At 69.3% G+C, this 57461-nt stretch carries 47 protein-coding genes, 2 tRNA genes and 1 pseudogene; 22 read left to right on the top strand and 28 right to left on the bottom strand.

Annotation, left to right across the window (positions count from 1 at the left end; all coding sequences use genetic code 11):
* Positions 1-114: 114 nt before the first annotated feature.
* The 8 genes from QK291_RS10755 (at position 115) to QK291_RS19060 (ending at position 5582) form a co-directional block, all read left to right on the top strand.
* Entirely contained in the window at positions 115-240 is a 126-nt protein-coding gene (locus QK291_RS10755; RefSeq protein ID WP_282381591.1) for a hypothetical protein, read from the top strand.
* The gene (locus QK291_RS10750) at positions 233-790 is read left to right on the top strand and encodes a TQO small subunit DoxD (RefSeq protein WP_282381589.1); all 558 of its coding nucleotides are present in this window, start codon (positions 233-235) and stop codon (positions 788-790) included. The genes QK291_RS10755 and QK291_RS10750 overlap by 8 nt, the downstream gene beginning before the upstream one ends.
* On the top strand, positions 787-1200 hold the full coding sequence (locus QK291_RS10745; RefSeq protein WP_282381587.1) for a hypothetical protein: 414 nt from the start codon (positions 787-789) through the stop codon (positions 1198-1200). Before QK291_RS10750 ends, QK291_RS10745 begins: the two co-directional genes overlap by 4 nt.
* A gap of 106 nt (positions 1201-1306) precedes the next feature.
* On the top strand, positions 1307-2032 hold the full coding sequence (locus QK291_RS10740) for a glycosyltransferase family 2 protein (RefSeq protein WP_348994570.1): 726 nt from the start codon (positions 1307-1309) through the stop codon (positions 2030-2032).
* Positions 2029-2733 carry a DUF2064 domain-containing protein gene (locus QK291_RS10735; protein ID WP_282381585.1) on the top strand — a complete coding sequence of 235 codons (705 nt, stop codon included), beginning with the start codon at positions 2029-2031 and terminating at the stop codon, positions 2731-2733. Before QK291_RS10740 ends, QK291_RS10735 begins: the two co-directional genes overlap by 4 nt.
* A gap of 14 nt (positions 2734-2747) precedes the next feature.
* The gene (locus QK291_RS10730; protein WP_282381583.1) at positions 2748-4205 is read left to right on the top strand and encodes a glycosyltransferase 87 family protein; all 1458 of its coding nucleotides are present in this window, start codon (positions 2748-2750) and stop codon (positions 4203-4205) included.
* A 21-nt stretch (positions 4206-4226) separates the two neighbouring features.
* Positions 4227-4973, top strand: coding sequence for an MTAP family purine nucleoside phosphorylase (locus QK291_RS10725; protein ID WP_282381581.1), 747 nt, complete (start codon positions 4227-4229; stop codon positions 4971-4973).
* 207 nt (positions 4974-5180) lie between these two features.
* Positions 5181-5582 (top strand): NAD-dependent epimerase/dehydratase family protein, encoded by a 402-nt coding sequence (locus tag QK291_RS19060; protein WP_348994569.1) that lies wholly within the window; start codon positions 5181-5183, stop codon positions 5580-5582.
* 100 nt (positions 5583-5682) lie between these two features.
* On the opposite strand, the gene QK291_RS10715 is transcribed toward QK291_RS19060, so the two are convergent.
* Both QK291_RS10715 and QK291_RS10710 read right to left on the bottom strand, forming a co-directional pair.
* Positions 5683-6405 (bottom strand): hypothetical protein, encoded by a 723-nt coding sequence (locus tag QK291_RS10715; RefSeq protein ID WP_282381580.1) that lies wholly within the window; start codon positions 6403-6405, stop codon positions 5683-5685.
* Between the two features lie 119 nt (positions 6406-6524).
* On the bottom strand, positions 6525-7427 hold the full coding sequence (locus QK291_RS10710; RefSeq protein WP_282381578.1) for a YegS/Rv2252/BmrU family lipid kinase: 903 nt from the start codon (positions 7425-7427) through the stop codon (positions 6525-6527).
* Between the two features lie 124 nt (positions 7428-7551).
* Between QK291_RS10710 and QK291_RS10705 the strand changes: the two genes are divergently transcribed.
* The 4 genes from QK291_RS10705 (at position 7552) to QK291_RS10690 (ending at position 10725) form a co-directional block, all read left to right on the top strand.
* On the top strand, positions 7552-8508 hold the full coding sequence (locus QK291_RS10705; protein ID WP_282381576.1) for a DnaJ domain-containing protein: 957 nt from the start codon (positions 7552-7554) through the stop codon (positions 8506-8508).
* Between the two features lie 21 nt (positions 8509-8529).
* Entirely contained in the window at positions 8530-8997 is a 468-nt protein-coding gene (locus QK291_RS10700; protein WP_282381574.1) for a tRNA (cytidine(34)-2'-O)-methyltransferase, read from the top strand.
* Between the two features lie 230 nt (positions 8998-9227).
* Positions 9228-9833, top strand: coding sequence for an ECF RNA polymerase sigma factor SigK (sigK, locus tag QK291_RS10695; protein ID WP_282381572.1), 606 nt, complete (start codon positions 9228-9230; stop codon positions 9831-9833).
* Position 9834: 1 nt separating this feature from the next.
* The gene (locus QK291_RS10690) at positions 9835-10725 is read left to right on the top strand and encodes an anti-sigma factor (protein WP_282381570.1); all 891 of its coding nucleotides are present in this window, start codon (positions 9835-9837) and stop codon (positions 10723-10725) included.
* A 110-nt stretch (positions 10726-10835) separates the two neighbouring features.
* On the opposite strand, the gene QK291_RS10685 is transcribed toward QK291_RS10690, so the two are convergent.
* The 5 genes from QK291_RS10685 to QK291_RS10665 form a co-directional block, all read right to left on the bottom strand.
* Positions 10836-11402: a gluconokinase gene (locus QK291_RS10685; RefSeq protein WP_282381569.1), complete on the bottom strand. Its 567-nt coding sequence runs from the start codon at positions 11400-11402 to the stop codon at positions 10836-10838.
* Positions 11403-11473: 71 nt separating this feature from the next.
* Positions 11474-12253 (bottom strand): PIG-L deacetylase family protein, encoded by a 780-nt coding sequence (locus QK291_RS10680; protein WP_282381567.1) that lies wholly within the window; start codon positions 12251-12253, stop codon positions 11474-11476.
* A 4-nt stretch (positions 12254-12257) separates the two neighbouring features.
* Positions 12258-13211, bottom strand: a complete 954-nt coding sequence (locus QK291_RS10675; RefSeq protein ID WP_282381566.1) for an electron transfer flavoprotein subunit alpha/FixB family protein — start codon at positions 13209-13211, stop codon at positions 12258-12260.
* 14 nt (positions 13212-13225) lie between these two features.
* Complete coding sequence (locus QK291_RS10670; RefSeq protein ID WP_282381779.1) at positions 13226-14026, bottom strand: electron transfer flavoprotein subunit beta/FixA family protein; 801 nt, start codon at positions 14024-14026, stop codon at positions 13226-13228.
* Between the two features lie 218 nt (positions 14027-14244).
* Complete coding sequence (locus QK291_RS10665) at positions 14245-15915, bottom strand: trypsin-like peptidase domain-containing protein (protein WP_282381565.1); 1671 nt, start codon at positions 15913-15915, stop codon at positions 14245-14247.
* 296 nt (positions 15916-16211) lie between these two features.
* Between QK291_RS10665 and QK291_RS10660 the strand changes: the two genes are divergently transcribed.
* The 3 genes from QK291_RS10660 (at position 16212) to QK291_RS10650 (ending at position 20819) form a co-directional block, all read left to right on the top strand.
* Positions 16212-18245 carry a TPM domain-containing protein gene (locus QK291_RS10660; protein WP_282381563.1) on the top strand — a complete coding sequence of 678 codons (2034 nt, stop codon included), beginning with the start codon at positions 16212-16214 and terminating at the stop codon, positions 18243-18245.
* A gap of 137 nt (positions 18246-18382) precedes the next feature.
* A complete protein-coding gene (locus QK291_RS10655) occupies positions 18383-19168 on the top strand; it encodes a PspA/IM30 family protein (protein WP_282381562.1) in 786 nt (261 codons plus the stop codon).
* 211 nt (positions 19169-19379) lie between these two features.
* Positions 19380-20819 carry a deoxyribodipyrimidine photo-lyase gene (locus QK291_RS10650; RefSeq protein WP_282381560.1) on the top strand — a complete coding sequence of 480 codons (1440 nt, stop codon included), beginning with the start codon at positions 19380-19382 and terminating at the stop codon, positions 20817-20819.
* Between the two features lie 104 nt (positions 20820-20923).
* Here QK291_RS10650 and QK291_RS10645 read toward each other — a convergent pair.
* The 4 genes from QK291_RS10645 to QK291_RS10630 form a co-directional block, all read right to left on the bottom strand.
* Positions 20924-20997, bottom strand: a tRNA-Met gene (locus tag QK291_RS10645).
* A 182-nt stretch (positions 20998-21179) separates the two neighbouring features.
* Positions 21180-21253, bottom strand: a tRNA-Met gene (locus QK291_RS10640).
* A 190-nt stretch (positions 21254-21443) separates the two neighbouring features.
* Positions 21444-24464: a UPF0182 family protein gene (locus QK291_RS10635; protein ID WP_282381558.1), complete on the bottom strand. Its 3021-nt coding sequence runs from the start codon at positions 24462-24464 to the stop codon at positions 21444-21446.
* Between the two features lie 172 nt (positions 24465-24636).
* Positions 24637-25785, bottom strand: a complete 1149-nt coding sequence (locus tag QK291_RS10630; protein WP_282381556.1) for a S16 family serine protease — start codon at positions 25783-25785, stop codon at positions 24637-24639.
* A gap of 236 nt (positions 25786-26021) precedes the next feature.
* On the opposite strand from QK291_RS10630, the gene QK291_RS10625 reads away from it, so the two are divergent.
* Complete coding sequence (locus tag QK291_RS10625; protein WP_282381554.1) at positions 26022-27518, top strand: zinc-dependent metalloprotease; 1497 nt, start codon at positions 26022-26024, stop codon at positions 27516-27518.
* Here the strand turns inward: QK291_RS10625 and QK291_RS10620 are convergent.
* The 3 genes from QK291_RS10620 to nudC all read right to left on the bottom strand — a co-directional run bounded on the left by QK291_RS10620 (position 27515) and on the right by nudC (position 31512).
* Entirely contained in the window at positions 27515-28135 is a 621-nt protein-coding gene (locus tag QK291_RS10620; RefSeq protein WP_282381552.1) for a M48 family metallopeptidase, read from the bottom strand. The genes QK291_RS10625 and QK291_RS10620 overlap by 4 nt on opposite strands.
* Positions 28135-30273, bottom strand: coding sequence for an ATP-dependent DNA helicase UvrD2 (locus QK291_RS10615; RefSeq protein WP_282381778.1), 2139 nt, complete (start codon positions 30271-30273; stop codon positions 28135-28137). Before QK291_RS10615 ends, QK291_RS10620 begins: the two co-directional genes overlap by 1 nt.
* Positions 30274-30444: 171 nt before the next feature.
* The gene (gene nudC, locus QK291_RS10610) at positions 30445-31512 is read right to left on the bottom strand and encodes an NAD(+) diphosphatase (RefSeq protein ID WP_282381550.1); all 1068 of its coding nucleotides are present in this window, start codon (positions 31510-31512) and stop codon (positions 30445-30447) included.
* 191 nt (positions 31513-31703) lie between these two features.
* Between nudC and QK291_RS10605 the strand changes: the two genes are divergently transcribed.
* Positions 31704-33137, top strand: a complete 1434-nt coding sequence (locus tag QK291_RS10605) for a phosphotransferase (RefSeq protein ID WP_282381548.1) — start codon at positions 31704-31706, stop codon at positions 33135-33137.
* On the opposite strand, the gene QK291_RS10600 is transcribed toward QK291_RS10605, so the two are convergent.
* The 3 genes from QK291_RS10600 to QK291_RS10590 form a co-directional block, all read right to left on the bottom strand.
* Positions 33134-36649: an ATP-dependent DNA helicase gene (locus QK291_RS10600; RefSeq protein WP_282381546.1), complete on the bottom strand. Its 3516-nt coding sequence runs from the start codon at positions 36647-36649 to the stop codon at positions 33134-33136. The two genes, QK291_RS10605 and QK291_RS10600, sit on opposite strands and share 4 nt — an antisense overlap.
* The gene (locus tag QK291_RS10595) at positions 36646-39921 is read right to left on the bottom strand and encodes an ATP-dependent DNA helicase (RefSeq protein ID WP_282381775.1); all 3276 of its coding nucleotides are present in this window, start codon (positions 39919-39921) and stop codon (positions 36646-36648) included. The genes QK291_RS10600 and QK291_RS10595 overlap by 4 nt, the downstream gene beginning before the upstream one ends.
* Positions 39922-40115: 194 nt before the next feature.
* Complete coding sequence (locus QK291_RS10590) at positions 40116-40532, bottom strand: MGMT family protein (RefSeq protein ID WP_282381544.1); 417 nt, start codon at positions 40530-40532, stop codon at positions 40116-40118.
* Positions 40533-40678: 146 nt separating this feature from the next.
* On the opposite strand from QK291_RS10590, the gene QK291_RS10585 reads away from it, so the two are divergent.
* From QK291_RS10585 to QK291_RS10570, 4 genes are all read left to right on the top strand, one after another.
* Positions 40679-41389 (top strand): 3'-5' exonuclease, encoded by a 711-nt coding sequence (locus QK291_RS10585; RefSeq protein ID WP_282381542.1) that lies wholly within the window; start codon positions 40679-40681, stop codon positions 41387-41389.
* 373 nt (positions 41390-41762) lie between these two features.
* Positions 41763-42698, top strand: a complete 936-nt coding sequence (locus QK291_RS10580) for an ABC transporter substrate-binding protein (protein WP_282381773.1) — start codon at positions 41763-41765, stop codon at positions 42696-42698.
* Positions 42699-42701: 3 nt separating this feature from the next.
* Complete coding sequence (locus QK291_RS10575; RefSeq protein ID WP_282381540.1) at positions 42702-43466, top strand: amino acid ABC transporter permease; 765 nt, start codon at positions 42702-42704, stop codon at positions 43464-43466.
* Positions 43463-44200: an amino acid ABC transporter ATP-binding protein gene (locus tag QK291_RS10570; RefSeq protein WP_282381538.1), complete on the top strand. Its 738-nt coding sequence runs from the start codon at positions 43463-43465 to the stop codon at positions 44198-44200. The genes QK291_RS10575 and QK291_RS10570 overlap by 4 nt, the downstream gene beginning before the upstream one ends.
* 106 nt (positions 44201-44306) lie before the next feature.
* On the opposite strand, the gene hemL is transcribed toward QK291_RS10570, so the two are convergent.
* From hemL to hemE, 10 genes are all read right to left on the bottom strand, one after another.
* Positions 44307-45638, bottom strand: coding sequence for a glutamate-1-semialdehyde 2,1-aminomutase (gene hemL, locus QK291_RS10565; RefSeq protein ID WP_282381536.1), 1332 nt, complete (start codon positions 45636-45638; stop codon positions 44307-44309).
* Between the two features lie 18 nt (positions 45639-45656).
* Complete coding sequence (locus tag QK291_RS10560; protein WP_282381534.1) at positions 45657-46760, bottom strand: LLM class flavin-dependent oxidoreductase; 1104 nt, start codon at positions 46758-46760, stop codon at positions 45657-45659.
* Positions 46760-47740, bottom strand: a complete 981-nt coding sequence (gene hemB, locus QK291_RS10555) for a porphobilinogen synthase (RefSeq protein ID WP_282381532.1) — start codon at positions 47738-47740, stop codon at positions 46760-46762. Before hemB ends, QK291_RS10560 begins: the two co-directional genes overlap by 1 nt.
* Positions 47737-48768 (bottom strand): uroporphyrinogen-III synthase, encoded by a 1032-nt coding sequence (locus tag QK291_RS10550; protein WP_282381530.1) that lies wholly within the window; start codon positions 48766-48768, stop codon positions 47737-47739. The genes hemB and QK291_RS10550 overlap by 4 nt, the downstream gene beginning before the upstream one ends.
* 20 nt (positions 48769-48788) lie before the next feature.
* Positions 48789-49787 carry a hydroxymethylbilane synthase gene (hemC, locus tag QK291_RS10545; RefSeq protein ID WP_282381528.1) on the bottom strand — a complete coding sequence of 333 codons (999 nt, stop codon included), beginning with the start codon at positions 49785-49787 and terminating at the stop codon, positions 48789-48791.
* Positions 49784-51064: a ferrochelatase gene (locus QK291_RS10540; protein WP_282381527.1), complete on the bottom strand. Its 1281-nt coding sequence runs from the start codon at positions 51062-51064 to the stop codon at positions 49784-49786. The genes hemC and QK291_RS10540 overlap by 4 nt, the downstream gene beginning before the upstream one ends.
* The gene (hemQ, locus tag QK291_RS10535) at positions 51061-51774 is read right to left on the bottom strand and encodes a hydrogen peroxide-dependent heme synthase (RefSeq protein WP_282381525.1); all 714 of its coding nucleotides are present in this window, start codon (positions 51772-51774) and stop codon (positions 51061-51063) included. Before hemQ ends, QK291_RS10540 begins: the two co-directional genes overlap by 4 nt.
* Before the next feature lie 132 nt (positions 51775-51906).
* Positions 51907-52653, bottom strand: coding sequence for a hypothetical protein (locus tag QK291_RS10530; RefSeq protein ID WP_282381524.1), 747 nt, complete (start codon positions 52651-52653; stop codon positions 51907-51909).
* Positions 52654-52761: 108 nt separating this feature from the next.
* Positions 52762-54240, bottom strand: a complete 1479-nt coding sequence (locus QK291_RS10525; protein ID WP_282381523.1) for an FAD-dependent oxidoreductase — start codon at positions 54238-54240, stop codon at positions 52762-52764.
* Positions 54241-54244: 4 nt separating this feature from the next.
* Entirely contained in the window at positions 54245-55342 is a 1098-nt protein-coding gene (hemE, locus tag QK291_RS10520; RefSeq protein WP_282381521.1) for a uroporphyrinogen decarboxylase, read from the bottom strand.
* Positions 55343-55511: 169 nt separating this feature from the next.
* Here hemE and QK291_RS10515 point away from each other — a divergent pair, with 169 nt between their 5' ends.
* Complete coding sequence (locus QK291_RS10515; protein WP_282381519.1) at positions 55512-56849, top strand: glutamyl-tRNA reductase; 1338 nt, start codon at positions 55512-55514, stop codon at positions 56847-56849.
* Positions 56850-57097: 248 nt separating this feature from the next.
* On the opposite strand, the pseudogene QK291_RS10510 reads toward QK291_RS10515, so the two are convergent.
* Positions 57098-57461 (bottom strand): annotated as a pseudogene (locus QK291_RS10510) (hypothetical protein); the annotation flags it as partial.

Genomic DNA, 57461 nt, shown 5'->3' with positions numbered 1-57461 from the left:
GCTCAGCGGTCCGACCGAAATCAGTGGTGCGCTCATGCGTTTCACAGCGCACCCGCCGTCGACCGAAGCGCTGTGCGGGTCGCCCAGAACAGTCCTTGGGGCTACCATAAAGCCATGAGCCCCAACGACGAGGTGATTGTCGCACAGACACGCGGAGGCCGTGTGGCATTGGCGGCCGGCACTGTTCCCTTCAACGACACCCTCAAGAAGGAAAACAGCAAGGTCTACGACCATGTCTGATCTGGCCGCGACCACGACACCGGCCGGGAGGACCGCTGCCGAAGAACTCGACTCCGGTCGGACCGCCCGGGCCGTCATCGCCGGCTTGCGAATTACCGTGGCCTTGTTGTGGATCCAGAACGTTGGCTGGAAGATCCCCCCCGACTTCGGCCGCGACCAGGGCACAGGGCTATTCCAGTGGATCAGCTACGCTGTTGAGAATCCGGTCGTCCCGCCGTTCTCCTGGCTGGTCCAGAACGTCGTTTTACCGAACCTCACACTGTTCGGCTACGCCACTCTGCTGGTCGAGTTCAGCCTCGGCGCGTTCCTGCTCGCCGGCCTGCTCACCCGGTTCTGGGCCGCGATCGGCATCATCCAGACCCTGTCCATCACTATGTCGGTCCTGAACACGCCCAACGAATGGCACTGGTCCTACTACCTCATGTTCGCCGTGCACGCGGTGCTGATCGCCACGGCCGCCGGCAGATCCGCGGGCCTCGACGGCCTCCTCCGTCCCCGCTGGCGGACCTCGTCGACCCGTCTGGCCAGGTTGGCCTTGAGGGCATCATGACAGGTCCTGGTAGCGCCCTTCGTCCCGGGCTGGACCGGAGAACCCGTCGCCGGGCGCTCACGCTCAGTGCCGTCACGGGGGCAACCGCGCTCTTCGGACTCATCGACTACGATCCGCTTAAGCTGGTGCCGGTCAATCCGGTCCAGGCCGTGGTTCTACTCGTTCTTGCCCTGATCGGCTTCGCCGGGACCATGCTCGGATCGCGCCCGATTCTGTTCGGCGTCGGGGCAGTGATGATCGCCCTGGGCCTCATCCGCCTTGTCACCTACGGACAGGCGTTCGGGCTGATCGCCGGCAGCGTCGGAACGGCAGCGCTGCTGACCGGACTCGGCATGGCCTTTATCGGAAGCATGCTCGTCGGTGACAAACCAACACCTGAACGGCGACCCACGCCCATCGGGCCGGACTAATGGCTGCGGCCGGCGAGCCATTCCTGGCCCGATGTGAGTCCCGCGAGGCGGTGAACTGGCCAGGGACAAGACCCCATCCGCGTGCCTGGACCCATGGCGCCGAGCGGTGAGCAACGTGGCCGGGCCCACCGTGGATGTTGTTCTGCCGTGTCTGAATGAATTCGGGGCATTGCCGTGGGTGCTGGCCAGGATGCCTCACGGGTACCGGGCCATCGTGGCGGACAATGGCTCCACCGACGGCTCGGCGCACGTTGCGGCGGAGCTTGACGCGACCGTAATCAGGGAAAGCCGGCGAGGTTTCGGGGCGGCTGCCCATGCCGGCCTGCTCGCCACTACGGCGGACTTCGTGGCGTTCTGCGACTGCGATGGCTCCCTGGATCCGTCCGGGCTGCCTGCCCTGCTGGCGCCTGTCATGGCCGGCACCGCCGATCTCGTGCTGGGCAGCCGCCAGCGGCAGCGGGGTTCATGGACTTTTCACGCCCGTAGCGCCAACCATGTCCTGGCCTGGTGGCTGCACGGCCGCACCGGCGAAGCCATCACCGACCTCGGCCCCATGCGGGCCGCACGCCGCTCGGATCTTCTGACCCTTCAGCTTGAGGACCGCAGGAGCGGATATCCGCTGGAGATGATTCTCAAAGCCAGCCTGCGGGGCTGGAGGATCATCGAACTTGCGGTGGTTTATGCCCCCCGCACGGGCAAGTCGAAGGTATCCGGAACAGCCCTGGGCACCGTGAGGGCTGTGCGCGATATGTCGGCACAGCTCCGGGCGGCAGCGCCCGTGGCTGCTGCAGGGCCGGTCCGCAGCCTTCCCGGCAGCGAGGCACAGCCATGACGCCGACGCTGGATCTGCAGGTGGCAGTCTTCGCCAAGGAGTGCCGGCCGGGCCGGGTGAAGACCCGGCTGACGCCGCCCTTGACGCCCAATCAGGCCGCTGACCTGGCCCAGCTCAGCCTCAGCAGGACCCTCGATACAATCAGGCTCCTGCCGGTACGCGAACGGCTGCTGGTGATGGACGGGACACCGCGCGCCCGGGATGCCGCAGGATTCGCCGTGGTGGCCCAGACCGAAGGCCTGCTGGATGAACGGCTCGCTGCAATCTGCGACGACGCCACAGGCCCCTTGCTGATCGTTGGCATGGACACACCCCAGATTTCAGCGTCGCATCTTGCCCCGCTACTCCTGGACTGGTCCGCAGCGACGCCCCAGCACGATGCCTGGATGGGACCGGCTGAGGACGGCGGCTTCTGGGCGCTGGCCCTCCGCCGGCCCGATGGCCTGCTGGTCCGCGGCGTGCCGATGTCCACGGACAAGACCGGAGCCGAGCAGCTCTCCCGGCTGGCGGCGCGCGGACTCTCAGTGGGGCTGTTGCCGGCCCTAAGGGACATGGACCACATGGACGATGCGCGGGAGATCGCCGCGGAAATCCCGGGCACCGAATTCGCAGCCGCGGTGGCGGCCGCGATCGAACAACTGCAGGCCGAAGACCGCGGCGACAAGCCTCACGCCCGCGTTGTGGTCTCCGGGCCGGCCTAGGACAGGATCAAGGGGTGGAACCCGCTACGGGGGAGCACGCAGCGGCGGACACCAGTTTCAGGCTGCAGGCGCTGCTGGCTTCGCGGTTGCTTGCGCTGCTGGCGGCAGGTGCGTTCTTGCTGTGGTGGATGGTGCTTCCCGGCAACCGGTTTGCTTCGGCACCCATCGTCGGATCCTGCCTTTCCTGGCTGGTTCTCCTCGCGGCTGTGCGTACGCTGCGGCACGTGCCGCGGGAGCGCGTCGGCGCCCTGGTCATCGCAGGAATGGTGCTGCTGGGGCTGGCTGCCATGAGTGCCCCGCCCCGGACCAGCAACGATTCCGCCCGGTATGCGTGGGACGGCATCGTGCAGAAAGCCGGGGTTTCCCCGTATGCGTTCGTGCCCATCGATGAGACCCTGGCCGATCACCGGCCGGCCTGGTTGTTTGCGCCGGGCACGTCAGGTCCTGACGGGAAAGCTGTCTGTCCAGTGGATCTGTTTGGGACAGAGTCCGTGGCCGCCACGGGTTTTCCGTCCGGAAACCCCCTCTGCACGGCCATCAACCGGCCGCATGTGCCCACGATTTACCCTCCCACGGCTGAGATCTATTTCCTCGCGGTCCGGGCAGCGGTCCCTGACGCTGTAGGCTACCTGCCGTTCCAGCTGTGCGGGCTGCTAATCGGTGCGGCCGTCACACTGATGCTGCTCAGGGTGCTGGCCTGCACCGGCCTGCCCGTCCGCCTGGCCGCCGTTTGGGCCTGGAGCCCGTTCATGCAGCTCGAAGCGGTGAACAACGCCCACATCGACGTGCTCGGTGGCGCGCTGCTCCTCGGCGCGGGGATGCTGCTGGCTACCGGCAAACCCTTCCGGTCCGGCGCTGCCTTCGGAGCCGCCGTGGCCACCAAACTGATCCCCCTCATCGCCGCTCCCGCCCTGCTGTTCAGGCATCCGGCACGTTTCATTGCCTCCGCGGCCTGCACCTTCCTGCTCCTGTACGCGCCCTTTCTGCTGGCAGCCGGCTCCGGGGTCCTGGGCTTTTTACCCCAGTACCTCAAGGAAGAGGGCTACAGCCAGGCCGGCGGCCTCAGGTTCGGCCTGGCACGGATCGTCTCGGCCGGCCCATGGCCCCTCATACTCAGTGCCGCGGCACTGGCGGTGGTCGCCCTGGTTGTGCTCCGCACAACGAATTCCCGGAACATCTGGGAGCGGCAGACGCTTATGATCGGACTGACGCTGCTGATCGTGAGCCCCAACTACCCCTGGTACGCGCTGATGCTGTTGCCCTTCATCGTCCTGAGCCGCAGGTGGGAGTACATCGGCGTGATCCTCGCCCTGGATGTCATCTACATGGGCCCCTCCACCGCACCGTCTGACGCGATGATCAACCAGGCCGCCCTTCTCGCCGCAGCCCTTGCCGTGGCCGCCGCCGCCTGGCTGCGCCACCGGGCCAGGTTCGTGCCGGACGGCATTACAACAGATTGGAAGAAACGGTGAGCCAGGGTATTCAGACGCCCTGTGACGCTGGCGGAAATAGCCGGGCGCACCGTGGCGTTTCTGCCCCGGCATGGCGACGACCACTCGCTTCCCCCGCACAGGATCAACTACCGCGCCAATCTGTGGGCGCTCAAGATCCTTGGCGTCGAGGCAGTCCTTTCCTCATCGGCCGTCGGCGGCCTCCGGACACAGTATGCGCCGGATACCTTCGTCGTCACGGATCAGCTGACTGACCGCACCTGGGGCCGGGCGGACACCTTCTTCGACGGTGCGGCCTTCCGTCGCGCCGAACCTGTCGGGGTGCAGCACCTGCCGGCCTCGGAGCCCTTCTGCCCGGGGCTGCGGGCGCGTCTGTCCGAGTCGCTGGCGGCCGCCGGGTTCCCGCATGCGCCCACCGGGACAGTGGTAGCCATCAACGGGCCCCGCTTCCCGACGACAGCCGAATCGGCCTGGTACCTGGCCGGTGGTGCCGACATCATCAGCATGACCCAGTACCCGGAACCCGTCCTGGCCGCTGAACTGAACATGGGCTTCGCCAATCTGGCCTACGTCACGGACTCCGATACCGGCCACGACGGATCGGCCCCTGTCACTGCAGGCGCGGTGATTGACCGGCTCAGGAACGCCCAGGAGCACATCCTCACTATTGTGGCGGCAACCGTCGCAGCCATCGGCGGCGACTACGTCCCGCCGCGGCACACGGACCAGTCCGCCGTGGACAGGACCATGGCCCAGCCGGCCTCGCCCGGCGGGATGGATGCCGGATGAGGCTCCTGGTCACCGGAGGAGCCGGTTTCAAGGGGCTCCCACATTGTTGATGCCGCCCTGGACAAAGGCTGGCAGGTGCGCATCCTGGACTCCCTGGCCGCCCATCCACCCTGACCCGCCCATGCTGGACCCCCGGGTGGAGCTGATGACCGGCGACGCCACCTACGCGGCAACGGTGCAGCGCGCACTGGATGGAATCACCACCGTGTGCCACCAAAGTGCGAAGGTGATCCCCGGAGCCTGCAGACCGGAGAAATCCTGGTTCCGGGGCTTGTCACAGAAGATGCCCGGCTGGACCCGCGGAATGTCTACGCTGCATCAAAGCTGAGCCAGGAACATCCTGCCGCCTCCTGGGCCCGGGCTGGCGCCGGCACGGCGATTGCGCTGAGATATCACAATGTTTACGGGCCGCGGATGCCGAGGGACACGCCCTACGCCGGGGTTGCTTCCCTCTTCCGCTCAGCTCTCGCCCGCGGCGAGGCACCAAGGGTGTTTGAAGGCGGCGCACAGCGGCGAAGCTTCATCCACGTCCGCGACGTCGCCGCCGCAAACATTGCCGCCATGGAGTCCCCTGGCCAGTCTACGGAATCGCGCCCGGAGTCCGGTTGACTCGGCTCTCGCAGACCAGACAGGAGTGAACCGTTCCCTCCACGGACCTGGGCTGGGCCTACTGGGCCTACCGAAGGGCAGACCCAGCCACGCGGAGGTCTCAACCCGACGGAGGTACGACGGCGATCCACGCCTCGGCGTCGGTCCGGGCCGCGGCCAGAGTCGCGGCGTCGGGGCAGGAGACGGACAGGTACACGGAGGAGCCCGAGGCACTGAACAGCCGTGCGTAGACTGCCGTGGCCCGGGCACCGCCCCGCTCTCCGCCCGTATACACAAGAACCTCGACGCGCGGGGCAGGTTTGCCGGGTTCTCCGCCCCAGCGCAAGGTCTCCGGTTTCAGGTAGGCCGGAAGAATGCTGGCATCAAGGTAATGGAAGAGCGCTTCCGTGGATGCCCTGTCATCTCCGGAAACGGCGAGGGCGGCCTGGTTGCCCCGGACCTTTGCCGAGACCACACAGCCGTCCTCCTTGACGTACTCACTGGTCCCGGCGACGTTTTCCTTGCCCGGAGTCCACCGCGGCACCTCACGCAGCCCGTCGGAGAGCCGGACGGGCACGCCGGCCTCCAGTGTGCCGCCGGCGGGAAAGGGCATGTCCCGCGCCGCAACCGCAGCGGCATCGTGCCCGGGAGTGATGGTGGGCGTGGCCAGAGTCGGAGTCGCCGGCGCCGCCTTGGGTGCGGACGGGTCCGCAACGCCGACGCTGCAGCCGGCCAGCGCGACCGCGGTCGCGAACGCCAGGAACGCGCGGTTCCCCCGCTTTGCGCGGAGGGCGTGACGGGAACCAGCCATTGCCGTGACGCCGGTTTCCCGTTTGCTTCCCATGCCCCGCTCCGCCCCAATTCGCCATCCCGGCTCCGCGTTCCTGCCCGGAGCCCCCGCACGAGTCTAGACTCTCGCCGCGAAAGCATCGCCGGGACCCGGCGGCCGGCCTTGCCGCCCTGCTAGGCCAGGACCCGCACGGCCCCGGGAACCACCTCGATGGTGAGCGGCAACGGCCCGATCCGCTCACCGTCCGCATAGGCCACCACCGCATCCGCGGACAGCTCCACCTTGCGGACGCACCGGATGTGTACGGCCGAATGCCCGAGGTGGCCGCCGGAAAAGACCTTCGGAAAGACCCTCAGCAGGGCCAGCCGGGACAACGGGCCGACGATGAAGAGGTCCAGGCGCCCGTCGTCGAGCATGGCCTGGGGCGTGATCTTCATGCCGCCCCCGATATATTGGCCGTTGGCGACCGAAATCAGCATCGCGCGCTGCTGCCAGCTCTCGCCGTCGGCCGTCACCGTGTAGTCGATCGCCCGGAACGAGGCGAGTTCGCGGAGCATGGCCAGGTAGTAGCGGGCCTTGCCGCGGGGCCACCGCCAGGCGTTGGCCCGTTCGTTGACGGCTGCGTCGAACCCGGCGGAGACCACACCGGCAAACCAACGGGATGTCCCGGGGGACGAGGCCCTTCCGGCGTCGATGAGCCTCCCGCCGGAGGCCAGGGCCGCGAGCACCGCCGCGCAGGCGCCGGGAACGTTGTGCGCCGGCACGCCGAGCGCCCGCGCCATGTCGTTTCCGGTGCCGGCCGGGACAATCCCGAGCGGGACCGTGCCAAAGGGCAGGCCCGATCCGGCGAGGGCATTGACGCCAAGGTGGACCATGCCGTCGCCGCCCACCACCACCAGGGCGTCGATTCCTGCGGCGAGGGCCTTATCCACGGCACGTGCCAGCGCGTCGTACGAGTCCTCGCACAGGACCCTTACGTCTGCCCCGGCTGACCGGAAGTACGCGGCGGCTTCGTTGCCGGCGTGCCGACCGCGGCCAAAGGAAGCCCGCGGGTTGACGGCGACGGCGATGATCATGCGCTGAATTATGCCAGTGGTCGGGAACCTTCAATGCCGGTACGCTCGTTCTTCCCATGCCGGTTAAACTGGCCACGCCGGACGTCCAGGATGGGCTGGCACCACCGAGGCAAAGGATTCTTGCTTGACGCAGGGCAACAGCTCTCACTACCAGGTCCTCCGGATCCCCGTCACGGCGACGGAAAAGGAAATCAAAGTGGCCTACCGCAAGGCCGCCCGCACCGCGCACCCCGATCACGGCGGAGACCCGGCAGCGTTCCGGCGCGTCACACTCGCGTACGAGACGCTGATCGATGCCAAGAGCCGGGCCGACTACGACCGGTCCTACGGGGGCGGCCGCGGCGCCTTCGCCGGGCCCGCCCCCGACGACGGAGCCCACTTCGATGCCCCGGCGGCCGGCAGCCGAGCCTCGGCCACTGTCCGGCGCCCCAATACGCCACGGAACACGGCCTCCGACGCCCCGGTCTACGTCCCGCCCTTCGAACAGTACGCCGGGACCGGCGAGGTGCCGCTGATCCCGGCGAGCCTGGCCAGCCAGCAGGTCCACGGGTTGCCCCGCAAGCGCGGCATCTTCGGGGCCGAGGCCCGGATCCAACGGGAGATGCGGACGGTGCAGCTCATCAGCCGGCAGATCCTCCCCGCCATCCCGGCCGCACGGCTGATCAACGGGCTGCAGTCCCCGGCGGACAACAGCCATATCGACCATGTCGTGCTCTCCGGCTACCGCATGGCTATCATCGGCTCGATGCTGCTGCCGCCGGGAGCGTATGCCTGGAACGGCAGCGCCCTGACCCACGGCGGACGGTCCGTCGCACCGCCCCAGCTGGCCCATGTGGTGCGCCGCATGCAGGATATCTTTCCGGAACTGAACGTCACCGGCTGGACCGTGGTCCACAGCACCGACGGCAACCTGCACGAACCGGTGATCGACCGGCACCGCCGTTCGGGGTCGCACGAGACCGTGCAGGTGGTCAACGCCGCCGGGCTCGCCCGCGGACTCAAGCAGTTCCTGGGTTCCGGACCGGCCCCCAACACCGTCATCGTCCCGGTGCTGGCCCGGCTGCTGCGCGGGATGCACTAGCCGGCTCGCTAGGATGGAACCGTGTTCCGCATCCTCTTCCACGCCCCAGAAATCCCCGGCAATACCGGCAACGCCATCCGGCTGGCCGCCATCACCGGAGCCGAGCTGCACCTGGTCGAGCCCCTGGGCTTCGATTTCTCCGACGCCAAGCTGCGCCGGGCCGGCCTCGACTACCACGACCTCGCCGTTGTGACCGTCCACCCGGACATCGACGCCGCCTGGGCCGCCCTCGCTCCGGAGCGCGTCTTCGCATTCACCTCCGACGGCGAGGCGTCCTACACCGACATCAGTTACCGGCCCGGGGACGTACTGCTGTTCGGCCGGGAATCAGTGGGCCTGACAGAGGAACTCAAACATGACCCCCACGTCACGTCCCGCGTCCGGCTGCCGATGCTGCCCGCGCTGCGCTCCCTGAACCTTGCGAACGCAGCCTCCATCGCGGTCTACGAGGCGTGGCGCCAGAACGGTTTTGCCGGCGCCAGGCTGTAGGCGCCGCAACTTCTTCCCCTGCCGGCCCATCCGGTGGCCCGGCCGTCCCGAATCACTGCTGAAGCCCAGTTCCATTCACGGGCGCAGCGTACGTGGAAGGGAGCGAGGAGCGGCAGGTGACAACCATGCAGGTGGATAGATGTCCAGCCCGGCGTGTTGTGGGCGACCACGACCCAGCAGCAGCCCGCCCTGACCCGCGATTGTCGGCGCGCACCTTATGCTTGGAGGTGATGGACACTCCCAACGCCCCGATTCCCGAGGCCGCCGCTCCCCCTGGCACGCCGGCCGACGTGAACCGCCGCCTCGGCGCACTGCTGGGGCAGATTGCCGCCGGCGACCAGGCAGCCTTCGCCGAGTTCTACGAACTCACGTCCCGGCGCGTCTTCGGCATGGCCCGGCGCGTACTGATCGATGTGGAACTCAGTGAGGACACCACCCAGGAGGTGTTCCTCCAGGTCTGGCAGAACGCCTCCAAGTTCAACCCCGAGGCCGGCAGCCCGCTCGCCTGGCTCATGACCATCTCGCACCGCAGGGCCGTGGACAAGGTCCGTTCCTCCCAGTCCTCCACCGACCGGGAAGCGAAATACGGCGCCAGCAGCCAGGACATCGACCATGATTCGGTCTCCGACGAGGTCGGCAGCAGGCTAGAGGCCGAGGCTGTGGTCCGGTGCCTCGCGACGCTGACCGAAACACAACAGGAATCCGTGCGGCTGGCCTACTACGGCGGCCTCACCTACCGGGAAGTCGCGGAGAAGCTCAACGCTGCGGTACCCACCATCAAGTCCCGCATCCGCGACGGACTGATCCGTCTGAAGACCTGTCTGGGGGTGAGTTGAGATGACCGACACAAACGCACAGAACAACGGCCGCGTCCCCGGCGGCTTTGCAGCGGATATCGCCACTGACCTCTCCTCGGGACGCGCGGCAGACCTCGCCGAGGTGTATGCCCTGGACGCCGTGGACGCCGCCGAACGCTCGGCCATCGAGGCTTACCTCCTCTCGGCTCCGCAGGCCGAACGCGCCGCCTTCAATGAGCGCGTCCGCCACGCCCGGGAGACCCTCGCGACCAGCTTCGCCGCCGAGGAAGAACCGCCGGCCGGCCTGCTGGACCGGATCATGGCGGCCCTGCCCAGCCAGGACGCCCCTGCAATGCCGGGCGCCCACCCGTCCCACGAGCTGTCGGCGGTCCCTCCGGTCGTCGCCCGCCCCGTCCGGGAACCCTCCGGGCTCCCCGTCACCGACGAACTCGGCGACGCCCGGAAGCGCCGGGAGGAACGGCGCCGGCCGCAGGGAATGCGCAACTGGCTCGTCGGCGTCGCGGCCGCAGCCATCATCGCCCTGGGCGGTGTCGGCGTCGGCGCCTACGTGGCAAACCAGAACGATCCACTGAACCAGGTCCTGCAGGCCGGCGATGTGCGTCAGGCGACCGTCAACGTCACCGGCGGCGGCACGGCCACGGTGTCCCTCTCGACGTCAAAGGACGCGATCGTCGTCAAGATGAACGACGTCCCGGCGCCGCCTGCCGGGAAGGTCTACCAGATGTGGCTGATCCCCAAGGACGGCTCGGCGCCGGTCTCCCAGGGCCTGATGGACGCGGAGGCGCTGTCCAAGCCGGCCGTCGTCAAGGGCATCAGCACGGCGTCAGCCCTCGGCATCACGGTGGAACCGACCGGTGGATCGGCGTCGCCAACCACCCCGACCGTCGCCGAAGCCCCGCTGGGCGCCTGACGACGGGGCCTGGACCCAACCCGCGCCAACGAAGCCGGGCAGGCTTTGGACCTCCTGAAGGTCCAAAGCCTGCCCGGCTTTGTGCTGTCGGTGCCGGCCGCCGGTTTCGGCTACGCCCTGCCGGCGCCACCGGCGCCGCGGGCCGCCCGGGCGCCGCTGTATCCGGCGCCGAGGTCGAGCCGGTCGATGATCTCCTGCGCTTCATCCGCAGGCGCCGAACTGACGCTGAGCGTGATGAATTTTTCGTCCCCGGCGGGAGCCTCGAGGGCCTCGAACTGGGACTCGAGCAGGGACGGGGGCATAAAATGCCCGTGCCGGGATGCCAGCCGGTCCGAGATCCGGTCCCTGCTCCCGTCCAGGAACACGAACACGACACCGTCGCCGCGCAGGACATCCCGGTAACGCTTCTTGAGCGCCGAGCACGTCACGACGCCGGGAATGCCGGAGTCCGTGTGCTGCCGGATCCAGCCGGCGATGCTTTCCAGCCAGGGCCAGCGGTCGGCGTCGGTCAGGGGCTGGCCGGCCTGCATCTTCGCCACGCTCGACGCGGGATGCAGATCATCGCCTTCCGCGAAATCCCAGCCCAGCCGGCCGGCCAGGAGGCCGGCCACCGTTGACTTTCCTGATCCCGAGACGCCCATGATCACGAGCACTGGGTGCTGCGCAGTTTTCGCCATCAAAGCCTGCCTCCCTCAAATAAATATGATTTAAACCCCAGCTTAGGGGAGAGAGCAGCTCCGGGGCAAGGCTAGAACCCGGCGATGGTCCCCGGTCCGTTGACTGTGACGACGTGGAAGGCCTCCGCGCTGCGGCCGGCGGGGAGACCGCCCCGTTCCGCGGTCCGGAGCATCAGCCCGCGGACGGTGCGGTCCGTGGCCTCGACGTCCGGGTGCTGGCTGACGTGGATGTGGATCGCGGCGAGTTTGGCCTCGACGTGGCCGGTAACGTCGACGACGTGGTTTTCGCGTTCCTCCGGCCCGGCGAAGAGCCACAGCCACGGCAGTTTGTAAGCCTTAAGCCCCGCCTCGGCCAGCTCGGGATACGCGAACGGGTTCTCCAGCGCCGGATACACCGCCCGGGTCACCGCCTCCCCCACCGCCAGATGGTCGGGGTGGCTCTTCTGGATCCGGTTCCAGTTCCGTTCCGGGTGCATCGAGAGCACAACGTCGGGGCGCAACTGACGGATCAGCCGCACCACCTCCCGGATCACGGCGTGCGAGGGCTCAAGGTAGCCGTCGCGCTCGTGCAGGTAGTGGATATCGGTCACTCCGACGAGCGCGGCGGCACGGCGTTGTTCCTCGTTCCGCAGCCGGACAATCTCATCCCGCTGCGCCGGGTCAAAACCCCCGGCGTCCCCGTCGGTCATGATGCAGTAGCTGACCCGCACCCCTGCGGCGGTCCAGGCCGCGATGGTGCCCGCTGCGCCGAAGTCGATATCGTCCGGGTGCGCGGCGAAACAGAGCACCCGCTCGATCCGGTGGTGTTCCGGATCGAGCGGGCTTTGCGCCTGCGCGGCGAAGGTGTTCAAGGAATCAGGCCTTGCGCTTCTTGATTTCTGCGGTTGCCTGCGGCAGGACCTGGAAGAGGTCCCCGACGATGCCGAAGTCGGCGATCTCGAAAACGGGCGACTCGGCATCCTTGTTCACGGCCACAATCACCCTGGCGGTCTGCATGCCGGCCTTCTGCTGGATGGCCCCGGAGATACCCGCCGAGATGTACAGCTGGGGAGACACGGTCTTGCCGGTCTGGCCGATCTGCGCGTCGTGGCCGATCCAGCCGGCATCGGTGGCGGCCCGGGAGGCGCCGATGGCGGCACCGAGGGCATCGGCCAGGTCTTCCACCGGGCCGAAGTTCCCGTCGACGCCGCGGCCGCCGGCCACCACAATCCGCGCCTCTGCGAGGTCCGGGCGGCCGCTGGCGGCCTTCTCGTTGCGGGCCGTGATCCGGGCCGAAGCCGCGGTGGCGGTCGCCGGCACCTCCACGGTGACGGTTCCCGGCGCGGTGCCGGTGACGGCGGGGTCGGGGGTGATGCTGTTGGACTTGACCGTCAGGACCGCGACCGGCGTCGACGCCTTCGCCGTGGTTGTCCAGGAGCCGGCCAGCACGGACTTGTGCGCGGTTCCGTCCGGGTCCACGGCGACGACGTCGGTGATGACGCCGGCACCGAGCTTGATGCCCAGTCTGGCCGCGATTTCCCTAGCCTCCGCCGAGTTCTCGGTCAGTACGACGGTGGCCTCGGCGGTCTGCACCGCGGCGGCCAGGTAGGAGGCCTTGGGGCCGACGAGGTAGTCGTCGAGGTCCGCGGTGGAGGGCCGGTACAGCGCCTGGGCGCCGTAGGCTCCCAGTGTCGCCGCAACGTCGTCGTGCAGCTCTCCGTTGAAGGCGACGGCCGGCTCGCCCAGGGACCGGGCGATGGTGAGCAGCTCCAGGCTGGCCTTCTTCAGGGCCGGGCCGGGGTTGTCAATGAATACAAGCACTTTTGCCATGTCTGGTAGTCCCCTTAGAGCAGCTTCTGGGCGGCCAGGAACTCAACCAGCTGGATGCCGGCGTCGCCCTCGTCCGTGATGATGGTGCCGGCAGTGCGCGCCGGGCGTACCTCGGCGGATTCGACGGCGGTCCAGGATCCGGTCCGTCCAACCTGCGCGGGGTCGACGCCGATGTCCGCAAGGCTCAACGTGGTGATGGTCTTTTTCTTCGCCGCCATGATGCCCTTGAAATTCGGGTAGCGGGGGTCGTTGATCTGGTCCGTGACCGAGACGAGGGCCGGCAGCGTGGCCTCGACCGTGTCCGCGTGCGAGTCGCCGTCGCGGCGGGCGGTGAGCTTGCCGCCGTCGAGCTCCAGCGAGGCCGCGAAGGTGACCTGCGGAAGGTCGAGGCGCTCCGCGAGCTGGGCCGGAACCAGGGACGTTTCGCCGTCCGTGGAGGCCATGCCGGTGATGATGAGGTCGGCGGGGGTGTCCGCACCGAGGTGGCGGATGGCGGCGGCCAGTGCCAGCGAGGTAGCGGCGGCGTCGGACCCGGCCAGCGCGTCATCGCTGAGGTGGGCGCCTTCGGTGGCGCCAATCTGCAGGGACTTCTTCACGGCGTTGACCGCCCCGGCGGGACCCATGCTCAAGGCAATGACCTTATTGCCGGCCGCTTCACCGCCGCGGGCCTCGATCAGCTGCAGTGCGGCTTCGAGGGCGTACTCATCCAGTTCGGACAGGATGCTCTCGGAGCGGTCCGCCGTGTTGCCCTCGCCGGTGAGGTGCCGGTCGAACTGGGCGTCAGGGACGTGCTTGACCAGCACGATGATCTTCAATGTCTCTTCCACTGTGTTTACAGCAGCCTTCCATGCGGGTGGACAGCCAGCCGGGTAGGGTCCTGGCCACGGAGCGCCCGGAGTGCCGGGTAAGTCCTAGCTAACCATATCGGGGAGCACGGGCACGGCTTCGGTTAAGGCCTGTGTCAGGGCCGCGGACGGCGAAGGCCGGACGGTTGTGCCGTCCGGCCTCCGGGTGGTGACGCCGGGTGCTGGTCCTATTGCTCGGCGGCCGCGCCGAGGGTCACGTCCAGCTGCTGTTCCTTGCCGCCGCGGAGGACCATGACCTTGACCAAGGCCCCCGCGGGCTGCTCGCGCACGGCGGCGGTCAACTGGTTCGGGTCGCTGATCGCGAGGTCCTGGAACTTCGTCACGACGTCGCCGACCTTGACGCCGGCCTTGTCGGCGGCGGAGCCGGGCTCCACAGTCGCGACCTCCGCCCCGATGGAGAAACCGGAGGCCGAGGAACTCGCGGTCTTCTGCTTTACGCTCACGCCGAACTGGCCGTGCGAGGCCTTGCCCGTGCTGATGATCTCCTGGGCGACGCGCTTGGCGTGGTTGATCGGGATGCTGAAGCCAACGCCGATGTTGCCGCTGCTGGCGGCGGTACCGCCGGCGGAGGCGATCGCGACGTTCACGCCGATGATCTCCCCCTTGGTGTTGACCAGGGCGCCGCCGGAGTTGCCCGGGTTGATGGCGGCATCCGTCTGGATCACGTTGATCGAGATGCTTCCCTGGTTGGCGGTGCTTTGGCTCTGCCCGCCGTCCGGCGGGGCGAACTGGAAGCCCTGGTCGCCGCCCTGCGAGCCGTCCGTGCCTTCCTTCGGCGCGGCCGATGAGGCAACACTGATGGTGCGGTTCAGGGTCGACACGATGCCGTCAGTCACGGTCCCGGTAAGGCCCAGCGGCGATCCAATCGCGACGGCGGTATCGCCGACGTTCAGCTTGCCGGAGTCGCCCAGGACTGCCGGGACCAGACCGGTGCCGTTCTGGATCTTCACCACGGCGAGGTCGGACAGCGGATCCGTGCCGACGACCTCGGCGCTGTAGACCCTGCCGTCACTCATCCGGACTTCGATCGCGGCGTTGGCCGCCGTGCCGTCGAGGGTGACAACGTGCGTGTTCGTGAGGACATGGCCCTCGCCGTCCAGGATGATGCCGGAGCCCGTGCCGCCCTCACTGCCGCTCGATGCCTTAATGGTCACGACACTGGGGGTGGCCTTCAGGGCCGCCGCGGTGATGGCGTTCACGTCTTCGCGGTTGTTCACGATGACAGGGCCGGCCTGGCTGCTGCTGCTGCTGCCGGACCCGGTGGATGTGATGGCCGGGCCCTCGAGCAACTGTGTGGCGCCTGCGACCACGCCGCCGCCGACCAGGCCGGCGGCGAGGATGCTGGCCACCAGCGTGGGGACTCCGAAGGCAGCCTTGCGCTTCGGCGCGTGGGCCGGGTCGGAGGCATACGGCGACCCGGGCTGGTTGCCGCCATAGCCGCCGTGCTGGGGCTGGCCGTTGGGCCCCTGGCTGCCCTGCGGGTTGCCCTGCGCGTCATGCGTTGGCTGGGGCTGGCCGAAGGCGGAGTTGCCGGCCGGCCGTCCGTACCCGGGGGCGGGCTGTGGGCTGGGCTGGCCCGGGGCGTGGCCCTGCTGGAGGTGTCCCTGGGGGGCGCCGAACTGGTGCGTCTCCGGTGCCGGGGGTCGGCCGTAGGACGGCTGGTGCTGCGGGTAGACCGGCTGCGCGGAGATGTCCGCGGCCTGGTCCAGCCGGAGCGTCGGATTCTCGGGTGCTGAGTCCGGCGCCGGGGCAGCCTGCGGATGCGCCGGAGCGCCCTCGTTCGACGTGGCCGGCTCCCGGTTCTCTGGTGACGGGCCCTGCGCTGGGTTCTCAGTCATAAGACTTCCTTTCATCCTCGTCTATATCTAACTATGGACGAACTCACTGATACTAGGGCGCGCGTTTGCTGGGAGCTTGCTGAACACCGGAAGCGCCGAGTGCGGCATTGATCCGAGCGGTTCAGCGCTTTTCGCTGGTGGCATATTCCCGCCGGTGGACGGCCCAATGGGTGCACCATAGAATCAAATGGAATTGCCACAGCGACCTGCGGCTTTACATCTGCGTGGGGGCGCTGCTGCATTCTGTGACGACCGGTTCGGCCCGAACTGGTCGCAGAAGTGCTGAAGGGTTGCACATGCGGTCTACCTATAAACGCCTCCTCGCCGTTCTTGGCGTCGTCGGACTGCTGGCGTTTCCCGCCGCTCCGGCCCTCGCCGAAGATCCGGTGACCATTCCCTCCGGTCAAAACATCGTCGACAGCGGCAACGTCCTCGGAAACCGCAAGGGCGAAGTCCAGGACGCCATCCAGAAGCTCCTTAAAGACCACAAGTACAACCTCTATGTGATCACAGCGAAGACCTTCGAAAACCCCACCGACCCTAAAGGCTGGGCGCAGGCCGTAGCCACTAACAAGGGCATGGGCAAAGCTGACGTGATCCTCACGATGTCCGACGACGGCAAATACTACTTCTCGCCCAACTCGGCCAGCGCCATCTATCCCAAGACAAGCAACATCACCCAGAACGCCATCGTGCCCAACCTCGCAGGCGGGAAGCGGGACTTTGCGCAGGCGGCCATTGACACTGCCACTGCCACCGGCGACGCCGCTGGGGGCGGAAGCGGCTCGGTTTCCTCGGGGGACGGCGCCGGCAACGCCGTGCTCGTGGGCGTAGGTGTCGTTGCGGCAGGCGGTGCGGGCGCATATCTCTACCTCCGCAACAGGCGGAAGAAAGCCGCCCTGGGCGCCGCCGCAGGCAACGGCCCCGAGGGCGCCGAGCTGGATCCGCTGGCCGGGCTCACCGTCGAGGAACTGCGCCGCAAGAGCGGCTCACTGCTGATCGAGGCGGACGACGCGATCAAATCCAGTGAGCAGGAGCTTGGCTTCGCCCAGGCACAGTACGGCGACGCCGCCGTCGGGAACTTCACGAAGGCTTTGCAGGACGCCAAGGGCCACATGTCCGAGTCCTTCAAACTGCAGCAGCAGCTCGATGACCACATCCCGGACACCGAAGAGCAGCAGCGGAGCTGGCTCGGTGAGATTATCCGCCGTTCCGAGGCCGCGCTTGCCTCGCTCCAGGAACAGAAGGCCGACTTCGATTCGCTGCGCGAGCTGGAAAAGAATGCCCCGCAGGCGCTGGCAGCGGTCAGTGCGGGCGCCAGCGAGGCGGAAGCAAAGATCGCAAGTGCCGAGAAGTCCCTCGCCGAGCTGCGCGCCAAGTACGCCGAGAGTGCCCTGGTCCAGGTCGGCGACAACATCAACCAGGCCAAGGAACGGCTCGCCTTCGTGCAGAACGCCTCGGTCACGGCCCAGGAGAAGCTCAATGCCGGCGAAGGCAGCCTGGCCGCTGTCGCCGTCCGCGCGGCGGAGGAAGGCCTGCACCAGACGAACGTGCTGATCGGCGCCATCACAAAGGTCGCCGGACGCCTTGACGAGGCCCGCAGCGGTTTGGAGTCCGCCGTCGTGGACACCTCCCAGGACCTGGCCCAGGCCAGGGCTCTGATCCAGTCGGGGGCGCACCCTGAACTCGCCGGACCCGTCGCCGCGGTGGAAGCCGCCCTGGCTCAGGTCAAGGCCGAAATCCAGGGCGGCAAGATCGATCCGATCGCCACCCTGGAGCGGGTCGAGACGGCGCACCAGTCGCTGGACGGGGCCCTCTCCGGGATCCGCGACCAGCAGGAGCAGACCCGCCGTGCGCAGGCCTCGCTGCAGCAAAGCATCATGTCCGCGCAGGCGCAGATCAGCGCGACCTCGGACTACATCACCGCCCGCCGGGGCGGCGTGGGCACCGAGGCCCGGACCCGCCTGGCGGAAGCCCAGCGGAACCTCGACTACGCACTGTCCATCTCGCGCACCGACCCGGTCACGGCCCTCCAGTACGCCCAGCAGGCGCACTCGCTGGCGGCGCAGGCGGCGCAGCAGGCGCAGTCCGACGTCGACCAGTTCGGCGACTACGCCAACCAGGGCTACGGCCGCGGCGGGATGTTCGGCGGCGGCGGGGGCGGCGGCCTGGGCGGTGCCATCCTCGGCGGCATCCTGATCAACTCCATCCTGCACGGCGGCGGCGGCGGGGGCTGGGGCGGCGGCGGAGATTCCGGCGGGGGCTGGGGCGGCGGAGACTTTGGCGGCGGCGGAGGGGACTTCGGGGGCGGGGACTCGGGCAGCTTCTAGCTGCCGGGTCCGGCTGCGGCCCGGACGCACAGAGACTAGGCGCCGGCGGGAATACTCCGACCGGCGGATAGAAGCGGTACATTTCACAGTTCACCGAAATTCAGTGGGAACCACTGAGCAGGACGAAAGGTAACACCATGAAGCAGTCCATTTTCGGCCGCATGGCGCAGCTGGCGAAGGCCAACATCAATTCCCTGCTGGATCAGGCTGAGGACCCACAGAAGATGCTGGACCAGATGGTCCGGGACTACACCAACAACATCGCCGAGGCGGAGTCGGCCGTAGCCCAGACCATAGGCAACCTGCGGATGCTCCAGGACGATTACAACGAGGACATCAAGAACGCCCAGGACTGGGGCAAAAAGGCCCTCGCCGCGTCCCGTAAGGCGGATGAGTACCGGGCCAAGGGCGACATCGTTGACGCAGAGAAGTTCGACAACCTCGCCAAGGTTGCCCTGCAGCGCCAGATGTCCGCGGAAAACGAGGCAAAGTCCGCCGAGCCGAGCATCGCCTCCCAGACCGAGGTCGTGGACAAGCTCAAGCACGGCCTGGGGCAGATGAAGGGCAAGCTCAACGAGCTCACCAGCAAGCGCAACGAGCTGGTGGCCCGCTCCAAGACTGCCGCGGCGCAGACCCAGGTGCACGATGCCATGAAGAGCATCGACTTCATGGATCCCACGTCCGAGGTGGGCCGCTTCGAAGAGAAGATCCGCCGCGAAGAAGCAAAGGTGCGCGGCCAGCAGGAACTCGCCGCCTCCAGCCTGGACGCACAGTTCAACTCGCTGGAGGACCTCGGCGAGCAGACCGAGATTGAGGCGCGGCTTGCCGCGTTGAAGTCCGGCGGCTCCCCCGCCGCCATTGGCGCCGGTGAAAACCGCGCCGCCGGTTCCACCGTCGACGAGGCGGACTTCGACAAGCTGTAGGCGCACACCGGCGCGTTTCCGCCGGATTATTGGCACCGGGTCCGCAGAGGCCGGGCCCGGACCGTCCCACCGATGGTCCGGGCCCGGCCTCCGTTGTGAATCGGACGGTGCCCGCTGGCGCGGGAGCGGCGCGGGAGTGGTGCGGCATGCGGTGCAGGAGCGGTGCATGGGTGGTGCGTCAGCGGCGGGGCGCCGCGTGTACCGTTGACCCATGTCTTCGGGAACCCTGTCTTCGACCCTTGTCTGGCTGCGCGACGACCTCCGGCTGGACGACAACCCTGCCCTGAGCGAAGCTGCGTCGCTGGGACAGCCGCTGACCGTGGTCTATGTCCTCGACGAGTCCTCCCCCGGCGTGCGGCCCCTCGGCGGCGCCACGAAATGGTGGCTGCACCATTCGCTGGCGGATCTCGCCGCCGGTCTTGCTGCCACGGGATCCCGGCTGCTGCTGCGCCGCGGCGCGGCCACCGACATCATCCGGGACCTCGCCCGGGAGACCGGCGCCTCGACGCTGCTCTGGAACCGCCGTTACGGGGGCCCCGAACGCGAGGTGGACGCCGGCGTCAAGGCCTGGGCCGCGGAGCAGGGCCTGACGGCGGCCAGCTTCCAGGCGAACCTGATGTTCGAGCCGTGGACGGTGCGGACCGGGGCGGGCGGGCCGTACAAGGTCTTCACGCCCTTCTGGCGGGCCTGCCTCGACGGGCAGGAGCCCCGGCTCCCCCTTGACGCCCCGGGGCGCCTCCCTGCCCCGGCAGCGGACGCCGCGGGCCGGCTCCCCGCCGGCGACCCGCTCGACAGCTGGGGCCTGCTCCCCCGGCGGCCGGACTGGAGCGCGGGCCTCGCCAGCACCTGGCAGCCCGGGGAAGCCGGGGCCCACCAGCGGCTGGAGGACTTCCTGGACGGTCCGGCAGAGGCGTACGGCACCGGCCGTGACACCCCCGGGGTCGAGGGAACCAGCCGGCTCTCCGCGCATCTGCGGTTCGGCGAGATCAGCCCCTTCCGCGTCTGGCATGCGCTGCGGGAACACTTTGGGCCCGCCGCGCCGGCCGACGTCGGGATCTTCCGCTCCGAACTCGGCTGGAGGGAGTTCTGCTGGCAGCTGCTCTATGAGAACCCGCAGCTGGCCACCCGGAACTACCGGCCCGAGTTTGACCGTTTCGCCTGGCAGACACCCTCCGACGCCGAACTCGAAGCCTGGCAGCAGGGCCGCACCGGCTACCCGATGGTCGACGCCGGGATGCGCCAGCTCTGGCAGACCGGCTGGATGCACAACCGCGTCAGGATGGCCGCCGCGAGCTTCCTGGTCAAGAACCTGCTGGCCGACTGGAGGCTCGGCGAGGCCTGGTTCTGGGACACGCTTGTGGACGCCGACGCCGCAAGCAACCCGGCGAACTGGCAGTGGGTGGCCGGATCCGGCGCTGACGCCTCGCCGTACTTCCGGATCTTCAACCCGGTCACCCAGAGCAAGAAGTTCGACGCCGGCGCCCGCTACCTGCGCGCGTTCGTCCCGGAACTGTCCGGGCTGGACGACAAGACGATCCACGAACCGTGGAAGGCCAGTGGTTCGGCAGCGGGCTACCCGGAACCGATTGTCGGGCTGCCGGAGTCCCGTGCCCGGGCGTTGGAGACCTACCAGCGGCTCAAGGACGGCTAAGGCGGGCCTGGACCCGCCCGGCCCCGCTGTGCCGGCGAGCCAGTGAGCTGCGGCAACGAGAAAGGCCCGGATCAACAGATCCGGGCCTTTCTTTTCGTCTTCAGTTGCGGGGACAGGATTTGAACCTGTGACCTCTGGGTTATGAGCCCAGCGAGCTACCGAACTGCTCCACCCCGCGTCGCAAGATCAACACTACCGTACTTTTGGCACCGCCCGGACCACCCCTCCGGGACACTGCCGGCTCCACCGTCCGGACCACGTTCCAGGCCACTGCCCTGCCCGGTTTCCTGGCCCCAAGTTGCCGGCTTAAAAGCAGAAGGTCCGGGACACTGTTTCCAGTGTTCCGGACCTTCTCTCCAGTTGCGGGGACAGGATTTGAACCTGTGACCTCTGGGTTATGAGCCCAGCGAGCTACCGAACTGCTCCACCCCGCGTCGCAAGATCAACTCTACCTGCCGGTGAACTTGAGGCCAAATCTGGGCGACGTGATGTGCGTCTCCCAATCCCGGGGCATGGGCCGTCCGCGCCCGGCCGGAAACGGTAAGGCCGGGTTCCCGCTCCGGTGGGAGCGCGAACCCGGCCTTCAGCCATGCATCGGCCAGCCGTAAACCGGCGGGCCCGGCGTCAGCTGCTCGGTGTCGGGACCGGGGTGGCCGCCGGCGTGGTGGCATCCGGCGCCGGGCTGGCAGCCGGTGCAGGAGCCGGAGTTTCAGCCGCGATCTTGGCTTCGGCGTCGATGGCCCGCTGCAGGGCAGCGGTCAGCTTCTTCTGCTCCTCGCCGTAGGCGGCGAAGTCGCCCCTCGCGAGGGCCTCCTGGCCGGCCTTGATAGCGGCGTTCGCCGCGTCCAGGGCCGCCTTCAGCTCCGCCTTGGCGTCCGTGCTGCCCGGAGCGGATGGTGTCCCACCCGGCGTCGCAGGCGTGGTGGGCGTCTGCCCGTTGTTAGCCGAGTCCCCGGCGCTGGCACCCGACTCACCGCCGAACAACTGGTTCAGCGCCGCATCCAGGGTCGGCGCGAAGCCAATCTTGTCACCAAACGCCACGAGGACGCGCTGCAGCGTGGGGTACGAGGTTTCACCCGTGGACCGCAGGTACACCGGCTGGACGTATGCCATGCCGCCGCCCACCGGCAGCGTGAGCAGGTTGCCGTTGAGCACCGCCGAGGCGCCCTGGCGCAGCAGGTTCAGGGCCTGCGAGACCGTGGGGTCCGAGTTGAACTTGTTCTGCGCCTGCCCGGGGCCTGGGATGTTGGCCTCCGGCGGGATCTGCAGCAGCCTGAGCTGGCCGTAGCTCTCGGCCTTCACACCCTTCTCCTTGCCGGCGTCGGAGTCGGCGGCCAGGAATCCGTAAAGCACGTTGCGGGCGTTCCCGTTGACCACCTGCGGGATGAACGAGGACGTCAGCTGGAAGGCCGGGTTGTCCTGGTCAGGCATCTTCAGGGACATGTAGTACGGCGGCTGCTTAACGTCGTCCTGCACGGTCGGATCGTTCGGGACGCTCCAGGCGTCGTTGTTGGTGTAGAAGTTGTCCGGCTGGGTGACGTGGTACCGGCCCAGGAGTTCCCGCTGGACCTTGAACAGGTCCTCCGGGTAGCGGACGTGGCTCATAAGTTCCCCGGACATTTCCGAGAACGGCTTCAGCGAGGTCGGGAAGATGTTCTGCCACGCCTTCAGCACCGGGTCCTGGTCGTCCCAGGCATAGAGCGTGACCTTGCCGTCGTAGGCATCCACAGTGGCCTTGACCGAGTTGCGGATGTAGTTGACGGAGGTGTTGGGCAGGGAGGCTGTCCGCCCCGCGGTGGTCTGCGAGTCGGCGGTGGCCTCGGAGAGCTGCTCCTGCTGCGAATACGGGTAGTACGGGCTCGTCGTGTAGCCGTCCACGATCCACTTCACCCGTCCGTCGACGACGGCCGGGTAGGCATTGCCGTCCACGGTGAGGTACGGGGCAACCTTTTCGACACGCTCCCGGGGGTTGCGGTCGTAGAGAATCTGGGATTCGGCATTCACACCGTCAGAGAGCAGCAGGTCCGAGGACTGGAACTTGACCGCGTAGAGGACCTTGTTGAAGAAGCTGCCCACGTTCGGGCCGCCCTCGCCGGTGAAGGTGTACTGCGTTTCTCCGTCGCCTTCCTTGGCGGCCGGCCGGTCCTGCTCGCGGTTCGGTGCGCCATCGGGGGCGCCGACGATCGAGTAGTCAGCAGAGTTCTCGCCGAAGTAGATCCGCGGCTGGTACGTCGAGTCATCACCGAGCACGCCGGTGGACGGGATTCCGGCCTGCAGGAACTCCGGCTTGCCGTCGACGGTGAACTTGTTGCCCTTGGCGGCGACCACGCCGTAGCCGTGGGTGTAGACAACGTGGCGGTTCAGCCAGGACTGCTGGTTGGCGCTCAGCCCGTCAGGGTTGAGTTCGCGGACGGCGATGACGGTGTCCTGGATCTTCCCGTCAATCTCGTAGCGGTCCACGTTCAGCGCCTTGGGGAACTGGTAGTACGGCCGGTACTGCTCGAGCTGGGAGAACGCGTCGGAGATCAGGTTGGGGTCCAGCAGCCGGATATTGGCCGTGGTCTGCGCGTCGGGGGCCAGTGCGCCCGTGGTGGCGTTGGTGGTGGCGTTGTACCGGGTCTCCTGGATCTTGTCGAGGCCGTACGCCGCGCGGGTCATGTTGATGTTGCGTTCGATGTACTGCTTCTCGAGGGTCTGCTCAGAGGGCCGGACCTGGAACTGCTGGATCACCCAGGGGTAGACGCCGCCGGCAAGGATCGAGGTGATGACGAGCATGGCGGTTCCGATGACGGGCAGCCGCCACTTGCCGATTACCGCAGCGACGATGAACAGCACGGCGACGAGGACCGCGGCCACGGCCAGGATGGATTTGGTGGGGATGACGGCGTTGACGTCCGTGTACAGCGCACCGGCCCAGCGGCCGCCGCTGTTCTGCACGGCGGCGTAGCGGTCCAGCCAGAAGTTGGCGCCCAGCAGGAGCAGGAAGGCTGCGCCGGAGACGGCGAGGTGGATCTGCGCCGCGCGGCTGGTGAAGATGCCGCGTTCCATGATCCGGATGCTGCCGTACAGGTAATGTGTCAGGATGCCCGCGACGCCGGCGACGATGGTGACGCTGATCAGGAAGCCGGTGACGAAGCCCAGGAACGGGAGGGTCATCAGGTAGAAGCTGATGTCGAGCCCGAACTGCGGATCGTTCTGGCCAAAGGATTCCTGGTTCAGGAACAGGAGCACCTTTTGCCACTGGCTGGCAGCGGCGCTTGCGGCGAACAGGCCGAAGAGGACCGGCACCCCGATCATGACGACGCGCCGGATGGGTTCAAGCTGGACCTGGTAGCGGTTCAGGTTGTCCCGGATGTCCGCGTCCGGCGCGTACACGGGGCGGGCGTGGTAGGCGATCCGGATGGCGAAGAAGACGGCGGAGAACATCACGGCGAAACCGGCCAGGAAGATGGCGATGCGTGCCAGGTTCTCGGTCAGGAAGACTTCGAAAAAGCCCAGCTGCTGGTACCAGAGGACGTCCGTCCAGACATTGGCGAAGAAGATGAAGCCCACAACAATCAAGGCCACAACAATCAACGTCGGCGTCAGTGCGCTTCGTCGTTGCTGGGGTCTTCCGGGCGGGACAGTGCTGGCGGGACGGGACAAACTCGGTACCTCATAGCTGGTCGTCAGTTACTGGTTTTTAGTTATCTGTGCGGTGCTTCCATGCAGGATCGCGAAGTTGCTGCAGTCTAGCCCCCGCCGGCACCGCCCCAACAGGGCGGCGAAGCCGTCATAAGTGCCACGAGTGGCGGCGGATCTTAGTTCCGCCGCCAGTCTAGTTGCTGGAGCAAACCGGAAGCCCGGATGTGTCGGCCCCGGATGCAGCCAGTTCCACCGCTTTCCGTGCGTCGGCCAGATTCTCGACCCGAACCACCTGCAGACCGTCCGGAATATGACCGACGACGTCCTCGCAGTTTGCGGCCGGCGCCAGGAACAACGTGGCGCCGCCGGAGCGCGCGCCGTGCATCTTCTGGCTGATGCCGCCAATCGGCCCGACAGCGCCGTCAGGGGTGATGGTTCCGGTTCCCGCGATGTGCTTGCCGCCGGTCAGGTCGCCGGGGGTGACGGTGTCCACAATGCCCAGGGCGAACATCATCCCGGCGCTGGGACCGCCGACCTTTTCCAGGGAGATTTTGACGTCGAAGGGGAACTTGAACTCGTACTGCAGCAGGACCCCGAGGATGAACCGCCCGGCCTCGGTCCTGGCCGGTGTGATGCTGGTGGCCACGTTGCTGCCGTCACGGTCGACGACGACCTCCACCGGAGCGCCGTTTCCGGCGGCCAGTTCAGCCTGGACGACGCTCAGCGCGGTCGCCGGCTTGCCGTTAACGGACACCAGCACGTCGTTTTCCTGCAGCTTGCCGGCGGACGCGGAGCCCTCGGGGACGCCCGCAATCTGCATTTTCTGCTCGAACGCGATCCCCAGTTCCCGGAGTGCTGAGGCCACGGCGTTCTCCTGCGAAGTGGTCATCGCGACGGCGCTTTCTTGCTGGGACTGTTCCTTGGTCACCCCGGTAGGAAAGATGAGTTCCTCCGGATAGACGCCTTTCGCGCCGTCAAGCCAGGCGGAGAACGCCTCGAAGACCGTCACCGGCCCGTTGGGGCCGCCGTCGACGTAGACCGTGGTCAGGTCCAGGTTGCCCTGGGCCGGAAAGCTCTCCCGGCCGGTCACGCTGATGACCGGTTGGCCGTTGTCATTGCCGAGGGTGTTGAATGTGGGACCCGGCGATTCCACGACGTACGGGACAGGCAGGCTCAGCGCGGTGATGCCCAGCGCCAGTGCCAGCAGTCCCGAGACGAGCATTGCTGACGAGCGCTTGTCCCGCTGCCGGCCGGAACGTGATTTTGACAGCAGGGTCCTGCGGCCCCGGGTCTGGCCGGCTGCCGGCTCGCTGCCGGGCTGCCCGCCCTGCGTAATCGTCAATGAAGGACCTCTCCGTGCCGGCGCCCGGGGACCCAATGGACCCCCCGATCAGCGCACTGCGCCCGCGCCCTAAGCCGCGGCTGCTGCCTGCCAATATTCCAGTTCCTAACACTACGCGCTCGGCTGCCGGCCGGGCTCTTTGCCTACAGCGAACGTGGCGGGGTTTCGGCAGACAGCCCGCTGGCTGCGCGGTACCGTGAACGTGAGAAGCAGCCACACCGACGATCGGCGGGATCATGACCTCCAACCCACTTAATCCGTCCAATGGCGACGAGGAACCAAAGGATCCGCTGGCAGAAATGCTCAAGAACCTGATGGGGGGCCAGGGCATGGGGAACATCGACCCCGCGGAACTGGCAAAGGCAGCCGGCCTTCCGGACGATCCGAACCTCCTCGCCCAGATGTTTTCCCAGGTCCAGGCCATGATGAGCGCCCCCTCGGAAGGCCCCGTGAACTGGCAGCTCGCGCACGAAAACGCCCGGCGCGTGGCCGCCAGTGGCTCCGACCCGTCCGTCACGGCGCAGCAGTCCCGCGAGGTCGATGAAGCCCTGCGGCTCGCCGAACTGTGGCTTGACCAGGTCACCGGCCTGCCGGCCACGGGCCTGATCGGCCGCGCCTGGTCACGGGCCGAGTGGGTCGAGGAAACGCTCGGCACCTGGAAGCGCCTGACCGAGCCGGTTGCCAACAGCATCGCGAATGCCCTGTCCACGGCCATGACCGAGCAGATGCCGGAGGAAATGAAGTCCATGATGGGTGGCGCGTCCTCCATGCTGCAGAACATGGGCGGGGCGATTTTCGGCATGCAGCTGGGCCAGGCCATCGGCGCCCTGTCGGCAGAGGTGGTCAGCTCCACGGACATCGGCGTCCCGCTCGCCGACCTCGAAATGGCGCTGCTGCCCTCCAACGTGGCGAAGTTCGGCGAAGGCCTCAGCCTGCCGGAGAACGACATCCGGCTGTTCCTGGCCGTCCGCGAAGCGGCCCACGCCCGGCTGTTCGTGCAGGTCCCCTGGTTGCGGGGGCACCTCCTCGGCGCCATCGAGTCGTACGCCCGCGGCATCCACATCGACACCTCGAAGATCGAGGAGCTCGCCCGCGAACTCGATCCGGGCAACCCGGAGGGCATCCAGGAGGCCCTGTCGCAGGGTGTCTTTATGCCGCAGCGCACTCCCGCGCAGGATCAGGCGCTGGAGAAGCTGGAGACCGCCCTCGCTCTCGTGGAGGGCTGGGTGGACGAGCTGAGCTGGGCTGCCACGGAGAAGCTGCTGCCCTCGGCCGCGGCGCTGCGGGAGACGGTGCGGCGCCGCCGCGCCACCGGAGGACCGGCCGAACACGCGTTCTCCTCCCTCGTGGGACTGGAATTGCGGCCGCGCCGGCTCCGGGAGGCCGCCGCCCTCTGGGCCTCGCTGAAGGACGAACGCGGCGTCGACGGCCGCGATGCGATCTGGAATCACCCCGATCTGCTGCCCACCGCCGAGGACCTGGAAGACCCGAAGGGGTTCAGCGAACGACGGAAGCTGGCTGAGGCCAGCGACTCCGAGGTCGACGACGCCCTGCAGAAGCTGCTCAGCGGCGGCTTCGACGAGCAGGAGGATGCGACGGCGGCCGGGCAAGACACCGGCGACTCCGTCCAAGACACTCGCGAAGCGGGGGAAGTCACCGGTGAAACCGGCGGGAACACCGGCGGAACCGGGACTGACGAGGCCCCCGGCGACGGCGGAAACCCCAAGTCCTAGCTGACCGGCGGGCCGTCCACGTCATCGTCGTCGCCGGGCGTGAGGCCGCGGGACGTGGCAAAGGAGACGCCCTCAAGGAAGGCTTTGGCCCGGGCAGTGTCCGGGTAAGCCTCGAGCAGCCGCCAGAACGCGGCGTCGTGGCCGGCCACCAGCAGGTGCGCCAGTTCATGCAGCAGCACGTAGTCGATGACCCACTGCGGCATGGGCTGCAGCTTGTCCGACAGCCGGATGGTCCCCTCCGACGGCGTCGCGGATCCCCAGCGGGAGTTCTGGTTGCCCACCCAGCGCACGGAGGACGGGACTGCCCGGCCGCCGAAGTACTTCGCCGACAGCTCGGCGGCGTGTGCTGCGAGCGCGGCATCGCTGCGCGGACGCCGCCGGCCGGCGCCGCGGGTCCCCCGTTCGCCCTGGAGCCGCAGCTTCTCGAGCATCCGGTGCACCCATTCGTGTTCCTGGGCGCGGCTGAAGGAGGCGGGAATGGCGACGACGGCGGTGCCGTTCTCCCAGAACGCCGCCACGGTGCGGCGGCGCCGGGCGGAGCGCCGGACTTCCACCGGGGCTCCGTCGGCGGTGGTCAGCGTTAAGGCTGCGGGAACGGCGCGGCTGCTGCCGGCCATCAGAGTGTGGTGCTTTCGACCAGCACTGCCAGCACTGCTTCGCCGTATTTCTCCAGTTTGGACGGGCCCACCCCGGGAAGTTTGGCGAGCTGTTCGAGGGATTCGGGCCGGGCTTCGGCAATGGCGGTCAGGGTGGCGTCAGTGAAGATCACGAAGGCGGGGACGTCGCCTTCGAGCGCGATGTCCTTGCGCCACTGCCGGAGCGCGTCGAAGGTCTGCTCCTCGTAGCTGGGCGGGCACTGGTTGCAGCGGCCCACCTTGCGTTCGGCCCCGGACGAGAGCATCGTCCCGCAGGTCCGGCAGGTGGCCGGCACAGCGGCTTTGCGGCGCGGCGCCGCCCCCTTGCCGCGGACCGAAGAGCTGGCCACGGAGTCGGGGCGCAGCCCGTCCAGGAAGCGCGAGGGCTTCCGGTTGGCGCGCCCGCCCGGGGTCCGTGCGGTCGACCAGGACAGGAACAGGTGTTCCCTGGCCCGGGTGATCCCCACGTAGAGCAGGCGGCGTTCCTCGTCCACGGATTCGGGGCTGTCGGCGAAGGAGATCGGCATCAGCCCCTCGCTGAGCCCGACGAGGAACACGGCGTCCCATTCCAGGCCCTTGGCGGCGTGCAGCGAGGCCAGGGTGACGCCCTGGACGGTCGGGGCGTGCTGGGCCAGGGAGCGTTCCTGGAGTTCGTTGACGAAGTCCGCGAGGGTGAACTGCGCGCCGCGGCTGATCACGAGTTCGTCGGCCAGCGCGACAAGCGCTGCGAGGGATTCCCAGCGTTCCCGGAGCGCGCCGCCGCTGTGCGGAGCGGCGTCCGTGTAGCCCAGCGAGGCGACGATGTCCCGGACCAGCTGGCCCAGCGGCTCGGGGCTGGCGGTTTCGGCGACGGCCCGGGTGGCGGCGCGCAGCTGCAGGATGGCGTCCCGGACCTCCTTGCGGGCAAAGAACCGTTCCCCGCCGCGCAGCTGGTAGCCGATCCCCGCCGAAGCCAGGGCCTGCTCGTAGGCCTCGGACTGGCCGTTGGTGCGGAACAGCACGGCGACCTGGCTGGCCGGCGTGCCCGCGTTGAGGAGCTCACGGACTTTGACCGCCACGGTGGCGGCCTCGGCCTCGTCGTCGGAGCATTCGGTGAACTGCGGCACCGGACCTGCCGGGCGCTGCGCCAGAAGCTGCAGCGGCGCCGCCCAGGCGGCGTCTGCGACTGGCCCGCCGCTGCGCCGGCCGGCCAGCAGTTCGTTGGCCAGCCGAACCACCTGCGGGGTGGAGCGGTAGTCGCGGATCAGCTTGACAACGGTGGCTTCGGGGTACTGCGCCTTGAAGCCGAGCAGATGCTTCGGCGAGGCGCCGGTAAAGGAATAAATGGTCTGGCTGGCGTCGCCGACGACGCAGAGCTCGTCGCGGCCGCCGAGCCACAGTTCCAGCAGCCGCTGCTGCAGCGGCGAGACGTCCTGGTACTCGTCAACGACGAAGTGGCGGTACTGCTCGCGGACCGTGGCGGCGACCTTCGGGTCCTCCTGCAGGATGCCCACGGTGATCAGCAGCACGTCCTCGAAGTCGATCACGTTCCGGTCCGTCTTGACGTCCTCATAGGACTGGAAGACGCGGGCGACGGCGGTCAGGTCAAAGCCGCCCGGGGCGCCGCGGCCCTGGGCTTTTTCCAGATAGTTGGCCGGGGTCAGCATTGACACCTTGGCCCACTCGATTTCGGAGGCCAGATCGCGGATCGAGGCCCGGTCGGTGCTGAGGCGCAGCCGCCGGGCCGCCTCGGCAATCATCTGGGCCTTGTGGTCCAGCAGGTTCGGCAGGACGCCGCCGACCGCCTGGGGCCAGAAGAACTGGAGTTGGCGCAGGGCGGCGGCATGGAAGGTGCGGGCCTGGACGTTGCCGACGCCGAGGTCGCGGAGGCGGCTGCGCATTTCGGCCGCTGCCCGCGACGTGAAGGTGACGGCCAGGAGGCGCTGCGGGTTGTAGACACCGGAGTGCACGCCGTAGGCGATCCGGTGGGTGATGGCGCGGGTCTTGCCGGTGCCGGCGCCGGCGAGCACGCACATGGGTCCTTGGAGGGTGCTGGCAACTTCGCGCTGTTCGGCGTCAAGGCCGCCGAGAATGCGCTCCTCAAGCGAGCGGTTATCGGGCGCGTCGGCGTCCGGCGCCACGTCGCCTGGGCCGGAGGGATCGGATGGGCCGGACAGGTCGGACGGGAAGGCGCTGGACTGGAAGATGTCTGTGTTCACTTCTGCTGCTCAGTCGTTCGAGGGTGTGCGGTGGATGCGCTGCGGTGGTCGATCCGCGGCGCGGAGTTGCCGCTGCGTGTTTTCACGCGCGGCTCACGGGTTGTCCGTGCGGTCGTGGATGACCCCGCCGTACCAGTGCTCGATTAGGGCCCGGGCGATGGACAGCCTGCTGGAGATGACGATCTCGCCGCTGAGTACCGCCGCCTGCAGTTCGCTCCGGCTGAACCAGCGTGCCCGCGTGACCTCGACGCCGTCGGGCGTGGCTTCGGTGTCCGCGGTCGAGGCTGTGAAGCCGAGCATCAGGGAGGCCGGGAAGGGCCACGGCTGGGAACCGAGGTACTGGCAGGCCGTGACCCGCACGCCCACTTCCTCGCCGATCTCCCGGACCACTGCCTGCTCCAGCGACTCCCCCGGTTCGACGAACCCGGCGAGGGTCGAATAGTTCCGGGCATCAAGGGGGCCGCCGCCGCCGAGCAGGAGCCGGCCGTCCGGGCCCACCACCGTAACGATGATGGCCGGATCGGTCCGAGGGTAGTGCTCGGAGCCGTCCGCGGGGCACCGGCGGACCCAGCCTCCGGCTTCCGGCACGGTGGGGGTGCCGCAGCGCGGGCAGTGGGTGTGCGTGGCGTGCCAGTTGGCGATGGCGCTGGCCTCGATGAAGACGGCGGTGTCCGTCGGGTTCAGCGTGGCCGCTACCTCACGGAACCCCGCCCACTGCGCGCCCTCGGGGATGCCGGCGATATGGGCTTCGAATTCCTCGGCCTGGACCTCGAACTGCTGTGGCAGGAGGAAGAGGACCAGTTCGGTTCCCGCCGCCAGGCCCGAGCCGGGCAGTGCGGAGCCAAGGTAGATCAGCTGTTCGGGGGCGTAGGCCGTGTCCTGCAGGTGCCGGGCGAGTTCGGCGGCGTCCAGCAGCACCAGGCTGCTGCCGTTGATCAGGGCCTGCCGGCCGGAGAGCACCATGGCCCGGGCGGCGCCGGAGGCCAGGAGCTCCTCGAGCATCCCGGCCTTAAGCCGCGCGGCGGAGCCCCGGTCAATCAGCGCCGGGCGTACGGGAAGGACTGTGTCCAGAAGATGGTTGGCGGCCGGGCCGGTGTGCGGGGAGATTGGCGTGCCCGCCTGGGCTTGGTGATTGGACGCCGGTGACTCCGCAAGACTCATGTACCCACCGTACTGACTCCCGCTGACAAATGACATTTCTCCGGGGCGTATGTGGGCATCCGCACGTGCCCGCGGGCGGCGGCAAGGGCACTGCGCAGGAGCGGAGCCCGAGGGGTGCGATTTATTCCCGATCTTTCGGACTCGCCGTGGTGCATCGCCGTCTTGGGCGCCACTCAATCTACCGTGGAAGCGTGAGAAGACAACCAATCGAACTGGCAGCTGTGGCAACCGCGGCAGTCCCCGGACTGACCCCGACCGCCGTCAGCTCTGCGCCCGACGATCCGGCGGACTTCGACTCGGCACTCCTGCTTGACTCCGAAGGCAAGCGCTGGCGGGTCCGCTCGCCGCGCCACGCCGAGGCCAGCGCGCGGCTGGAAACAGAGTTCCTGGTGCTGCGCGCCTTCCTCCCGGGCATCCGGGCCGAACTTCCCTTCCTGATGCCCACCGTGGCCGGCACCGTGCGGCAGGGCCCGCTGACCACGTTCGTCTACTCGCATCTGGCAGGCTCGACCCGGTCGGTTGAGGAACTCGGCGCCGCCTCCCCCGCGGTGGCCCGCGAAATCGGCGCGGCCCTCGCCGCCATCCACGATTTGCCGCACGCGCTGGTCAGCAACGCCGATCTGCCGAGCTACACCCCCAACGAGTTCCGCCAGCGCCGCCTCAACGAACTGGACCAGGCCGCCACCACCGGCATGATTCCCCCATTGCTGCTTCGCCGCTGGGAACACGCCCTCGAGGACGTCTCCCTCTGGCGTTTCAACCCGTGCGTGGTCCACGGGGACCTGCACGAGGACAACCTGCTGGTCGGCGGCGACCGCGTGACGGCCGTGACGGGATGGACCGATCTAAGGATCGGGGACCCGGCCGACGACATGGCCTGGCTGGTCGCATCCAACGACCAGGACTTCGTGGACGCCGTACTGGCGCACTACACCTCGTCCCGTCGCGACGTGCCGGACGCGCATCTGCTGCGGCGTGCCGCGCTCTCCGCCGAATTCGCCCTGGCGCAGTACCTCGTCAAGGGCATTGCTGCCGGGAACCAGGACATGATTGACGAGGCGAAGTCCATGCTCACCGCTCTCGCCGAGGACGTCGCGGAACACGGCGGGCAGCCGATCAGCGTGGAACCGCTCCCCCAGCCCACCCCTGCCTCCGACCAGGCACCGCAGGCCCCGGCCGAGGGGGGCGCACCGGTGCCGGCCGTCAGCAAGGTGACCCTGCTGGCGCCGGACTCGGTCTCCGGCCTGCCTGCCGTTCCCTCCAGCACCGCCATGCCTGCCGTGCACGTCGCGCCCATCCCCCTCGCCGCCGGCGGAGAAGGCAGCGCGCCCGGGGATGCCGGCGTGGTTGACGACAGCAGGGCCGGGGTGGCCTCCGAGGCGGCGCCCCACAAGGTGTCCGGCGGGGTCTCCGTCACTGCGATTCCCGACGACGGGCCGGCCGCCGATGAGTCCTCCGCGGAAGACACCTCCACCCAGTCGATAGCCGTCGTCCAGGCCGCTGCGCCGGCCCCGGAACAGGCGCAGGCCCTAGCGGGCACCATGGAACCGCCCGAGGCCCCGGGGACCCCGGCAGAGGACACCTCGACGACCGCTCTCACGGTGGTCGAGGCGAAGTCCCGCTAGCCGGTCCCCAGGGCCGTGGCCACGATCCGTTCGAGCCGTTCCGCTGAACCCAGATCGTGCGGCCGGACCACCTGGTTGTCCGCCACGTAGTAGAACGCCGCCCTGACCTGGTCCAGCGGGACGTCCTTGAGCCTTGCCCAGGCCAGCCGGTACACGGCCAGCTGGACGGCTTTGGTCTTCAGCTGCGCGGCGGACGGCCGGCGGCCGGTCTTCCAGTCCACCAGGTCCCAGCCGCCGTCGGCATCGCGGAAGACGGCGTCGATCCGGCCGCGGACCACGACGTCACCGATCCGGGTCTCTACCGGCACCTCAACGTGGGCCGGGGCGCGGTTGGCCCACTCGGACCGGCGGAAGGTTTCCACCATGCTGTCCAGGCCGTACGCTGCGTCGATGTGGTCGTCGGAGCCGGCCGCCTCGCCGAGGTCCAACATGCCGGCGGCGCCGAAGTATTCCTCCACCCAGGCATGGAAGGCTGTGCCCTTGCGGGCCGACATGCCCGGTTCCCGCGGGACCGGGCGACGGAGCCGGGCGACGACCGAGCCGGCGTCGTCCTCCAGGTCCACCAGGGTGGACGCGGAGATATGGCCCGGCAGGTGCACGCCGTGGACTGCCGTACGGCGGGATCGGCGCTCCAGCAGCGTCGCGGCCTCGGATGCCCAGCCGCCGGCCGGTCCGCGCAACGCCCGGCGCTTGTCCGGGCCGGGCGCGCCCGGTCCGGCGGCGGCGTCCTGCAGGACGTTGGAGTCCAGGGACGCCAGCACGCTGGCCGCCGCGGACTGCATGGCTGCCCGCCGGCCCGGAACCAGGCGCAGCCGGGACCCGGTGCGCGGGTCGATGGGCCCCTCGAGCGGGTCATAGGGCCAGGCGGCGACCTCCAATTCCGCGGTCAGCGGGCTCTCCTCGGGCAAGGACTCCTCACTGACGGACTGCGGGTGGATCGTGGCGGCGCCGCCGGCAACCAGCACCTCGAGTTCGGTCAGGAAGGGCGACATGTCCGCCATCCCGGCGCGCGAGCCCACCCAGGCGGCGCTGGATACCCAGAGCACGTGTTTCGCCCGGGTGTAGGCCACGTAGGCCAGCCGCCGTTCCTCGGCCTCGCCGTGGACCTGCACGGCGGACTTGAACTCCTTCTCGGCGTCGAGCCAGCCTTTTTGGTCCGGGTGTTCGAGGTCCCACTGCGGCAGGTCGGCGCGGTCCCCGCGCAGCGGCCACGGCAGTGCGGCGCTGCCGCTGCTCCAGCGTGAGTCCCGGCTGCTGGGGAAGGCCCCGGCGTTGAGCCCGGGCACGAACACGACATCCCATTCCAGGCCTTTGGAGGCGTGCACGGTCAGTATCTGCACCGCTTCGTGGTTCACCTCGGGGGCAGCGGCGTCCAGGCCGTTCTCCTCCGCGGCCGCGGCCTCCAGCCAGGCCAGGAAAGCGAGCACGTCGACCCGGTGCGAGGTGTGCAGGAACCCGGCGGCGGCGTCCTGGAACGCATCCAGGTTGCGGCGGGCCTGATGAATGCTGATCCCGGGCCGCGCGGACACCTCGATGTCCAGCAGCATGGCCCGCTCGACCTCGCCGAGCAGGGTGGTGAGGTCATCTCCCATGTAGCCGCGCAGTTGCCGGAGTTCCGCCGAGAGCCGCCGGAGCCGTTCCAGCGCCTCGGCGCTGAGCTGGCGGCCGTGCGCGGAGATCCAGCCTTCGCGCGGCAGCCAGTCGAGGGCCTCGACCAGGCTTGCGGCGTCCGTGAGGTCGCCCTCGATCACCGCAGCCGCCGCGCCGTCGTCGGCGTCGTCGGCGTCGTTCGGGGAGCCGGGGCGGCCGCGGCGCCGGGCGAGGAAACCGGACCAGTCCCGCAAGGCCATCAGGTCCGCGGGGCCGATCCGCCAGCGGGCCCCGGCGAGCAGGCGCATCAGCGAATCGGACCGGCCCGGGTCGGCCAGCACCCGGAGGGTCGCGACGAGGTCGATGATCTCGGGGGTGTCCAGGAGGCCGCCGAGGCCGACGATCTCATACGGGATCCCGCGCACCTCGAACTCCCGGCGGATGCATTCCATCTGGGCGCGCCGGCGGCACAGCACCGCCATGGCGGGCGGCCCGGTCTCCGCTGCCGGCCCGTCGAAGTCGGTCACCCGGAACTTCAGCACGTCACCCGAGATGGCCGCGGCCTCGTCCTCGTCGGTGCCAAAACGGCCCATCAGCACGCGTCCCTGAACCGCGGCCGGGCTGGGCTGCAGCGGCGGGACCTCGACACCCCCGGCGGTGTCCCTTTCGCCGGCCGGGCCGGTCTGGGCGGCGGCTTTGCTGAGCGGCGCGGAAATGACGTTGGCGGCGGAGAGGATGTTCCGGCCGTTGCGCCACGCCGTGGTGAGGTACGACGTCGGGGCGACAGCGAAGCGCGCCCGGCCCGCCGCGCCCGCAGTTTCGGCGTCGGAGTCCTCCGTGGGAAGCCGGACCGGGAATTCGCGAACGAAGTGGAAGAGCTGGCCGGCGGAGGCGCCGCGGAAGCCGTAAATGGACTGGTTGGGATCCCCCACCGCGGTAACGGCGTGGCCGTCGCCGAACAGCCGGGAAAAGAGCACGAGCTGGGCATGTGAGGTGTCCTGGAACTCGTCCAGCAGCACCACTTTGTAGCGCTGGCGTTCGGTTTCCGCGGCGATCGGGATCTCGTTGGCGACGCGGGCGGCGAGGGCCACCAAGTCGCCGAAGTCGAGGGCGCCGCGGGTGCGCTTGGCGTCCGTGTAGCGTCCCACCATCTCCGCGACACTGGCCCGGGTGCGCAGCAGCCCGCTGAGCTCGCCCACGGCCTGGCTGGGGTTCTTTTTGGCGGTGGCGAGGTAGGGCAGCGCCTCGAACTCAGCGACCCGGTCCAGCAGCCAGCCCCGGACTCCGGCCGGGTCCTGGAGGTGCTCAGCGCACTCGCCGGCGAGCTGGATGACGGCCTTGACCAGGGTGGATTTGGCGGAGCGGAAGTGTTCGTATTCGCCGTCGAAGGCTTCCACGACCTCGCTGGCGAGCTGGAAGGACTGGGCGCCGCCGAGCAGCACGACGTCACGTTCGACGCCGAGCCGGAGCCCGTAGTCGGACACGATGGCGCTGGCGTACGAGTGGTAGGTGGAGACCTTGGGTTCGAGCGCGTCGGCGCTGAGCAGCCCGGCGGGGAACACCTGGTTCCGCGTGTCGGCCGCGGCGATGCGCTGCAGCGCGGCCAGCTTCGCCCGTATGCGGGTGGCCAACTCCCCGGCGGCCTTGCGGGTGAAGGTCACGCCGAGCACTTCCTCCGGCCGGACCCAGCCGTTGGCGACGAGCCACACCACCCGGTCGGCCATGGTAGCGGTCTTGCCCGAGCCGGCGCCGGCAATGACGAGCCGGGGTGAGAGGGGCGAGGAAATGATGTGCGACTGCTCCGCGGTGGGGCTGTTCTTCTCGCCCAGCAGGGCCGAGAGCTCCTCGGGCGTGAACCTCGGCGTGGGAAGGGCGGCGGGGGCCGCGGGTGTCTCGGGTGTCTCGGGTGTCTCGGGGGTCATTCGGTGACCTGCTTTCCCCGCAGGCACAGCGGGCAGACTTCGGGAAGGCGGCAGCCGTGGCCGCCGTGGCCGCCCTGGCCGCCCTTGGACGGATCGTGGCGGGCCTCGAAGGTGCTCCCGGACATGGTCCGGGCGGCATCACCGACCATGCCCAGGGCCCAATTCTCCGCGGGGTCCAGGGGAGGCTGGGCCTGGATGCCCGGGCTCTTGGTGGTGGTGCCGAGCTGGGCCAGGACGGCCCCGCCCGGCAAGGGGGGCGGGCCGTCGTCGGGGCCGGCAAAGCCTCCGGCCAGCACCGCAGCCTGGTAGGCGCCCAGCTGCGGATGCCGCTCGAGGTCGGCCTTCCCGGGCTGCCGCTTGCCGGTTTTGAGGTCCACGACGACGAGCCTGCCTTCGGCGTCGATTTCCAGGCGGTCGACCTGGCCGCGCAGCACGGCCGGGCGGGCGGGCCAGGCGTCGCGCTCCGCGTCCGCGCCGGTGCCGGTGGCGGTGCCGGTGTCAGTGCCGGTGCTTCCGGCCGGGCCCACAACGTCCGGGAGTTTGACTTCGAAGTCCAGCTCGACGCCGACCAGGGACCGGCCTTCGCTGCGCATCACCAGCACGTACTGGGCAAGCTTCCGGACCATGGTTTCCGCGCGCTGGAAGTCCAGTTTTCCCTCCCAGTTATCCTTCATCCCCAGCGCCGGCCAGCGGCGGACGAGTTCGGCCACGTAGTCGCTGCCGGAGGCATCCGGCAGATCCTGCGCGATGGAGTGGACCAGGGTGCCCAGGCTGCGGGCAAAGTCGGTGGCTGCTTCCCCGCCGGCGGCCTGGACGAACCAGTCCAGCGGCGATTTCTGCACGGTCTCCACCTTCGACGGCGAGACGTACACGGTGCCGCCGGTCGGAACGACGGGCCCGTCCGTGGACAGCGCAGCAAGGCCCCACCAGCTCCCGGGGTGCGCGCCGGGCACGGACGGCTCGGCGGCGGCCAGGGCGCCCAGAACGGCGCTGGCCTCCTGGGCTTCCGGGGTCCCGGCGTCGAGCTGGGCGTACTGGCGCAATTCGGCGACGAGGGCCCGCAGGGTCAGCGGACGCCCCACCGGGGTGAAGCCGCGCCGGTCCTGGTCCGGGTCCAGCGGCGCCACGTAGTCAAGGAACGAGGACGGCTGTTCGTCCTCCGAGGACACGGCGGTGCAGATCAGCATCTGCTGTGCCCGCGACACTGCGGTGGAGAAGCTGCGCAGCTCGTCATAACGGATCTCGCGCAGCCGGCTGAGGGGATCCAGCTGCAGGGCGTAGGCCACGCCGTGTTCGACGGCGTCGGCGAACAGCGTGCTGCCGAGCAGTTCGCCGCGGAGCCTGGTGTTGGGCCAGACCCCTTCCTGCAGGCCGGGGACGATGACCACGGGCCACTCCCGGCCGGCGGCGCTGGCCGGGGTCATGAGTTCCACCGCGTCCTCGAGCTGGGCCCTCGCGGCGAGGGTGTCCATCGGGAGCTCCTGGCTGAGCAGGTACTCGAGGAACTGCTCCGGTCCGGAACCGGGGAGTTGGTCCACGAAGCGCTCGGCGGTGTGGAACAGGGCCATCATGGCATCGAGGTCCCGATCCGCCCGGGCACCGGCCGACCCACCGGCCAGCGCCGCCTCGGTCCAACGCGCGGCGAGGCCGGTGGAGTTCCACAGCGCCCACAGCACCGTTTCGGCGTTGCCACCGGGGGCCTGGGCAGCGTCCCGGCCGGCCTGGATCATCCGGGCGATCCGGCGCGCGGAGTGCCCCTCGATGCCCAGGGTCGCCAGCGCGCCCGGCTCCAGCAGCGCCTCGACGAGCAGCACGTCGCTGGTGCGCCCTCCGCCGCCCAGGATTTCCTCCCGGCGCAGGGACTGGCGCAGGCGCCGCAGCTCGATCGCGGTGGATCCGCCGATCCGGGAGGTCAGCAGCGCCACCGCCGCCTCGGGGGTCAGCACGGCCGGGTCCAGTGCCACGGCATAGGCATCCAGCAGCGGCCGGACGGCGACCTCGTCGCGGACGGCGGATTCGGCCACCGGGATCCGGACCGGGATGCCCTGGCCTGCGAGGTAGCGTTGCAGCTGGCTGAGCTGGCCGCCGTTGCGGACGATCACGGCGATGTCACCGAGTTCGCGGCCGTCGTTGAGCTGGGCCTCCAGGATCCGTTGCGCCACGTAACGCAGTTCGTGCACCGGCGACGGCAGCAGATGCGCCTCGACGGTGCCGCCGCCGGAACCCGGGTCCTGGGGCTGTTCGAGCCGGCGCGCGGACTGCCCGCCGGCGCGGCTGGAGATCCGTCCGGCGACGGACAGCCAGGCATCCGCCACCGCCGGGGTGTGGCGGTGCGCGGTCCAGAGCGGCCGTTCGAGCACCGTCCCGCCAGCCGGTGCGAGCAGCCGGGGAAGCTCGGCCACAAGGTCCGGGCGGGCGCCGCGGAACCCCTGGACCACGGTGTCCGGCGATGAGGTGATGAGGGCTTCCTTGCCGGCGGCGATATCCGCGAGCAATTCGAACACGGCAGGGTTGGCTTCCTGCATGTCGTCCACGAGCACGAGCTGGAGCCGGTCGCGTTCGGCGGCGAGGAAGTCCGGTTCGTCCTGGAAGATCTGCCGGGCTGCGGTGATGATGCCGGCCGGGTCGAAGGATTCGGGCATCCGAAGGTCCAGCACGTCGCGGTACTCCGTGTACAGCGCCGCCGCGGCGACCCAGTCCGGCCGGTGGCAGCGCCGGGCGAGGACCACAAGGTCCTCGGCGGTCCGCCCGGATTCGATGATCCGGTCAAAGAGCTGACGGACCTCCTGCCGGAACCCTCGGGTCTGCAGGGCAGCCCCCAGGTCCTCCGGCCAGGGAAGTTCGAGTCCGGGCTGCGCGTGGCCTTCGAGGAGCTCCTTGATGATCAGGTCCTGTTCCGGGCCGGACAGGAGTTTCGGCGGGCGCGGCAGCGGCAGGATCCCTTCGGCCTTGGCCCGCCGGATCAGGTCGAAGGCGTACGACGCCCAGGTGCGGGCCGGCGTCGTGCTCAGACTGCGGTCCAGCCGCGCGGTGAAGCGGTCCCGGAGCGTGTCGGCGGCGAGGCGTCCGGGGGCGAGGATGAGCATCCGTTCGGGATCGATGCCGTCCCGCAGCGCACGCCGGACGGCGGCTTCGACCAGCACGGTCGACTTGCCGGTCCCCGGCGCCCCGGGGATAAGGACCGGGCCGGAGCCGTGCGGGACGTCGACGGCGGCGAGCTGGTCCGCCGTCAGCGCGGGCGCCGCGTTGTGCAGTGTGCGCGGCGGCAGCAGGCGGAGTGCGGAGCCGGCGGCGCGCGGCTGGACGGGTCGCTGCCTGCCCTTGGCAGGCCCGCTGGCGGCGGGCTGCGGTGATCCAGGGTGTGGTGGTGCGGGGTGTGGTGGTGCGGGGTGTGGTGGTGCGGGGTGTGGTGGTGTGGGCTGTGTTGGTGTGGGCTGGAGGGGCTGGGGGCTGTTGCTGGGGATGCTCACACCGTCATTTCATCATCAGGGGCCGACAGTTTGCGCAAGGACCGTTCCAGCCGCTCGGCCACGGCGTCGATCCGGTCGAACTCACGGTCACTCGGGGCCCAGCGGGCGGCCATCAGGTCCACGCGCCAGCGGCCCTCGCCGGTGCGGAGGTAGCCCGCATAGTTTCCCAGCAGCGGGGTTCCTTCCAGGATGTACAGGGCAAGCGCCTCGCGTTCGTGCCCGGGGGGCGCATCACCGCTGGCTTTCAGAACCCGCCACCAGGGCACGGAACTGCCGTGGTGGCTCATGACGAAGCCGATCTGCCGGGGGCCGCCGGAGCCGAGGAGTTCGGCGACGTCACCGTACGCCACTGCAGCGCCTGCGGGGATCAGTGCCACCACGTCCAGCACCGCCTCCACATACTCCATCCGCATGGAACAAGCCTAGCGGCCGGGACGCTGGCGGCCGGTGCGGGCCGCCGTCGGCCGTCCGGGCGTTCCGGGGCGGGGGCGCAGTGTGCCCGGACCGGGGCGCGGGGTGGTGGCGCATTTCTGTCGGAGGCAGCAGGTAGCGTTGACGCATGAGCACTTGGAACACCCTCCCCCGCGCAGCCTTCGACCTTGAAACCACCGGCCGGAACTCCCGCTCCGCGCGGATTGTCACGGCGTCCATCACCGTGGTGGATGCCGACGGCGGGATCGTCAAGGAACACGAGTGGCTGGCGGATCCGGGGGTCGAGATTCCTACGGAGGCCAGCGATATCCACGGCGTCACCACGGAGCGGGCCCGCAGCGAGGGCCGTCCTGCCGCTGACGTGACGCGGGAGGTCGCCGCGGCGCTCCAGGAACTCTTCGACACCGGAGTGCCGGTCATCGCCTTCAACGCCAGCTACGACTTCACCGTGCTCGCCGCCGAGTCGGCCCGTTACGGTGTGCCGCAGCTCAGCCGCTTCCCGGTGCTGGATCCGTACATCATGAACAAGCAGGTGGACCGGTACCGCAAGGGCAAGCGCACCCTGACCGCTCTGTGCGAGGAGTACGGGGTGAACCTGGACAACGCCCACACCTCGGCAGCCGATGCCCTGGCCACCCTGCGCATGCTCGACGCCATGGCCGGGAAGTTCCCGAAGCTCCGGATGCCGGCCAGCCACCTGCACCAGCTGCAGATCGAGTGGGCCTCCGCCCAGGCTTCCGATTTCCAGGGCTACCTGCGCAAGACCAAGCCCGCGGCCGTGATCGAAGGCGACTGGCCCGTGCTGCCGCCCGAGGACGCCGGCCGCGGGGACTTCTAGGACACCGCGGCTTCTTAAAACGAAACCTTCGGGCACGGCGCACCCGTAAATAGGGGCCCTGGGCCCGCAATTCCAGCGTTTGCGACGGATCTCACACAACCGGGCCCTTCCGGCGGCCGAGGCTGCCTCCGGCAATCATTCCGCCCTGCCCGCACAGCGCCGCCCAGATCGAGGGCGATAGCTCTCCCCTGTGAATCGGATTCGATAAAGGGATCATTCATCGCGCACTAATTCGGATTCAACCAGCCTTCGTGTCGGGTGAAACAATTATATTTCGCAGGCTTGCCTGCCCCTGCCTGCGCCGAGGCGCCGAGGCCGGGGGCGTTGCGCGGCCCCCGATCCCCAATAATCGTCCGATGAAAGTGATTGCGTGATGAAAAACAAAGCCCTGAAGTGGCTGACGACGGTTCCCGTAGCGATCGCCGTCGCCGTCTCGCTCGCCGCATGCGGCGGCGGAGCAGCCGCGCCGAGCGGAACGCCCACAGATGCCCTCGCCGGCAGCGACCAGACCTCCCTGGACAAGTACACGACCGCGGACGTCACTCCCCTGGACCAGATCGACAAGTCCCAGCTCGGCCTGCTGAGCGAGGGAACCCTCACCGTCGGAACGCTCTCGGACGCCCCGCCGAACATCTACATCGACGAGTCCGGCAAGTTCACCGGCTACGACAACGAACTGTTGCGCGCCATCGCTGCAAAGCTCGGCCTCGAGGTCGAGTTCAAGGCGACCGGCTTCGCGTCCCTGCTTTCCCAGGTCCAGAACAAGCAGTTCGATCTTGGATCCTCCTCGATCTCCACCACGGATGCCCGGCGCAAGACCGTCGGATTCACCAACGGCTACGACTTCGGTTACATGGCCGTTGTCGCCAAGGAGGACGATAAGGTCAAGGGCTTCAAGGACCTGACCAAGGACACCCGCATCGCCGTCGTCCAGGGCACGGTGCAGGATGACTACGTCACCAACACCCTGCAGATCGAGCCGGTCCGCTTCGAGGACTACAACACGGCCTACGCCAACCTGAAGAACGGCCAGGTGGACGCCTGGGTCGCTCCGTCCCAGCAGGCCACGGGCCAGGTCAAGGAAGGCGATGGCACGGTCATCGCCGAGTCCATTGTGAACACCCAGAACTTCACGGCTTACGCCGTGAACTCGGACAACAAGGCCCTCATTGGTGCCCTCAACTCGGGTCTCGACGCCGTGATTGCCGATGGCACCTGGTCCAGGCTGACCAAGGAATGGTATCCGGACCGCGAAACCCCGGCCACGTGGTCCCCGGGTTCCAAGGCTGTCATCGTCCCGAAGTCCTAGTCCATGGATGCACTCGATCAACTCCTAAAGACTTTCTTTGACTGGGAGGCGATGGCAGCTGTCGTTCCGAACATGCTCACGGTCGGCCTGCCCAACACCCTGATCCTGGCGGTTTCCTCGGGCGTGCTCGGGTGCATCCTGGGCATGATCCTGGCCGTCATGGGTACGTCCCGCAACACCGCGCTCCGGTTGCTGTCCAGGATCTACACGGATATTTTCCGCGGCGTACCGGCAATCGTGATCATCCTGCTCATCGGGATCGGCCTCGGACCCTTGATCCGGGAGCTAACCGGTTCCACGAACCCGTTCCCGCTCGGCATCCTGGCGCTGACGCTCATGGCGTCGGCCTACATCGGTGAGATCTTCCGTTCAGGCATCCAGAGCGTGGAAAAGGGCCAGCTCGAGGCGTCCAGGGCGCTGGGGTTCAGCTACAACTCATCGATGCAACTTGTCGTGATCCCGCAGGGCGTCCGCCGCGTGCTCCCGGCACTGGTAAACCAGTTCATCTCGCTGATCAAGGACTCGTCCCTGATCTACCTGCTGGGCCTGCTCGCCAGCCAGCGGGAAATCTTCCGCATCGGCAACGACGCTGCAGCCAACACGGGAAATCTTTCCCCGCTGATCGCTGCCGCCGTGATGTACCTCCTGCTGACGGTCCCTCTCACCCACTTGGTCAACTACATCGACAAACGCCTGCGCACCGGCCGGCCGGAGAAGCCCCAGCCGGACGACGCCGCGGCCCTGATCGGGAAGGGAGCTCAGCCATGAGCGACTTCGCCGCCGGCTCGCTGACCGGCAAAAACCTGCACCTGTCCTTTGGCTCGAACCATGTTCTCCGCGGCATTGACCTCCATGTCGAGACGGGCACCACCGCGTCGGTGATCGGCCCGTCCGGGTCCGGCAAATCCACGCTCCTGCGGGTGATGAACCGCCTGATTGAACCCGACCAGGGCGACATCCTGCTGGACGGGCGGTCCGTGCTCAAGGACAATCCGGATGAACTGCGCCAGCGCATCGGCATGGTGTTCCAGCAGTTCAACCTGTTCCCGCACAAGACCGTCGCGGACAATGTCTCCCTGGCGCTGCGCAAGCTGCGCAAGCTCCCGGCCGAGCAGGCACGGGCCGAGGCCCTCGCCCAGCTCGACCTCGTCGGGCTCAAGCACAAGGCGGACGCCCGTCCGGCCAACCTCTCCGGCGGCCAGCAGCAGCGCGTGGCAATCGCGCGGGCGCTGGCCATGAAGCCGGAAGTGATGTTCTTCGACGAGGCCACCTCGGCCCTCGACCCGGAGCTCGTCAAGGGCGTCCTGGCACTGATGGCCGACCTCGCCGAGGGCGGCATGACCATGGTTGTTGTGACGCACGAGATGGGCTTCTGCCGCAATGTCTCGGACACCGTCACCTTTATGGACGCCGGGGTCGTCGTGGAATCCGGTCCGCCGGAACAGCTCTTCACGAACCCGCAGACGGAACGGCTCCAGGGCTTCCTTTCGGACGTCCTCTAGCCAGCTGAGCGGCAGCAAAAAACACTGAGGGCACCCGCCGCGGCGGGTGCCCTCAGTGTTTAACGACGCCTCGGAACCGGCGTCCGTGGCGGTACAGCCTTCGGGATCAGGCCCGGGCGGCGGCGGCGGCCTTGGCGGCGGCGGGCAGGGCATCGAAGATCCGGTTCATCGCGGCGTCGTCGTGCGCTGCGGACAGGAACCAGGCTTCGAAGACCGACGGCGGCAGGTACACCCCGGAGTCCAGCATGGAGTGGAAGAACGGCGCGTAGCGGAATACTTCCTGGCCCTGGGCGTCGTCGTAGTTGTGCACGCCGCGGGCGGACGTGCCGAAGGCCACCGAGAACAGGTTCCCGGCGCGCTGGATGGAGTGGCCCACCCCTGCTGTGTCCAGGGCCGCCGACAGGGCCGCGGAGAGCTCGAGCGAGCGGGCGTCCACGAAGGAGTAGACCTCGGCGGTGGCGTGCGTGAGGGTCGCGACGCCGGCGGCCATCGCCACCGGGTTGCCGGACAGCGTGCCGGCTTGGTACACCGGGCCCAGCGGCGCGAGGTAGTCCATGACCTCGGCGCGGCCGGCGAGGGCCGCCGTCGGCATCCCGCCGCCGATGACCTTGCCGAAGGTGAGCAGGTCCGGGGTCCACGGCTCGGCCGCGTCAGCCGCCCCGCCGGTGAGTCCCCAGTAGCCGGAGTACCCGGTGCGGAAGCCGGTGAGGACCTCGTCGAGGATCAGCAGGGCGCCGTGTTCGCGGGTGATGCGGGACAGTCCCGCGTTGAAGCCCTCCCCCGGGGTGACAACACCCATGTTGGCGGGGGCCGCCTCGGTGATGACGGCGGCGATGTTGTCGCCGTGCTTGGCGAAGGCGGCCTCGACGGCGGCGAGGTCGTTGTAGGGCAGCACCAGGGTTTCGGCGGCGGTGGCGGCCGTGACGCCGGCGGAGCCCGGAAGCGCGAGGGTGGCGAGACCGGAGCCGGCGGCGGCAAGCAGCCCGTCGAGGTGGCCGTGGTAGCAGCCGGCGAACTTGATGATGAGGTCACGGCCGGTGAAGCCGCGGGCCAGCCGGACGGCGGTCATGGTCGCCTCGGTGCCGGTGGAGACCATCCGGACGCGTTCGGCGGCGGGGACGCGTTCCTGGACGAGCGCCGCGAGGTTGGCCTCGTCCGGGGTGGATGCCCCGAAGGACAGCCCGCGGTCCACCGCGGCGTGCACGGCGGCGAGGACCGCCGGGTGGGCATGTCCCAGCAGTGCCGGGCCCCAGGAGCAGACCAGGTCGACGTATTCGGCGCCGTCGGCATCGGTCAGGTACGGACCCTTGGCGGAGACCATAAAACGGGGCGTCCCGCCGACCGAACCGAACGCACGGACGGGCGAGTTGACGCCGCCCGGCATCAGCGTGCGGGCGCGGGCAAAGAGTTCCTCGTTGCGAGGATGGCTGGAAGTCATGGTTCCTATTCTTTCAGGTCAGTCTTGCGGGGCGGCCGCGGTCAGCCGGGTGGCCACCCGGGGGGCCACCTCGGTGCCGAACAGCTCGATCGAGCGCATCATCGCCTTGTGCGGCAGGGTGCCGTTGCTGTACTTGAGGTCGAAGCGGTCCACGGCCAGGTTCTTCTTGAGCAGCACGATCTTCGCGGCCACGGTGTCCGGGGAGCCGACGTAGAGGGCGCCCTCGGGGGTGCACATGGCGTCGAACTCGGCCCGGCTGCCCGGGCCCCAGCCGCGCTCGGCGCCGATCAGGTTACGCTGGCCGAGCCAGTGCGGGAAGAATTCCTCCCGCGCCTCCTCATCGGTCTCGGCAACGTAGCCGGGTGAATGCGTGGCCATCTGCTGCATCGGGTGGCCGTATTTCGCCATTGCCTCGCGGTAGAGGTTCGCCAGCGGAGCGAAGGACCGCGGCTGTCCGCCGATGATCGCGAAGATGATTGGGTAACCGTACTCGGCGCAGCGCAGCACCGATTCGGGCGTCCCGCCGACCCCGATCCAGGCGGGCAGCAAGTGGTGTTCCAGCGGCGGGTAGGCGCTGAGCCCGTTGATGGCCGGGCGGGTGCGGCCCTCCCAGTGGATGGGCTGCTGGGCGCGGGCCTTGTCGAACAGTTCGAGCTTCTCCTCGAACAGGACCTCGTAGTTGGCCAGGTCGAGGCCGAAGAGCGGGAAGGACTCGACGAACGAGCCGCGGCCCAGCATGACCTCGGCCCGGCCGCTGGAGATGGCGTCCACGGTAGAGAAGCGCTGGAACACACGGATGGGATCATCGGAGCTCAGGACGGTGACGGCCGAGCCGAGCCGGATCCTTTTGGTCCGGGCGGCCGCCGCGGCGAGGAACACCTCGGGGGCGGACACGGCGAAGTCGCGGCGGTGGTGCTCCCCTACGCCGAAGGCATGGAGTCCCACGTCGTCCGCGAGTTCGGCCTGTTCCAGCAGCTGGCGCAACACCTGGGCATGCGGGACCGGTTGCCCGTCGGGGAAGACCCCGACGTCGCCGAAGGTGTTCAGGCCCAGGAGGATGCGCCCCGGGCCCACCGGCGCCGTGGGGTTGGACCCGGAGGCCGGGCCGGTCACTGCGCTCATCAGGACTCCTTCAGCCAGCCGGCGAGTTCGCTCGCCCAGTACGTCAGGACCATGTTGGCCCCGGCACGTTTGATGCCCAGCACGGATTCGGTGATCGCGGCCCGGCGGTCGATCCAGCCGTTGGCGGCGGCGGCCTCGATCATCGAGTACTCGCCGGAGATCTGGTAGGCGGCGACCGGCACGGAACTCATGGCGGCGACGTCGGCGAGGATGTCGAGGTAGCTCATGGCCGGCTTCACCATGACCATGTCGGCGCCCTCGGCGAGGTCCAGCTCCACTTCGAGGATGGCTTCGCGGCGGTTCGCGGCGTCCATCTGGTAGGTGCGGCGGTCACCCTTGAGCTGGGAATCCACGGCTTCGCGGAACGGCCCGTAGAACGCCGAGGCGTATTTCGCGGCGTAGGCGACGACCGCGGTGTTGGTGTGGCCGGAGTCCTCCAGGGCCTGCCGGATCACACCGATCTGGCCGTCCATCATCCCGGACGGGCCGAGCACGTGGGCGCCGGCCTCCGCCTGGGCCACGGCCATCCGGCCGTAAATCTCGAGGGTGGCGTCGTTGTCCACGTAGCCGTGGGCGTCGAGGACACCGCAGTGCCCGTGGTCGGTGAATTCGTCCAGGCAGACGTCGCTCATGATGACCAGCTCGTCCCCGACCTCCGCCCGGACGTCCCGGATCGCCTTGTTCAGCACGCCGTCGGGGTCCAGTGAGGCGGTGCCGGCCGCGTCACGGACGGCGGGGATGCCGAAGAGCATGATGCCGCCGACGCCGAGGGCCACGGCCTCACTGGCGGCGCGCTTCAGGCTGTCCGTGGTGTGCTGCTGCACGCCGGGCATCGAGGCGATGGGGTTCGGCTCGGTCAGGCCTTCCCGGATGAACGCGGGCAGGATGAGTTCCGAAGCCGACAGCCGGTGTTCGGCCGTCAGCCTGCGCATGGCCGGGGTGGTGCGGAGCCGGCGGGGGCGGTGGGTCGGAAAGCTCATACGGTGTCCTTTGCTGTGGGCTCTGCAGGTGGTGCTGTGGGCTCTGCAGGTGGTGCTGTGGGCTCTGCTGCGGGCTGAGGTGGTGGGGACGGCGGGGCGGCCAGGGACCGGACGACGGCGGCCACCAGGCCGGAGGCGGTGGGCGCCTCGGCCACGGCGGCGACGGCGAGGCCGAGCGACTCAGCCTCGGCGGCAGTGGACCGTCCGATCGCGACGAAGCGGCAGCCGCCCAGCGGGGCGAGGTCCTCGTGGATGCGCCGGGCCGCGCTGGGGGAAGCGGCGACGACGGCGGCGAGCCGGCCTGCGCCGATTTCGGCTTTCGCCTGCTCCGGGGTGAGCACGGCGGCGGCTTTGTCCCTGTCCGCGCCAGCGGCGGCATTGTACCCGTTCGGGGTGGCGGGCTGGCACGCGGCGAGGCTCCGGCGCGGGTCGGCCGGGTAGTCCACGGTGCGGTATGCGGTCACGGCCTGCACGAAGGCGCCCCGGGCCTGCAGCCCGCGGCGGAGCCGGGGGTCGGCGATGTCGGCCTGCGGCAGGAGCACGCTGCCCTGGTGCTCGGGCCAGATATCGAGCAGTCCGGCCCCGGACTGCTGGCCCGTGGGCGCCAGGTCGACGACCACTCCCCGGGATTCGAGGAAAAGGCGTGTTGCGGGCCCGATCGTGGCCACGAGAAGACTGCCCGGCAGCCAGCGGCTGAGGGTCGTTCCCCGCTCTGCGGCCTTGGCCTCGAGCGCCTGGACCGTGGTCACGCTGCTGATCACGAGCCACGCGTAGGCGCCGGCGCCGAGGGCATCGAAGGCGACGTCCAGGGAGTGCTGGTCCCGGGCGAGCTCGAAATCGATCAGCGGCAGCAGCAGCGGATCGGCGCCCACCTTGCGCAGCGCCGCAACCAGGTCCCCGGCACGGTCCGGGCTGCGCGCGACGAGAACCCGGGCACCCTCGGGCACCCGCGTCACGGCGTCGCCGTCGGTGTCGTTGCGGCCGGTGTCGTTGCGGCCGCTGTCGTTGCGGCCGCTGTGCCGTCCCATGACCTGATGGTTTCCGCCGTTCAGGAGGCGGCCAGGTCCGCGATGTCAGCGGCGCCGCGGGCCAGCAGGATTTCGGCGAGCTCAATCCCGAGCAGGGTGGCCCCGACCTCGGTGAGTCCGTCGGTGGCCTTCTTGTCCCGGACCGAGGCTGTTCCGTCGACGGCGCAGACCACGGCCTCGAGGTACAGCAGGCTGCCCTTGCGGAAGGCGTGGGCGCCCACCGGCGCGGCACAGCCGGCTTCGAGGCGGGCCAGGAGCGCGCGTTCGGCAGTGATGGCAAGCCGGGTGTCGGGGTCGTCGAGGGCGGCGAGGGCCTGCGCGAGCACGCCCTGCGAGCCTTCGGTGGAACCCGCCTTGCGCGGCGCGTCAGCAGAACGGCATTCGATGGCGAGGGAACCCTGCCCGGCGGCGGGAAGCATCACCTCGGTCTCAAGGTACTCGCTGACGGCGTCGAGCCGGCCGATCCGGTGCAGCCCGGCGGCGGCGAGCACGACGGCGTCAAGATCGCAGCTCTTGCCCTCGACCACGGCCGCGGTGCTGTTGCCGGGCAGCCCGGGAACCCGGCCGAGCCGGGTGTCCACGTTGCCGCGGATGTCGAGGATGTCCAGGTCCGGGCGGGCGGCCCGCAGCTGGGCGGCGCGCCGCGGCGAGCCCGTGCCAACGGTGGCGCCCGTGGGCAGGTCCGCGAGCTTGAGCCCGTCACGGGCGCAGAGCACATCACGGACGTCGGCGCGTTTCGGCGTCGCCGCCAGCGTCAGCCCGAGGGCTGCCCCGGTGGGGAGGTCCTTAAGCGAGTGCACCGCGACGTCGCAGCGGTCCTTCAGCAGGGCATCGCGCAGGGCAACGACGAAGACGCCGGTGCCGCCCATCTGGGACAGCGACCCGGTCAGGACGTCGCCGTCGGTGCGGATGTGCACCAGCTCCACGGGGAACCCGCCGACGGCGGCCAGCTGGTCCGCGGTCTGCTGCGTCTGGGTGACGGCGAGTTTGCTGGCGCGGGTTCCGATCCGGACGCTCACAATGCGTCCTGATCCGCCGCCGAAGCGGGTGTTCCGGCGGCAGCGGTGGCCGGGTAGGGGTCGTGGCCGGTGCCGTTGGTGGTGTCGGCGCCCGCAATGGTCGGCTTTTCGCCGCGGAAGTTGGCGCAGCACCCCGGACGGCAGACGTCGTACCACGGGCCGAGCTTGGTCAGGTGCGGGCGGTCGGCGATGTTGTTGGCCGCGGTCCGCTCGCAGATCAGGTCCACGAGCCCGCCCACGAACTTCCGGTGCGTCCCGGGCGTGGGCACCCGCGTTGCGGCCAGCTCCAGCTTGGCGCAGGTTTCCAGGGCCTCGGTGTCGAGGTCCCACACGACTTCCATGTGGTCGCTGACGAAGCCGAGCGGGACGATGACGATGCCCTTCACGCCTTGGCCGGCGAGTTCCTCGATGGCGTCGTTGATGTCCGGTTCCAGCCACGGCACGTGTGGCGCGCCGGAACGGGACTGGTAGACGAGGGACCAGGGTGCGGTGTCGCCGGTCGCGTCCTCCACCCGGCGGATGATCTCCGTGCCGGATGCAAGGTGCTGCGCGACGTAGGCGGAGTCTTCCTCGAAGTGGCGCGGTTCGGCGTCGGAGCGGCCTGCTGCTTCGGCGTCGCGGGTGGGGATGGAGTGTGTGGCGAACAGGATGTGGACCGGCGCGTCCGGGGTGCCGGCCGCGGCAAGTTGGGCGCGGACGTCGGCCAGGCCGGCAGCGGTGCCTTCCACGAACGGCTCGACGAAGCCGGGGTGGTCGAAGTACTGGCGGACCTTGTCGACTTCGAGCCGTCCGTCCAGGCCGGTTTCGGTCAGCCCAATGCCGATGTCCTCGCGGTACTGGCGGCAGCTGGAGTAGCAGGAGTAGGCGCTGGTGGTGAGCATCAGGACCTTGCGGTGGCCGGCGTCGTAGATGTCCTGGAGGGTCTGCGGGATGTAGGGGGCCCAGTTGCGGTTGCCCCAGAAGACCGGCAGGTCGATGCCGCGGGCGGCGAGTTCGGCCTCAAGGCCGGCCTTGAGCTCGCGGTTCTGCTGGTTGATCGGGCTGATGCCGCCGTTGGCGCGGTAGTGGTGCGAGACCGCCTCGAGGCGCTCGTCCGGGATGCCGCGGCCCCGGGTGACGTTGCGCAGGAACGGAAGGACGTCGTCCTGGCCTTCCGGGCCGCCGAAGGAGGCGAGCAGGACAGCGTCGAAGGCCTTCGGGGCCATCCGGCCGGCTTCGGTCACCTCGTTGATGGTGGTGTCGGCTGCGACAGCGCTCTGCGGATCCAACGGGCTCATGACAGGACCTCGGCAATCTCGGCGGCGGTGACCCGGCGGCCGGTGTAGAACGGGATTTCCTCGCGGACGTGGTGGCGGGCTTCGGTGGCGCGCAGGTGCCGCATCAGGTCCACGAGGTCCACCAGTTCGGGGGCTTCAAGGCCCAGGATCCATTCCCAGTCGCCGAGGGCGAAGGAGGACACCGTGTTGGAAATGACCTGGGGGAAGTCCCGGCCCAGCAGGCCGTGGTCGCGCAGCATCGCGCCGCGCTCGGCGTCGGGCAGCAGGTACCACTCGTAGGAGCGGACGAAGGGGTAGACGCAGAGCCACTCTGCCGGCTCCACCCCGCGCGAGAAGGCGGGCGTGTGGTTCTTCGCGAACTCGGCTTCCCGGTGCACGCCCATGGCGGACCAGGCGATCTCGGTGCCGGTGAACAGCTTGCTGCGGCGGATGTCGCGGACCGCACGCTGCAGGGCTTCCGGCTGGGGCCCGTGCAGCCAGACCATGATGTCGGCATCCGCGCGCATTGCTGAAACGTCGTAGCTGCCGCGGTGGACCACGCCAGCCTCGGCCAGCCGTGCGGTGAGGGCTTCGTATTCCCCGGCAGCATCGCCGCTGCGGAGGACGTCGGCGGAGCGCTTGAAAACCGTCCAGAGGGTGAAGAACTGCTCGGCTGATTCTTCGCTGGCGGATTCAGTTTTAGTGACAGTTTCGGCAGAAGTGTGGCTCATGGATACCAGTCTGCCCCTTCCCCTCAGTGAAGTCGAAATGAAGCACTTCTACAGCGCGTAGAAGTGCTTTATTTCACATCGCTGGGGATTCCGGTGACCGATTCGGCGCGCCGGGGGGCGACCGACGGGACGTCAGACCCGGCGCAGCCGCAGGACCACGACGCCGGCGGCGCAGGACAGTGCCACCAGGCCGATGCCCAGGCCGAGCAACGGCGAGTCTCCGGCCGGTTCCCGGGTCGAGGTCGCCTCCATCGAGGTGCTCCCGGAGCGGGGCCCGGCCGCCGTCGCGGGGCCGGCCGTGGCTGCCGGGGAAGCAGTGTCCGTGTTCGACGGCCGTGCTGGCGTTTCGGTGAGGCCCGGGGTTTCGGTGAGGGCCGGCGTTTTGGTGGGAACTTCAGCGGCCGGTACCGGTTCCGCGATGGATCCGCGCGGGTCTGGAACCGCCGGCTGGGCCGGAACCGAAGCGGCGGGCTGCGGTCCCGCAGGCACCGCCGGCACGGCTGGCGCTACGGGCTGCGGCGCTTCGGGCGGCGGCGGGACGGTCCGGCTGGGCGACGGCTTGGGGCTGCGGCTGGGATCCGGCTCGTCAGTGTCCTCGGAGGACGCCGGCTGCGGCCAGGAACTGGCGGGAGTGGGGCTCGGTGCGGGGTGCTTCGACGGAGCCAGCAATCCGTCAACCAGGCCGGCGAGGTCAAGGGACTGCAGGTCCGTCACGCCGGCAACTGAGGCGGAAGCGGAAGCACCTGTGGCCGCGGACGCGGCGGGCGCGCCTGCGGAGAGGGCCAGCACCACTCCGAGCGCGGCAGCCGCCGTGCCGCGCCGAAGTCCCCCATGGTGACCGGTCTGCGTTTTGGGGACGTTGGACCTTTGAGTAACCATGGTCATCGACCTTAGCCGTCAGGGCAGGCGGGGAAAAATTTGCTGTTTCCCGGTTATTGTGGGTGCCCGCGGCCCGGGCGGTGCCCGGATAACGGGCTCCGGCACCACTCAGGGCAGCAGCTGCCGGACCTGGTGCGGGGTGTCGGCCACGATCGCGGCCAGGCCGTTGCCGGACAGCCAGCCGCCCACTATTGCCAGGGTGCCGTCAGCCGCGCAGATGCTGCGCACGGCCGCGACGCGGCGCTTGTGTCCGAGCGAGGCGAACGGCAGCGCACCGCCCCAGCGCACAACGTCCCAGTCCACCACGTCGCCGGCGGTGACCGGAACGGAGAGCAGGGCGGAGGCGTCGCTCAAGGCTGCCTCGAACAGCTCCGAGTCGGTGCCGGGCTCCGGCCGGACCGCGGCTCCGTGCCGGGTGTCACCGCGGCCGTAGGACAGCCGGACAACGTGGGTGCCGGGGCCGGTCTGCTCGGCCAGCCACTCCCACTTGGCGGTGGCGTGGGTGAGGGCCTTGGCCTGGATTCCGGGGCTCTGCGGCGCGACCAGGACTCCGGTGCCGCGTGGCCGGGCATCGAGCTGGGGCAGGTCCACCACGAGGGTGACCAGGCTGACGTCGGGTCCGGGCTCGGGGCGGTGGCCGGCCAGCTCCGGCAGCGCACCGGCGAGCAGTTCGATGGCGGCCGGGCCTTCCACGGCGACGACCAGCAACCCGGCGTCGTGGGCGGTGCCGCCCGCGGTGACCCGCCAGCCGCCGGCAATGCGCTCCACGGAGTCGGCCCGGGTGCCGCCGAACAGCGTCACGCCCTGGCGGCGCAGCTCCGCCAGCAGGGCCGGGATCAGGGTGTGCATTCCGCCGCGCAGTCCCGCGACGGCCGATCCCGCCTTCTGCAGCCCCGGGGACGGCGCCCCGGGGACAGACCCTCCCCGCGTCGGGGCGCCGCGACGTTGCGCCGCGACGGCGGCGGCGAGGGAGCCGTGGTCCCGGACCCCGGCGCGCAAGCCGGGGGCCACCATGTCGATGTCGAGCACGTCCGGGTCCGCGGAGTGGACCCCGCCAACGACGGGCGCCACGAGCCGGTCGAGCACGCGCCGGCCCATCCGGGCGCGCACCAGGGCCGAGACGCTCGTGGCCTGCTCCCGGGTGCCCATTGAGGCGGGCAGCAGCTTGTCGAGCGAGGCCCGGAGCGAACCAAGCAGGCCGAGGGAGCGGCGGACTTCCGGATCCCAGGGGTTGGCCGGGATGCCAAGGACTCCGGTGCGGGGAAGTTCGCGCGGGCCGTCGGGCAACTGGACCCAGGCGCCGCCCGGCTGCGGGGCGACGATCTTCCCGGCCAGACCCAGTTCGGCGGCAAGATCGGCGACGGCCGAGGAGCGGGTGGCGAACGACTCGGCGCCGCTGTCCAGGGTCAGGCCTGCCACGACGTGGCTGCCGACGCAGCCTCCCCACGCGCCGGAGGCCTCCAGGACCGTGGTGCGGACGCCGGCGCGGGCCAGTTCGCGGGCGGCCAGCAGGCCGGCGATCCCGCCGCCCACCACCACGGCGGTGGGCCCTGCGGTGTCCCCGGCGGTGCCGCGGGCGGCCTCCATCCGCTTACTCCGGGGAGATCGAGTGAATGAGCGCGACGACGCGCGTCAGCACGTCGGGATCGGTTTCCGGCGGCACACCGTGGCCGAGGTTCAGCACGTGGCCGGGGGCTGCGGCCCCGGCGGCGATGACGTCGCGGACATGGGCCTCCAGCACCTCCCACGGCGCGGACAGCAGGGCCGGGTCGATGTTGCCCTGCAGCGGCACCGTGCCGCCCAGCCTGCGGTTGGCTTCATCCAGCGGCAGCCGGTAGTCCACCCCGACGACGTCGACGCCGACGTCGTGCATGGCGACGAGCAGCTCCGAGGTGCCGGTGCCGAAGTGGATCAGCGGGGCGCCGAGGTCACGCACGTGGTCCAGGGCGCGGGAGGATGCCGGGGCGACGAAGCGTTTGTAGTCGGCCAGGCCTAGGGACCCGGCCCAGGAGTCGAAGAGTTGGCCGGCGGAAGCGCCGGCTTCCAGCTGGGCCCGGAGGAACATGCCGGAGGCGTCCGCGGCCCAGTTGGCCAGCGCGGTCCAGGTCTCCGGGTCGGCGTGCATCATGGTGCGCGGGCCGAGGTGGTCCCGGGAGGGCTTCCCTTCGACCATGTAGGCCGCGAGCGTGAACGGCGCGCCGGCGAAGCCGATCAGCGGGGTTTTGCCCAGCTGGGCAACGGTGAGCCGGACGGCCTCGCGGATGGGCTCGAGGGCTTCCCAGGTCAGCTGGGGCAGGGCGGCGACGTCGGCCGCCGTGCGGACCGGCTTCTCCAGCACGGGACCGACGCCGGGAACGATGTCCACGCCGACGCCGGCCAGCTTGAGCGGGATGACGATGTCGGAGAAGAAGATGGCCGCGTCGACGTCGTGGCGGCGGACTGGCTGCAGGGTGATCTCGGAGGCCAGTTCCGGCCGCAGGCAGGAGTCCAGCATCGCGACCCCCTCGCGCAGCTTGAGGTATTCGGGCAGCGAGCGGCCGGCCTGGCGCATGAACCACACCGGGCGGCGGGAGGGTTTGCCGCCGCGGTAGGCGGTGATCAGCGGGGAATCCGCGGTGCGGCCGTCCATCAGAGGGTGCCCGGCGTCGAGGCCGGAGAGTTCAGGAGTTGCCGCAGCGCGAGGAGTCATGACTTCGATTGTGCCGAAAATCAGCTCCAAAAGATAACGACAGCCTGTCACCGGCACGGGCCGCGCCCGGTCTGCGCCCCGGCCGTGGCGGGAATCACAGCCCCGCGTGGGCAGTCGCACGCCAGGCTGTTGTTCTACAGGGAAACGAAAAAGCTATGATTGTGATGTTGTGGTTCTTTTTTCTCTGGTGGCGACCCACGCCGACATCGACCTCGAAACCGTTGCTCTACTGAGCACCGGCGCTTCCGAGCTCGCCACATCCGCCCTCGCCGGATCGCCGGTCGTGGCGGGTGCCATTGTGCTTGCCACCTGCAACCGCTTCGAGATTTACGGTGAAGCGCACCGGCAGGACGGCGTCGAAGATGCCCGCCTGGCCCTCATCGCCCAGCTCAGCGGCTCCACCGGACTCAACGAACAGCTCGTGGCGCGTTCCTTCAGCACCCGCACGGGCGCTGACGTCACCCGGCACCTGTTCTCGGTCAGCTCCGGTCTGGACTCCGCCGTCGTCGGGGAACGCGAAATCGCAGGCCAGGTCCGCCGGGCCTTGATTAAGGCCCAGCACGAAGGAACGGCCAGCGCCGGCCTTGTCCGACTCTTCCAGGCTGCGTCGAAGGCCGCGAAGGACGTCGGAGCGCAGACCGCCCTGGGCGCCCGCGGCCTCTCGGTGGTCTCCGTTGCCCTCGACCTCGCCACCGAACTGTCCGAAGTCCCCGACTGGTCCACCAAAAAGGTCGTGGTGTTCGGCACCGGCGCCTACGCCGGCGCCACCATGTCGCTGCTGCGTGAGCGCGGCTGCACGGACGTGTCTGTGTACTCGTCCTCCGGCCGTGCCGCCGGTTTCGTCGCCACCCGGGGTGGGACCGCGCTGGACGGCGACAGCCTCCCCGCCGCCGTCGCCGCCGCCGACGTCATGATCGGCTGCAGCGGTTCCGACACCCGCGTTGAGGCATCCGAACTGGCGAGGGTCCGGGCCTCCTCGCCCCAGCCCCTGATCGCCATCGACCTTGCCCTCACGCACGATTTTGATCCCGCCGTCGGCGGACTCGACGACGTCGAACTGCTCACGCTGGAATCGGTCCGCCTGGCCGCCCCGCAGGAACAGTCCGAATCGCTGGCCCAGGCCAGCAGCATAGTGGCCGGCGCCGCCAGCGCGTTCGAGCAGGAACGCGAGGCACGCTCGGTGGATTCGGCCATCGTCGCCCTGCGCCGGCACACCATGGACGTGCTGGACGCGGAAATGGAAAAGGTGCGGGCCCGCCACGGTTGCACTGCCGCGGCCGAGGAAGTCGAGTTCGCGCTCCGCCGCATGGTCAAGCAGCTGCTGCACGTCCCCACGGTCCGGGCCCGCGAGCTCGCCGCGAACGGCCAGCAGGAAAACTACGTGGCCGCCCTTGAGGCGCTGTACGGCATCACGGTCGAGCAGCCCGTGGCAAGAGCGGCCGACGCCGGCTGCCCGGTTGAACACCAGCCCCGACCCGCGCCGGGCGGCGTGCGCGACATCGCTTAAGCGACGCTTCCCGCCTGGGCAGCTAGTGCCTTCAGCGATCAGACGGCCTCCCGTCGGAACCCGGCATCCACGTTTCGACCGCGCCGCTGGGCAGCTGCCAAGAGGCCAGTCCGCGACCAGGTCCACCATGCCAACCCGTCACCGATAAATAGGCAGACAGGCCCTGGTCCCCGGGTGCCAGCGACGTGGTTGGATGACCGCGCTTAGCACTTGGTTGGATGTTCGCGCCTACAGAAGCAACGGGTCCTTCAGGCACATCGGGACAGGAATGGTTCCGGGGTTGGGTCATCGGAAGGCGCTGACCAGCCCTGGTGCCCGGCCTCAGCGGGCCCGGGATGCCGGGCCGTGAATTCGTGCCAGTCGGGGAAGGGATCCGGCGGCAAGTCCAGGTTGGGGTCCCGGTCGGGGTCTGGGGGGAGGTCCAGGTCGGGATTCCAGCCCGGGTCCGCGGGCGGGTCCAGTTCGGGATCCTGGCCCGGTCCGTCGTCCGCGGGCGGGTCCAGGTCGGGATCCTGGCCCGGTCCGTCGTCCGGGGGCGGGTCCAGGTCGGGATTCCAGCCCGGTCCTTCGTCCGGGGGCGGGCTTTCGTCCGGGGCTGGGTCCGGGAGGTGG

Origin of the sequence: Arthrobacter sp. AL12 (assembly GCF_029960645.1) — a bacterium.
Taxonomy (GTDB): domain Bacteria; phylum Actinomycetota; class Actinomycetes; order Actinomycetales; family Micrococcaceae; genus Arthrobacter.
The sequence above is the reverse complement of the archived record's forward strand: the minus strand, read 5'-3'. Positions and strand labels throughout refer to the sequence as shown.

Bases quoted from the DNA above. Each gene is read 5' to 3' on its own strand.
- QK291_RS10755 (WP_282381591.1), top strand. From the start codon at position 115: ATGAGCCCCAACGACGAGGTGATTGTCGCACAGACACGCGGAGGCCGT.
- QK291_RS10750 (WP_282381589.1), top strand. From the start codon at position 233: ATGTCTGATCTGGCCGCGACCACGACACCGGCCGGGAGGACCGCTGCC.
- QK291_RS10745 (WP_282381587.1), top strand. From the start codon at position 787: ATGACAGGTCCTGGTAGCGCCCTTCGTCCCGGGCTGGACCGGAGAACC.
- QK291_RS10735 (WP_282381585.1), top strand. From the start codon at position 2,029: ATGACGCCGACGCTGGATCTGCAGGTGGCAGTCTTCGCCAAGGAGTGC.
- QK291_RS10715 (WP_282381580.1), bottom strand. From the start codon at position 6,405: ATGGGAAGCAAACGGGAAACCGGCGTCACGGCAATGGCTGGTTCCCGT.
- QK291_RS10710 (WP_282381578.1), bottom strand. From the start codon at position 7,427: ATGATCATCGCCGTCGCCGTCAACCCGCGGGCTTCCTTTGGCCGCGGT.
- sigK (WP_282381572.1), top strand. From the start codon at position 9,228: ATGGACACTCCCAACGCCCCGATTCCCGAGGCCGCCGCTCCCCCTGGC.
- QK291_RS10690 (WP_282381570.1), top strand. From the start codon at position 9,835: ATGACCGACACAAACGCACAGAACAACGGCCGCGTCCCCGGCGGCTTT.
- QK291_RS10685 (WP_282381569.1), bottom strand. From the start codon at position 11,402: ATGGCGAAAACTGCGCAGCACCCAGTGCTCGTGATCATGGGCGTCTCG.
- QK291_RS10675 (WP_282381566.1), bottom strand. From the start codon at position 13,211: ATGGCAAAAGTGCTTGTATTCATTGACAACCCCGGCCCGGCCCTGAAG.
- QK291_RS10665 (WP_282381565.1), bottom strand. From the start codon at position 15,915: ATGACTGAGAACCCAGCGCAGGGCCCGTCACCAGAGAACCGGGAGCCG.
- QK291_RS10660 (WP_282381563.1), top strand. From the start codon at position 16,212: ATGCGGTCTACCTATAAACGCCTCCTCGCCGTTCTTGGCGTCGTCGGA.
- QK291_RS10655 (WP_282381562.1), top strand. From the start codon at position 18,383: ATGAAGCAGTCCATTTTCGGCCGCATGGCGCAGCTGGCGAAGGCCAAC.
- QK291_RS10650 (WP_282381560.1), top strand. From the start codon at position 19,380: ATGTCTTCGGGAACCCTGTCTTCGACCCTTGTCTGGCTGCGCGACGAC.
- QK291_RS10625 (WP_282381554.1), top strand. From the start codon at position 26,022: ATGACCTCCAACCCACTTAATCCGTCCAATGGCGACGAGGAACCAAAG.
- QK291_RS10620 (WP_282381552.1), bottom strand. From the start codon at position 28,135: ATGGCCGGCAGCAGCCGCGCCGTTCCCGCAGCCTTAACGCTGACCACC.
- nudC (WP_282381550.1), bottom strand. From the start codon at position 31,512: ATGAGTCTTGCGGAGTCACCGGCGTCCAATCACCAAGCCCAGGCGGGC.
- QK291_RS10600 (WP_282381546.1), bottom strand. From the start codon at position 36,649: ATGACCCCCGAGACACCCGAGACACCCGAGACACCCGCGGCCCCCGCC.
- QK291_RS10590 (WP_282381544.1), bottom strand. From the start codon at position 40,532: ATGCGGATGGAGTATGTGGAGGCGGTGCTGGACGTGGTGGCACTGATC.
- QK291_RS10585 (WP_282381542.1), top strand. From the start codon at position 40,679: ATGAGCACTTGGAACACCCTCCCCCGCGCAGCCTTCGACCTTGAAACC.
- QK291_RS10580 (WP_282381773.1), top strand. From the start codon at position 41,763: ATGAAAAACAAAGCCCTGAAGTGGCTGACGACGGTTCCCGTAGCGATC.
- QK291_RS10575 (WP_282381540.1), top strand. From the start codon at position 42,702: ATGGATGCACTCGATCAACTCCTAAAGACTTTCTTTGACTGGGAGGCG.
- QK291_RS10570 (WP_282381538.1), top strand. From the start codon at position 43,463: ATGAGCGACTTCGCCGCCGGCTCGCTGACCGGCAAAAACCTGCACCTG.
- hemL (WP_282381536.1), bottom strand. From the start codon at position 45,638: ATGACTTCCAGCCATCCTCGCAACGAGGAACTCTTTGCCCGCGCCCGC.
- QK291_RS10560 (WP_282381534.1), bottom strand. From the start codon at position 46,760: ATGAGCGCAGTGACCGGCCCGGCCTCCGGGTCCAACCCCACGGCGCCG.
- hemB (WP_282381532.1), bottom strand. From the start codon at position 47,740: ATGAGCTTTCCGACCCACCGCCCCCGCCGGCTCCGCACCACCCCGGCC.
- QK291_RS10550 (WP_282381530.1), bottom strand. From the start codon at position 48,768: ATGGGACGGCACAGCGGCCGCAACGACAGCGGCCGCAACGACACCGGC.
- QK291_RS10540 (WP_282381527.1), bottom strand. From the start codon at position 51,064: ATGAGCCCGTTGGATCCGCAGAGCGCTGTCGCAGCCGACACCACCATC.
- hemQ (WP_282381525.1), bottom strand. From the start codon at position 51,774: ATGAGCCACACTTCTGCCGAAACTGTCACTAAAACTGAATCCGCCAGC.
- QK291_RS10530 (WP_282381524.1), bottom strand. From the start codon at position 52,653: ATGGTTACTCAAAGGTCCAACGTCCCCAAAACGCAGACCGGTCACCAT.
- QK291_RS10525 (WP_282381523.1), bottom strand. From the start codon at position 54,240: ATGGAGGCCGCCCGCGGCACCGCCGGGGACACCGCAGGGCCCACCGCC.
- hemE (WP_282381521.1), bottom strand. From the start codon at position 55,342: ATGACTCCTCGCGCTGCGGCAACTCCTGAACTCTCCGGCCTCGACGCC.